Below are 56,906 nucleotides of genomic sequence, written 5' to 3' on the forward strand. Positions count from 1 at the left end.
GTAGGCGTGCTGGTACTCCAGCAGGTTGACCTGTTCCTCATCCATGCTGACGGAGGTGGCGCCGAGCTGCTGCTGCAGTGCGGTGGTCGCCGACACCTCGGCGAGCGCGTTGCCCTGCAGTTCCATCCGTGCCGCAGCGCCGAGGTCGGCGACGAAGGCGGACCAGGCGGCATCGGGGGAGCCGGTACCGGTGCCGATCCCGGAGATCGCATCGGCGACCGAGCCGTCGTAGGCGCCTGCACCGGGAGCACCCGCGGCGAGGTCCCCGAGCCGGACCGGGAGGACCGTCAGGGACGCGGCTGCACGGTCCGGCTGGTAGGCGAAGAACGGACCCTTGCCGGCGCCGCTGTGGAGCGTGTTCACCTGGTCGGCGAGCTTCGCGGCGAACGCGTCGTACCCGGCAGCGGCCTGCGCCAGCGCTCCTCCGGCGTCGGCGGGGGCGAGGAGCGAGAGCGTCGCTGCCAGTTCGCCGCTCTCGACGCCGGCGGAGGCGCCCGGCCGGTGGGTCCACTCGACCTGGACGGTGCCGGCGCCGTCGAACCGTGCCGGTCCGGTGACCTGCAGGGCGCGCGCCGTGGTGCCCGAGATCAGCGCGTTGCCGGCCAGCAGGACGTCGGCGGTGCCGTCGGTGTTGTCACGGACCGTGGCGCCGGTCAGCCCGGCGAGTGCAGCCGTCAGGGTGGTGCGGCGGTCCAGGAGCTCGTTGGCGGAGGTGCCCGAGGCGACGGCGGACCGGATCTGCCGGTTCAGGTCGGCGACCTGCGTGGCGGCGTCATTGACCTCGGCGACGAGGGTGCCGGCCGAGGAGCGGAGCGAGGCCCACTGGTTCTCGACATCGCGGTATCCCGCCGAGACGCGCGCCGTGAGTTCGCCGGCCGCGGAGAGCAGGGAGGACGCCGAGGCGTCCTTCTCGGGATGGTTGGACAGTTCCTGCCAGCCTGCCCAGAAGCCCTGCAGGGAGGCGGAGACGCCATGGGTGCCCGGCTCGCCGAGGCTGCCCTCGAGTGCCGAGTAGGCCTGGGCACGCACGGCGGTGTAGCCGGCCGCGCCCGCGGTGGTGCGGACCCGCGCCTCGAGATGGACGTCGTTGAGCCTCGCGATGCCCTCGACGAGCACACCCTCCCCGGCCCGCGTCCCGCTCGTGAACATCGTGGGACGGACCGGGGCCGCGGCCGAGGTCTCGAGCCGCTGGCGCGTGTAGCCCTGGGTGGTGGCATTGGCGATGTTCTGCCCTGTGACGTCGAGGCCGGCCCGCGCGGCGGCGAGGCCGGAGTAGGCAGTGTTGAGTCCGCTGAAAGTGCTCATCGTCCCGCTAGAGGTCCTTGTTGAGAAGGGTCGGTCGGCCATGGCCCTGGGTGGTCACACCATCGGCCGCGTAGGTGCCCGCGCCCGTGTTGATGCCCGCCAGGGTTTCCTGCGTGGAGCGGCTCGCCGCCCGGAGGAACTGCTGGTTGCTGTCGCGGACCGCGGCGATCTGCGCCACGAGGACCGTCATGGCCCGGAGGTGGTCGGCGAGGAGTTCCCCCCACGGCCCCTCCGGGGCGGCTGCCGCGAGTTCACGGAGACTGGCGCCGTCGTGGATACCCCACTCCGTCGCGACGCCGGAGGCGTGCACTGCGCGTGCGAGTCCGGTGTCGCGCAATCGCCCGAGTACCTGCTCCACCTCACGGGTGGCATGGTGCAGCCAGCGCGTCTTGCCGGAGGTCAGCAGGAGCTGTTCCTCCTCCAGCTTGAAGACGAGGAGTTCGAGTAGTTCACGCTCCTGCCAGAGCAGGGCGGAGAGATCCTGGGCGCTCACGGTGCCACCTCCTTTCCGGTGCCACGGGACGGGTGGAACCGGAAGAACTATCGGCAGTGCCCGGTGCGATGTAAGGCCGCCGGGCGTGTCGTCGACAATCTACCAGCCGGGGCCTATCCGAGGAGGGGGCTCCCCGATACGACCGGGGAGTGCCTGGTGATCCAGGGGGCCACCTCGGCGGCAGGGAGCGGCCGGGCGAAGTGGAAGCCCTGGGCGAGATCGCACCCCAGTGCGCGCAGCTCCACCAGCGTCTCCTCGTTGTCGACCCCCTCCGCCACCACCCGCAGGTCGAGGCTGTGTGCCAGGTCGATGATGGAGCCCACGAGCCCGCCGGCGCGTCGATCCGAGCGCATGGCGGTGATGAAGGACCGGTCCAGCTTCAGTTCGTCGGCGGGAAGATCACGTAGGTACGCAGGGAGCTGTAGCCGGTCCCGAAGTCGTCGATCGACACCTGGATGCCGTCGGCGCGGAGCCGGGCGAGGATCTTCGCGGAGCGGGCCGGGTCGGCCATCAGCATGTCCTCGGTGATCTCGAGTGTCAGGCACCCGGCGGGCATGCGGTGCCGCTCGAGAAGCGCGTGGACCTGTCGGGGCAGGCCGGGCTGGATGCAGGACCCGGACAGGTTCACGGCGACGCTGATCGTCAGCCCGTCGGCATGCCAGCGCGAGACCTGGTGCACGGCGGCCTCGAGCACGAGCGTGGAGAGCTCGGGCATCAGGCCTGCCTCCTCGGCGAGGGGGAGGAACGACGTCGGGGGCAGCTGCCCGATGACGGGATGGTTCCAGCGGATCAGGGCCTCGACGCTCGTGACGGCGTCGTCCGGCAGGTGCACCTTGGGCTGGTAGTGCAGCTCGAACTGACCCTCGGCCAGCGCCGTGCGGAGCTCCTGCAGCGTGCGCAGCTTCCGTGCGCCGCCGTCGTCGTCCAGGGAACTGTAGAGATGGTGGCCGCTGCGCTCGGACTTGGCCCGGAACATCGCGATGTCCGCCTTGCGCATCAGGAGCTGGATGTCGGTCCCGTTCTCCGGTGTGAGGGCGATGCCGATGCTGACCCGAATGGTCAGGGCGGCCGTGCCGATCCGGACCGGTTCCAGGAGTTCCGCTTCCAGGCGCCGTGCCACCTTCAGGGCCTCCTCCCGGGTGACGCCGTCGAGGAACACCGCGAATTCGTCCCCGCCGAGGCGCGCCAGCAGGTCGTTGGGCGTCAGTGGCCGGGCGAAGCGCTCACCGACCTCGACGAGGAGGGCGTCCCCGACATCGTGGCCCAGGGCGTCGTTGACGTCCTTGAACCGGTCGAGGTCCAGGAAGAACAGGGCACCGGAGCGCTGTCCGCCGAGCCGACCGCCGAGATCCCGGACGAGCCCCCGGCGGTTCGGCAGGCCCGTCAGGTCATCCGTGGTCGCGAGGGCGGCCAGCAGGCGGTTCCGGAACAGGAGGGGCGCCGCGGCCAGGAGGACGGTGAGGGCGGCGAGGACCTGGGCGAGGGGCGCGATGGGCACCTGGCACCCGATGAGCAGGACGGACACGGCCGAGCCGGTGGCCACCATCAGCATGGTGACGGCGGGGAGGCCGCGGTCGTGGTGGCGGAGGACCGTGCCCGCTCGGGCGACGCCGTCGATCCACAGGGCGATGGCCACGATTCCCAGGATCCAGCCGGCGTCGATCACCGATCCGGCGCTGTACCCGTTCGCGCCCAGCGCGTAGGCGATGTCCGCGGCGGCGAAGAGCATCAGACCGGCCACGAGCAGCGGCCAGCGCGGCCCGAGATCGAGCCCGCGGGAGGTCATCAGGCCACCGATGGTACTGATCAGCAAAAGATCCAGAAGGGGGTAGACGACGACGACCACCATCTCGAAGGTCGTGCTGCTGCCGGCTCCGGCCTGCAGGACCGGCGCGAGGAGCATGGCCATGACGGACGCGGCGGCCAGGGCTCCCACAAGGCTGTCCAGGAGCAGGGGCCAGGTGAGGCCCCTCAGCTTCCGCACGGTCATCACGAGGGTGCCGAGCATCAGCGGGTAGAACGCGAAGTACGCGACATCCGCAGCGGATACGACCGCGAGGGAGTGCTGCCCCTGCAGCACCAAGAGATAAAAGGCGTCGCCTGCCGTGTAGACGGCCACCGCCGCGGCGCCGAGCCCCACCTGCCACTGCGAACGGCACCGTGCCAGGACCGCGACGACGCAGACGGCGACAGCGGCGAGCTCCGCGGTGATGCCGAGCCACACCCCGACGCTGCCGAACGGTGCCAGGTCGCCGAGCAGGAGACTGACGACATACAGTGCCGCAACGACCGACGCCGCGATGACGGGAACCCGGGAGATCCTCACCCGTGGCGCGCCATCCCTACCGATCTCAGGCGCATCAGCAGACACCGGGTACTTCCTCTCCTCAAGGATCAGGAACCTGATCATCGAAGACACTAAGGCTGTGGCACGGGCCCGACTCCCGGTCCGGCCTCCCAGGGCCCAACCCACAGGGAAAACTGGGCGTTTGTTGCGTCGATCTGTGCCCGTCGAGGAAATCGGGAAAAAAGTTCTTCCGATTCCTTACATCCCGGAGCGGACCTCCGATAGCTACTGGTGCCGGCCCATGGATGGGCAGGCGTTCGCAGCCCTTTCACGGAGGAATACATCATGGGTTTCCAGATCAACACCAACACCGCGGCCAACACCGCATACCGCAACCTCTCCAGCACCCAGAACGACATCTCGAAGTCGCTCGAGAAGCTGTCCAGCGGTCTCCGCATCAACCGCGCAGCCGACGACGCCGCCGGCCTGTCCATCGCCGAGGGCCTGCGCTCGCAGGTCAACGGCCTCGGAGTTGCAGCCCGCAACGCCCAGGACGGCATCAGCGTCGTGCAGACCGCTGAAGGTGCGCTGACCGAGGTCCACAGCATCCTGCAGCGCGTCCGCGACCTCGCGGTCCAGTCGGGCAACGACTCGAACAACGCGGACGCCCGCACGGCCATCAAGTCCGAGGTCACGGCACTGTCCGAGGAGCTCACCCGGATCGGCAACTCGACGAACTTCAACGGGACGAACCTCCTGGACGGCAGCGCTACGCTGACGTTCCAGGTCGGCGCAGGTAGCACCGCGGCGAACGACCAGATCGAGGTCGACCTGTCCGGCGCGGACATCAAGACGCTCGGTACGACCATCGGTGCGCTGAACTTCGACACCGCGGCGAACGCACTGACGACCATCGCAGCACTGGACACGTCCATCAAGGACATCTCCACCTCGCGCTCCGAGCTCGGTGCCGTGCAGAACCGCTTCGAGTCCGCGATCAACAGCATCAACGTCTCGCAGGAGAACCTCTCTGCCGCCGAGTCCCGCATCCGCGACACCGACATGGCGAAAGAGATGGCGAGCTTCACCCGCTCGAACATCCTGTCGCAGGCCGGTACCGCGATGCTGGCCCAGGCCAACCAGATGAACCAGGGTGTCCTTCAGCTCCTCCGCTAGACGGTGAGCTCGTAGGCGAAAGGTGCACGGTGGCGGGACCGATCCTGGACCGAGAGGTCCCGCCCCGTGCATTCGCCTGACCGACGGCACTCCAGCCGGTAGACCCTGATACACCGTCCCAGCCCCCGAGAGGTAGACCCATGGCGTTCTCCATCGACGGCATCGCCAGTGGGCTGGACACCACGAACATGATCAACCAGCTCATGCAGCTGGAAGCACGCCCGCAATCGATGCTCAAGGCGAAGGCGACCTCCACGCAGGGTTTCATCACCGCCCTGCAGCAGCTCAACACGCGGCTCGGATCCCTGACCGAACTCGCCACCAGGACGGCGAAGCCCGGAGCCCTCGACGTCTACAAGGCCACCGCCACCAGCGACTCCGTCACCGCGACGGCCACCTCGACGGCGGCCGCAGGCTCCCTCGACTTCACCGTGAAGCAGCTGGCACAGTCCCAGTCCTCCGTCACGGGTGCGATGACGGCCTTCTCGCCGACCGCGACCACGCTGACCCTGCGCGCGGCGGACGGCACCACCACCGAGGTGAGGACCACCGGCACGCTCGACGACGTCGTCGCCTCCGTGAACAAGGCCGGTGCCGGCATCACCGCCGCGAAAGTGGGCGCCGGGACGAACGCCGACGGCGTACCGCAGTACCGGCTCCAGTTCACCGCGACGGAGTCCGGTGCCGAGCACGGCTTCGCCGTCTTCCGTGGAACGGCCGACGAGGTCACCGCCGGCACCGCGACCGACCTCTTCGCGGAGACCGGAGCGGCGACCGTCCGAGCCGCCCAGGACGCCGAGGTGGTCCTGTGGGGCGGGACAGCCGCGGAGCAGGTGGTGACGTCGGCATCGAACACCTTCGCCGACATCCTGCCGGGTGTCTCCGTCACCGTCAGCAGGACCACCACCGAGCCGGTCTCCGTGACCGTCTCGCGCGACGCCGAGGCCACCACGAAGGTGGCGCAGGAGCTCGTCGACGCGCTGCGCAGCGTCTTCTCCTTCGTCGACACCAATACCAGGGTCACACCCGGCACGACCGCCGGTGCCGCGCCGACCTCGGGTCGGTTCACGGGTGACAGCGCCGTGCGGGGCATCGCCCAGTCCGTGCTCACCGCGGCGACCGCGCCCGTCGGCGGGACGTCGACGTCGGAGTTCGGCATCACGCTCACCCGCTCCGGGACCGTCGAGTTCGACGCCGAGAAATTCGCCGCCGCGCTCGCGAAGGACCCCGCGGGCACCAAGGACGTACTCATGCAGCTGTCCGCCCGGGTGGCGGACGCCGGCACGGCAGCCTCGGACAAGTACGACGGCGAACTCACGCGTCGCATCACGAGCCAGGAATCGACGGTCCGCAACCTCAACGACCGCGTGTCCGACTGGGACCAGCGGCTCGAGAAGCGGCGCGCGACGCTCGAACGCACCTACTCGGCGCTCGAGGTCCAACTCTCACAACTCCAATCACAGGGGGACTGGCTGTCGTCACAGCTGGCGAACCTCCCCACGACCGGAAGCTAGCTCCAGATGCTCCAGATGAACGGTTACCAGGCCAAGCGCTCGCAGTACGTCCAGGACGCCGTCCTGTCCGCGACACCCGCGGGGCTGCTGACGATGCTCTACGACAGGCTGCTGCTCGATCTCGCCCGTGCCGGCGCCGCGCAGGAGGCAGGGGAGTGGACCGTCGCCTCGGAGAACCTGCTGCACGCCCAGGACATCGTCGGCGAACTGATGTCCTCGCTCCGCACGGACATCTGGGACGGCGCCACGGGACTGATGTCCCTGTACGCCTTCGTGCGCCAGACCCTCGTCGAGGCCAATGTCATGCGTGACCGCACCAAGACCGCCGAGTGCGCCGAGGTGCTGGAGCCGCTGCGCCAGGCCTGGCACGAGGCCGCCCGCACGGGCCAGCCGGCCGCCGTCGCACCTTCGGACCACGACGCGCCGAGGGCCCTGGGAGTACTCGGCATTGGCTGACGACGCACGGCCGGCGGAGCACGCCCGGCCCACCGACACGGCAGCCCTCCTCGCCTGGACCTCGGTCCTGGACGCGCTGGAGGCGGCCGTCGACGACGCCGCGGCCGGTGACGTCGCGCCCACCGCGCTCATGCGGCAGACCGCGGTCCTCGGCAGCTGGACCCCGCCGGTCGTGGACGGCCCCATCCCCGGCGCCCTGGTGGCACGCGCCCGGCGCATCAGCGAACGCCAGCGCGCCGCACTCGCCCGCCTGACCGCCGAGGCCGGGACCCTGCGGCGGCATCGTTCGGCCCTCGGCTCGGTCCGGGCGGCCACGACGGCGCAGCAGTCCGCCGTCTACGTCGACGTCACGGGCTGAAAGTTCCTCCCGGAAGTACCTAACGACTGCCCGGAGACCATCCGATAGTCGCCACCGAGCATGGATCGCTCACCCCCCAGGCCATGGATCGGCCGCTCAGCCTTTTCCAGAAGGTCCTGCCGCCGTGCTCGATTCCGTGTCCTCGCTCGCCCTCCGCAGCGCCCTCGATGGGCTCGCCCTGCGCCAGCGCGTGACGGCGAACAACATCGCCAACGTCAACACCCCCGGCTTCCACGCGCAGCGCGTGGACTTCGAGGACGCCCTGGCCCGCTCGGTGTCGATGGGGAACGGCAGCGTCCAGGCCACCACGGACACCTCCCTCGAGCCGACCCGGCTCAACGGCAGCAACGTCAACCTGGACACCGAGACCCTCTCCAACATCGACACCGTGCTGCGCTTCCAGTTCGCCGCACGCGCCGTCGAGGGCCCCTTCACCAGCATCCGCACCGCCCTGAGGACCTCCTGATGACCTTCGACGCCATCGGCATCTCCGGCACCGGCCTGACGCTGCACCGCAAGTGGCTCGACGCCGTGGCGGACAACATGGCCAACTCCAACACCGTCACCTCCACCGACGGTGCGGCCTTCCAGCAGCGCTACATCACCGCGCGGGCCGACGAGAACGGCCAGGGCGCCTACGTGGCGGGGGCCGAGTTCGGCAGCGCCGAGGGCCGCCTGGTCCACGAACCCGACCACCCACTCGCGGACGAGGACGGTTACGTCCGTTACCCCGACATCGACATGAGCGCCCAGATGGGCCAGCTCATCATGGCGCAGCGCGGCTACCAGGCCAACGCCGCCGTCGTCGACCGCGCCAAGGCCACCTACGAAGCAGCCCTCCAGATCGGACGCTCCTGATGCCCGTTCCCGCCATCGGCGCGGTCCAGCCCGTCGCCACCTCCTACCTGCCGTCCGCCGGTACGGTGTCCGACGCCGGAGGTTCCGGCTTCGCGACGTCCCTCACCTCGGCGGTGGACAACCTGCAGTCCCTGCAGTCGACGTCGAACGGGCTCGCCGTGCAGGCCGTCACCGGCGACCTCACCGACATCCACAACGCCACGCTGGCCTCGACGCGCGCCCAGGTGACGCTCGAACTCGTCGCGGCCGTCCGCAACAAGGGCGTTGACGCCTTCAACGAGATCATGAGGATGCAGGCCTGATGCCCACGCCGATGTCCACCGCCGCAACCCGCCTCGGGGATGCCGTGAAGAGCTTCACCATCGCCCAGCGCACCATCGCCATCATCGGCGTCGCCGTGCTCGTGCTCGGCGGTATCGCGCTCACCTCCTGGCTCTCCAAGCCGTCCTACACGCCGCTGTTCTCCGGGCTGAGCGGTGAGGACGCGAGCACCATCGTCGACCAGCTCCAGACCGACGGCGTGCCGTACGAGCTCACCAGCGGAGGCGGCACCATCCTCGTGCCGGAGAACGCCGTGTACGACCAGCGGATCAAGGCCGCCTCCGCAGGCCTGCCGTCGTCGTCCACCGGAGGCTACTCCCTGCTCGACGACATGGGGGTCACGTCCTCCGAGTTCCAGCAGTCCACCACCTACAAGCGTGCACTCGAGGGCGAGCTCGCCGCGACCGTCTCGGCGATCGACGGCGTCAAGACCGCCACGGTCCGTCTCGCCATCCCCGAGGACACCGTCTTCGTGGCCGAGCAGGGCAAGCCGACCGCCTCCGTCTTCGTCGAGACCAATCCGGGTGCAACCCTGTCCAGCGACCAGGTGCAGGCGATCACGCACCTCACCTCCGCCTCGATCGACCGCATGGACGCGGCGGACGTCGCCGTGATCGATGCCGAGGGCCGCGTGCTCTCCGCCGTCGGTGTCGGCGCCACCGGCGGGACGGACCAGCAGGCCTCCGACTACGAGAAGCGCGTCCAGGGTTCCGTGCAGGCCATGCTGGACCGCGTGGTCGGTGCCGGCAACGCCACCGTGGCCGTGGCCGCGGACATGAAGCTCGAGAGCGCGGAGCGTGTCGAGGAGACATTCACGACGCCCGAGAACGCCCCTGCCCTGAACGAATCCACCACCACCGAGGCCTACGAGGGAGCCGGCGGCGGCAATGCCGGCGTCCTCGGCCCGGACAACATCGCGGTGCCCGAGGACGGCGCGGCCGGCGACGGGACATTCAACTCCGAGTCGAGCACGCGCAACAACGCCGTGAACAAGACCACCGAGTCCACCACCGTGCCCGCGGGCGGGATCAACCGCCAGACCATCTCCGTCGCCGTGAACCGGGGCGCCACGGCCAACATGGACGTCGCGGCCCTGACGGCGCTCGTCGGCAGCGCCGCTGGTGTCGACGCGGCCCGCGGGGATGTCGTGACGGTCGAGGAACTGCCGTTCAACCAGGCCGGCGCGGATGCCGCCGCGGACGCCCTCGCCCAGGCGGAGGCAGCGCAGGCGGAGCAGCAGCGCGCCGAGCTGATCCGCACGCTGTCCATCGTCGCGGCCATCCTGCTCGTCGCCATCGTGGCGCTGATCATCTACGCCCGCCGGTCCCGCCGGCAGCGGCGCGAACCGCTGGACCTCGGCGAACTGCAGGGTGTCTACCCCGCGATCCCCGGCCCCGTGGCACCCGCGATCGATCCCGCCGTGGGACTCCTCAGCGCCGTCGAGCCCGCTCCCAGCACCACCACGATCGACGTCGCCGCCGTGCAGCAGGCACTGCAGGCAGGGTCCGCGGAATCGGACCTGGAGCGCATGCGCGCGGACATCGACGCCCTCGCATCCCAGGACCCGGCGAAGACCGCCGAGTTCCTACGCAGCATGATGGATGACAGGCAGAGCGTATGAGCACCGTCGCACGCACATCGGTGACGGGTACGCAGAAGGCCGCGATGGTCCTGATGCAGCTCGACCAGGGCAGGGCCGCCGAGATCCTCAAGCAGATGTCCGAGGCCGAGGCCGAGGAGATCGTCGCGGAGATCGTCCGCCTGCGGCGGGTCGAGCCGGCGGCCGCGGAGGAGGCTCTCGCCGAGTTCCACGAACTGACCATCAGCGGCCGGCACCGGACGCGCGGTGGCATGGACGTGGCCATCGGCCTCCTCGAATCGTCCTTCGGTGCCGAACGTGCAGCCGGCGTGGTGGGCCGCCTCGCCTCCACCGCAGCCGGCCGGTCGTTCGACTTCCTCGACAGCGTGGAAGCCGGCCAGATCCAGACCGTCCTCGAGGGCGAGCTGCCGCAGACCATCGCCCTCGTCCTCGCGCACCTCAAGCCGGAGCGCGCCTCCGCCGTGCTCGCCGGCCTCAACCCCTCGAGCCGCACCGACGTCGCCCAGTGCATCGCGACCATGGGATCCGCGACCCCCGAGGCTGTGTCCGTGGTGGCGGACACCATCAAGATCAGGGCCGGTGGCGTCGCCGCACCGCGCCACGGCATCTCCGCGATCGGCGGCATCCAGCCCCTCGTGGACATCATCAACCGCGCCGACGTCCTCACGGAACGCGAGCTGCTCGACGGCCTCGAGGATCGCGATCCCGCCCTGGCCGAGGAGGTGCGCGCCCGCATGCTGACCTTCGCGGACATCGTGAACCTCGAGCGCCGCGATGTCCAGCAGGTGCTGCGCGGCATCGACTCCGCCGTGCTCGCCCTCGCGATGAAGGGCGCCGCGGAGGCCGTGGTGACAGTGATCCGGGCGAACGTGTCCGAGCGGAACCGGGAGATCCTCGACGACGAGATCCGCGGCGTCGGGCCGGTCCGCATCTCGCAGGTGGAGGAGGCCCGCGCCGAGGTGGTGCGTGCCATCCGCGACCTCGAGGCGCAGGGCGTCATCACGATCCAGCGCGGGGACGAGGACGAGTATGTCGACTGATGCACTGACCCCCGTCACCTTCCCGTACCTCGGCCGGGGTTCCGGGCAGGCCGCACACGACACCGCCGTGGCGCAGGGCCACTCCGCAGGCTATGCCGACGGGCTGGCGCTCGCGCGCGCGGAACTCGCCGAGCACCGGGCTCGGCTCGAGGCCGAGGCCGCGTCCGCACGCCTGCAGGCGGAGGCCCTGCTCGCACAGCGGCTGCGGGTCCTCGACGCCGCGGCGCGTGCCCTCGAAGCCCGGACAGCGCCCGTGCTCGACCAGGCCCGGGAGCGCATCCTCGACGCCGCCTTCGGCATCACCGAGGCCCTGCTCGGGCGCGCCCTGGCCGACGGTCCGACGTCCGCCCGGAACGCCGTCGCGCGTGCCCTCGAGGGTGCGGACGGCGAGGACGTGCGGGCCGTCCGCCTGCACCCCGCCGACCTCGCCCTGCTGGCGCCGGGTGACGCTCCCCAGGGCGTGACGCTCGTCCCCGACGCATCCCTGGGCAGGGGCGATGCCGTCGCCGAGTGCCCGAACGGGTCCATCGACGCGCGGCTCGGTACCGCCCTCGCGCGGGTCCGCACCGCACTGGCGGGAGGGACGGCGTGACGCTCACCATCGACGACGCCGTCCGCCTCGCCCGCCTCGCGGCCGCACCCCAGCGCGTGGGACGCGTCGCCTCCGTCGTCGGCCTCGGCGTCGACGTCGTGGGACTCGACTGTGCCATCGGGGACCTCGTGACCATCGGCGACGACGCACCCGTGGATGCCGAGGTGGTCGCCGCCTCCCTGACCGGGCTGCGCTGCATGCCCTACGGCCATCTCTCCGGCATCCAGGCCGGAGCGCCCGTGCGCGCCCAGGGTGCACCCCTGCTGGTGCCGGCGGGGCCCGGACTGCTCGGGCGCGTGCTCGACGGCGTCGGCCGGCCCATCGACGGACGTGGTCCGCTCACCGACGTGACCTGGGTGTCCCTGGACAACACGCCGCCCGGAGCCCTCGAACGCACGCGCATCACCGAGCCCCTGCAACTCGGCGTGCGGGTGATGGACACGCTCACCACCGTGGGCCGCGGGCAGCGCATGGGACTCTTCGCGGGATCCGGCGTCGGCAAGTCCTCCCTGCTCTCGATGATCGCGCGGGGCACCGACGCGGCCGTCTCGGTGATCGCCCTCGTGGGCGAGCGCGGCCGCGAGGTCCGGGATTTCCTCGAGGACGACCTCGGGCCCGAGGGCCTCGCCCGGTCGATCGTCGTGGTCTCGACCTCGGACGAGCCCGCGCTCCTGCGCCTGCGTGCTGCCTTCGTCGCCACGCGGATCGCCGAATCCTTCCGCGACGGCGGCGCCGACGTCATGCTCATGATGGACTCGCTGACGCGCGTCGCCATGGCCCAGCGGGAGATCGGCCTCAGCGTCGGCGAGCCCCCCGCCACCCGCGGGTACCCGCCGTCCACCTTCTCTCTGCTCGCCCAGCTGCTCGAACGCGCGGGGACCGGGGCCGTCGGCTCCGTGACCGGGATGTACACGGTGCTCGTGGACGGCGACGACCACAACGAGCCGGTCGCCGACGCCGCGCGGTCCATCCTCGACGGGCACGTGGTGCTCGACCGCAAGCTCGCCGTCGCCGGACATTTCCCGTCCATCGACCCCCTCGCCTCCATCTCCCGCGTCGCCTCCCGTGTCACCACGCGCGAGCAGGCCGGCGCAGCCGGTGCACTCCGCAGGACGCTGGCCGCGCGCAAGGCCGCCCAGGACCTGATCGACGTCGGCGCGTACCACCGGGGGACCAACCCGCTGGTGGATGCCGCCGTGGACCACGAAGCCGCGATCAACGCCTTCCTGCAGCAGCGCATGGACGAACAGACGCCGTCCGGCGACGCCTGGAACCGCCTCGCCCACCTCACCGCATCGATGGGAGTCTCCTGATGCCACGACAGTTCCCTCTCGCCGGCCTGCTCCGGCTCCGACAGCTGCGTGAGGACGAGGCCGCAGGGTCGCTGGCCGCCGCCAACGAGCGGCTGCGCGCCTCGCGGGCCCGCACGGACGGCATCAGCGATGCCCTCGACGGCACGGACCTCGACCCCGCGGAGTCCGCGTCCCTCTATGCCGTGGCCGCTGCTCGTGCCTCCGCGCGCAGCACGCTCGCCGACCTCCACGCCCTCGAGGCCCAGCTCCAGGCGGACCAGGAGCGTGCACAGGACCACTACCGGGCCGCACGCGCGGCGACGGTGGGCCTCGAGAAGCTCGAGACCCGGCACCGGGACACCGAGGCGACGGCGCTGCTCGGCGCCGAGCAGCGCGTGCTCGACGAGATCGCTTCCGCCGGCCGGCGGCAGCACACAGGAAAGGACCGGACATGACGATGACCGACGCGGTGGGCCGCATCCAGCAGATCCAGTCCACCCTCACCATGCTCTCCGCTCCGGTGGCGCGGACGCAGGCCGGCGCCACCACCGGTTCGACGACGGCCACCGGTTCGACGACAGCTGCCGGTACCCCTGCAGCGTCTGCGCCGACGGCCTCCGCGGACCTGTTCGCCGACGCCCTCGCCGGCGCCGCAGCACCGTCCGCCGTGGCTGATACCGGAAGTGCCGCGGGTGCCTCCGGTGCCGCGCCGCTGCCTGCCCCTGCCTCGGCCGACGCCGCCCGGCTCATCGAGGCGGCGCGCACGTACGAGGGCGTTCCCTATGTCTGGGGCGGCACCGATCCGGCCTCGGGCCTCGACTGCTCGGGGTTCGTGCAGCGTGCCTATGCCGACATCGGCATCCAGATCCCGCGCGTGACCTGGGACCAGATGAACGCGGGGACGCACGTCCCGTCCCTCGCCGAATCGCAGCCCGGTGACCTCCTGTTCAGCCACGACGGCGGACACGTGTCCATGTACCTCGGCGGAGGCAAGGCGATCGACGCACCGCAGCCGGGCCAGACCGTGGCAGTCCGCGACATGTGGGAGACGGACGCGAACATCACGACCATCCGCCGCATCCTGCCGGCAGCGCCGGAGGGCGCCGCCTCCGTGGCACCAGCAGACCTCGCCGCCGCCTCCGTGGCGCCGGCGTCCGCGGCGCCGGGCGCTGCCGATACCGCGTACGCGGCCCAGGCGGCGTTCCTCGCGAGCATGGCGCGATGAGCCCCGTGCAGCTTTCCCCCTCCACGGCGCCGGCCCGCGACGCCGTGCAGGTTCCCAGGCTGTCCTCCGGTGCGCGGGGCCCGGCCGACGGCGCACCCTCGTTCGGTGAGCTGTACCGCCGCCACGCGGCGGACCGTCCCGGCCCGGGTCCCGTCCCTGCCGGTCCGCGCCTGTCCGCCTCCCCGTCCGCCTCCCCGTCCGCCTCCCCGTCGGCTCCGCCCGACGCACCTTCCGCCGTGTCGGCACTTTCCGCCGTGTCGGCTCCGTCCACAGCGTCGGACTCCACGACCGCGACCGTACCGGGTGCCGTCCCTCCCGCCGGAACGGCACCTGCCGCCCCCGATGCCGGAGGCAGCGTTCCTCCGCCTCCGGTCGACGGCACCGCCGCCCCCGACCTGCCGGCGACGCCGCCCCCTGCTGTCCAGGCTCCGGCTCCGTCGGCGGGTGCGCCGGTGGGCGGAGCCGCCGTGCAGGGGATCGGGAGCCCGTCCGCCGGACCGGGAACGGCATCGGCTCCTGCGGCATCCGCTGTGGCATTCTCCGCGGCGAGCACGGCGAGCACGACGGTCCCGACGGCCGAGCCCCGTTCCGCCTCGACTGCAGGACCGTCGGACGGGGGAGCGGTGCTCGCCTCGCCGGAGGTGTCGGCCGATGTCGTGGCTGGTGCGCAGCCGGATCTCCCGACGTCCGGAGCGACGGCGTCGACGGCCACCCCGGACGCCGCTCCCGGCGGTGTCCCCGCAGCAGCGGGGGCGTCCAGCGCACCCGGCGGTGGAGCCGGAACCGGGATCGCCATGTCAGGCTCCCCGTCGGATCCCGTCGACCAGGCTCCGACAGCGACGGGCACCCCTGGAACCGCCTCCGCCCCGCGCGCCGGCGTCCCGAGCGAGCAGGTCTCGGCGCCGGCCGGCGCCGCAGGGTCGCTCGGCCCCGACGCGACCGGTCCGGACGTGGTCAGCCCCGACGCGACCGGCCCCGACGCGACCGGCCCCGACGCGACCGGCCCCGACGTGACCAGCGGTACGGGCGGCGCCGCGCCGTCGGCCGCGGTGCCGGATGTGCCCGCGGCGCCGGCCGACGCCGGTGCTGTCCCTCCTGCCGCCGCGCGCATCGAGATGCCGGTCGCCGCACAGCCGGTGGCCGCAGCCCCGGGCGGCGCCACGGAGTCGCAGGCGCCCGTCCGCGCAGGGACCGCACCGCTGCCCCAGCAACTCGGTGCCCCCGCCTTCGCGCTCGCCCAGGCCGCAGTCGATGCCCCGGGCGGTACGAGCACCATCACCGTCACGGTCGCCCCCGACGACCTCGGGCCCATCACCATCCGCGCGAGCATCTCCGCGGACGGCACGAGACTCGAGTTCTTCTCCGCCACGGACGGCGGCCGCGACGCCCTCAGGCAGGCGCTACCCGACCTGCGGCGCGAGGCGTCGTCGTCGGGCCTGTCCGCGTCGCTCGACCTCGGGACCGGCACTCCCGACGACGGCAGGGACGGGCCGCGGGACGACAGGCCGCGGCACGCCCCGCCCGGGGGAGAACGACCAGTGCCGACCCCCATCCCCTGGACCGGCCGCCCCGCGGCGGGCTCCCCGACCCTCGACCTCTTCGCCTGATCCGGAAGGACTGCCATGCCCGTAGATCCCGTCGCCTCCGCGACCTTCGCCCCTCCCGAGGCATCCGCCACGGGAACCCGCAAGCAGGCCATGGACTCCGAGGTCTTCATGTCGCTGCTCGTCAGCCAGCTCCGCAACCAGGACCCCAGTGCGCCGATGGACACCAACCAGATGATCTCCCAGACCACGCAACTGGCCATGATGGAGAAGATCACGCAGATGACCGGCATCAGTGAGGAGAACTTCCACCTCCAGATGCGCTCCTCGGCCGCCGCGCTGCTCGGCAACGAGGTCTCCTACACCGGGACGGACGGCGTCGAAGCGCGCGGCACCGCGACCGCGGTCTCCTACAGCGGCCCCGTCCCCACCGTCACGATCGGCGGCAAGAGCATCGCGCTCGACCTCGTCTCCGGGGTCGGGACAGTGCCCGCGCCCACCCCCACGACTTGATCCCGCCGATTCCTTCCTGATCCTGCACCGCACCTCCCGATCCGCCCGCTCCGCACCGAAAGGCACCACCATGCTTCGCTCGCTCTACTCCGGTATCTCGGGGCTCCGCTCCCACCAGACCATGCTCGACGTCACCGGCAACAACATCGCCAACGTCAACACGACGGGCTTCAAGGCCTCGGCCACCCAGTTCCAGGACACGCTGTCCCAGATGACCCAGGGAGGGGGCGCTCCCCAGGAGGCCCTCGGCGGTACCAACCCCGCCCAGGTCGGCCTCGGCGTGCAGGTGGCCGGTATCGTCACCAACTTCTCGCAGGGCTCGGCTCAGGCCACGGGCCGGGCCACCGACATGATGATCTCCGGTGACGGCTTCTTCATCTCGCGCCTCGGCGGCGAGACCCTGTACACCCGGGCCGGCGCCTTCACGCCCGACGCCGAGGGCAGGCTCGTCACTCCGGACGGCTCGCTGGTCCAGGGCTGGCCCGCCGTCAACGGCGTCGTGCAGCAGGGCGGGGCCGTCGGTGACCTGCGGATGCCCAAGGGCGCGGTGTCACCGGCGCAGGCGACGACGACCGCCCGCGTCACGGGGAACCTGCCCTCCGATGCCGCAGTGGGCACCCAGATCACGCAGGAGGTCGAGGTGTACGGCGCGGACGGCGCCGCACGCGATCTCACGCTGACCTTCACCCGCTCGGCAGCGGGCTGGAACGTCGCGGGCCAGGACGCGAACGGCGCGACCGGCGCCGGCCAGCTCGTGCTGCCCGACGGCCAGGCCTCGGCGGGTTCATCCGTCGCCGTGGGCGGGATCGCCGTCGACCTCTCGGCCGTCACGGGCTTCGCCGAGCTCAGGACCGTCTCCATCTCGGAGCGCAACGGACGCACCGCCGGCACCCTCGACTCGTTCACGGTCGGCGCCGACGGCACCCTGGTCGGTGCCTTCAGCAACGGCAGCCGGCAGCCCCTCGGCCGGGTGGCGCTCGCCGGCTTCGTCAACCCCGCGGGCCTCGAGAAGGCGGGTGGGTCCTCCTACCGTGCGACGGCGAACTCGGGGGCCGCGGAGATCGGCACGGCCGGCTCCAACGGTCTCGGGTCGCTCGACGCGGGCACCCTCGAGATGTCGAACGTCGACCTCTCGCAGGAGTTCACCAACCTGATCGTCGCGCAGCGCGGTTTCCAGGCGAACGCGCGCATCATCACCACGTCCGACGAGGTGCTGCAGGAGCTCGCGAACCTGAAGCGCTAGCCGGACCGGCCGATCAGGGGCGGGCCTGACCGGGCAGGGTCAGGATCTCCGCCCCGTCGTCGGTGATGGCGATCGTGTGCTCGCTGTGCGCCGTCCGGCAGCCCGTGGCGCTCCGGAGCGTCCAGCCGTCGGCGTCGGTGACCAGGGCGGCGGTGTCCACCATGACCCAGGGCTCCAGCGCCAGCAGGAGCCCTGGGCGCAGGACGTAGCCGCGCCCCGGTCTGCCGGTGTTGGCGATGTGCGGGTCCTGGTGCATCGTCGACCCGATACCGTGTCCGCCGAAGTCGGTGTTGATGGGATAGCCCGCCTCGCCCAGGACGGAGCCGATGGCGAAGGAGATGTCGCCGATGCGGGCTCCTGGTCCGGCTGCTGCGATGCCTGCGGCCAGCGCGCGTTCTGTGGCTCCGATCAGTGCGAGGCTCTCCGCCGGCTGCGTCTCGCCCACGACGAAGCTGATGGCGGAGTCCGCGGCGATCCCGGCCTTCGACACGGCGAGGTCGAGTGTCACCAGGTCGCCGTCGGCGAGCGCGTAGTCGCGGGGCAGCCCGTGGAGGACGGCGTCGTTCACGGAGGTGCAGACGTAGTGGCCGAACGGGCCGCGCCCGAAGGACGGCGCATAGTCGACGTAGCAGGACTCCGCCCCGGCCTCGGCGATCATGTCCGCGGTCCACCGGTCGATGTCCAGGAGATTCGTGCCGACGGCGCTGCGGCCCTTCAGCGTGTGCAGGATGTGCCCGACGAGCGCGCCGGTCTCCCGTGCCCTGTCCAGTTCGGAGGAGGTGAGGATCTCGATCATGCGATGCCTTTCCAGGGAACCCAATAACTATACCGGTAATAGTATCCCGGTACTAGACTCGGAGCCATGGTCAGACTGCCGCTCACGCCGGGGGAGGTCGAGCGCGGACAGCGCCTCGGCGCCCTCCTGCGGCGCGCCAGGGCCGAGCGCTCCATGCTCGAGACGGCACTCGACGCCGGCGTCTCGCCGGAGACCCTCCGCAAGATCGAGTCGGGTCGTGTGGCCACTCCCGCCTTCCCGACCATCGCTGCCATCGCCGACGTCCTCGGTCTCTCCCTGGATGTCGTGTGGGCCGAGATCAACCAGCCCGAGCGCGACGTCGAGCCGGCCCGCCGCGACGGGCGGGAGCGACTGGCGTCCTAGGGGCGTCCTTACGAAGCTGCGGCACGTGCCGACAGTGGAGGAAAGAGGCCCCGCCGGGGCGTCCCGACTCCAGGATGTCCGATGATCGTGGTGACCCGGCTCAACGAGAGCCAGTTCGCGGTGAACCCTGACCTCATCGAGCGCATCCACGAGAATCCGGACACCACGCTCGTGATGGTCGACGGCGCGAAGTACATCGTGACCGAATCCCTGCACGAGGTGATCGACCTCATCGCGGCCTACCGGGCCCGTATCCTCTCACTCGCCCGGTTCCAGCCGGTGGAACCCACGGATCCGACCGGGCAGCGACCGCTCGGGCTCGTCCGCGATCGCGACGCCGCCGCGGCGCCTGCCCGCCCGGGCACCGACGTCGATCCCGGCGCCGGCACGCCCGTCCAGCTCAGACCAAGGAACAACTGATGGATCCCGCAACACTCGTCGGCATTCTCCTCGCTTTCGGTGCGCTGTACGCGATGATCACCCTCGAGGGTGCCCACGTGCAGTCACTCCTCCTGCCGGCGCCCATGGTCCTCGTGTTCGTCGCCACCCTCGCGGTCGGCATCGCCGGTGGCACCCTGAAGGACTTCATCGTCGCGGTGAAGGCCGTCCCGCCGGCGATCATGGGCAAGAGCACGCCTCCCCAGGACACCATCGACAGCGTGGTGGTGCTCGCGGAGAAGGCCCGCAGCGAGGGACTGCTCGCGCTCGAGGAGGAGGCCACCACGGCGAAGGACCCGTTCCTCCGGGGCGCGCTGCAGAACATCGCGGACGGGACGGACGGCGAGGAGCTGCGCGAGATGCTCGAGGACGAGATCGATTCCGCCTCCTCGACCCACCGCACGGCGTCGAAGTTCTTCATGAGCCTCGGGGGCTATGCGCCGACCGTGGGCATCGTCGGGACGGTGGTGTCCCTGACGCACGTCCTCGAGAACCTCTCGAAGCCCGACGAACTGGGCCACATGATCGCCGCGGCGTTCGTGGCGACCCTCTGGGGCCTGCTCTCGGCGAACTTCCTCTGGCTGCCGATCGGTACCCGCATCAAGCGCCTCGGTGACATGGAGACCGCCCGGATGACCCTCCTGATGGAGGGCGTGCTGGCGGTCCAGGCCGGCAGCCAGCCGCGCCTGCTCGGCGAGCGGCTGAAGGCCATGGTGCCGCAGCACGCCCTGGGCAAGAGCGGGAAGGGCGACGGAAAGGCTCCGAAGGCCGCCAAGGGCGCCCAGGGAACGGGCGACGGCGCGGCGCAGGGCAAGGCCGCGGCGTGAGCAGGCGCCCCCACCGGAAGAACCGGGGCGAGGACCACGCCGACGAGCATCCGGACGAGCGCTGGATGGCGTCCTACATGGACATGGTCACCGTGCTGATGTGCATGTTCATCGTCCTCTACGCCATGTCCACCGTCGACCAGGCCAAGTTCGAGCAACTGCGCGTCTCCCTCGCCACGGGTTTCGGGGCGGTGGAGACGGCGACCGTCGACACGGCCGAGGGCACCGTGGTGCCCGCCGAGTACGCCAACGAGGAGGGGGAGTCCTTCACGGGGGGCGCGGCCCTCACGGATGCGGAGCCGGAGACGGAGCAGGAGGAGCCCGGTGCTGCGGCGGTGGCCGCGCCGACGCCGTCACCCTCGCCGTCGGCCGGTGGTGACACCGCCGAGCCCGTGACGGACCGGGAACGCGCCGTCGAGGAGGTCGAGAACCTCCGGGCCCTGCAGGAGCGCATCGACGCCGGGCTGAAGGAGCGCGACCTCGCCGAGGCCGTCCGCTACGTCATCGACGAGCGCGGCCTCACCATCCGGCTCGTCAGCTCGGAGACCTTCTTCCTCCCGGACAGCGCCCAGCTGACCGACCAGACGCTGCGCATCCTCGAGAGCGTGGGCCCCGTCCTCGCCTCGATCCCCAACGAGGTGGGCGTCGAGGGCCACACGGCACGCCTGCCCGACTCCGTGCCGCGGCCGCTCGACTGGGAGCTGTCCACCGAGCGGGCGGTGAACGTGGTGCGCCACCTCATCGACACGGGTGGCGTGCCCGCCCTCCGGCTCTCGGCCATCGGCTACGGCGAATCCCGTCCGCTCGCCCCCGGGACCAGCGAGGCGGAACTCGAACTCAACCGCCGCGTGGACATCGTGGTGCACTCCGACCAGCCCGAGAGCGTCCGCGGCCTCATGCCGGAGATCGCCGCCGGCGGCTGAATCGCTAACGGCCCGTGCAGGCCGGCCGATAGTGGCTGGTGTGACGGTCCAGGAACAACTCTCCTTTGGCGTGCCCTCGGGCTCCGCCAGGGCGGTGGATGTCTATGACTTCCGCCGGCCCACCACTCTCGCGCGTGAACACTCACGCGTGCTCGAACTCGCCTTCGAGACGTTCGCGCGCCAGTGGGGCACGCAGCTCACCGCGAAGGTCCGCGTGATCTCGCAGGTGACCAGCGAGCAGGTCCTCATGCAGACGTACAACGAGTACGCCGCATCCCTGCCGCCCACGACGGCGATGGTCCTCTGCGCCATCCAGGAGCATGCCAGCAAGGCGGTCATCCAGTTCCCCGCGTCCGCGGGCCTGTACTGGGTCGACTCCATGCTCGGCGGCCACGGCACTGTCCCTCCCGGCGAGCGGAAGTTCACGCAGATCGAGCAGGCGCTGATCCGGCGCCTCATGGACGACGCCCTCGAGGGACTCCACTACTCGCTGGGCTCGGTCCTGACCCAGCAGCTGGGCATCGACTCGATCCAGTACAACTCCCAGTTCGCCCAGGCGGCGTCGACCACCGAGCTCATGATCGTCGGGACCTTCGAGATCCGCGTCGGTGAACGCTCCTGCCCGGCCACGGTCGCCATTCCGGCGCAGCTGCTGCTCGCGCAGCTGGGCGACGCGAACCCCACCGCCACCGGCGAGGACGCACGCGAACTGATCGAGCAGCAGGTCACGCACGTGCCGGTGGACGTCGCCGTGCAGCTCGCGGCGCTGCCCGTCCTGCCGTCCCGCATCCTCGACCTCGCCGTCGGGGACGTCCTGAAACTGCCGCACCCGCAGCACCGGCCCTTCGAGCTCGCCGTCAACGGGCAGCGGCTCGGCGAGGCGGCCCTGGGCCAGAACGGCTCCCGCCTTGCCTGCGTAGTAGTGACCACCGAGGAGAACACCGCACCATGAACACCACCACCGCCGAGCACGAGGCCGCAGCGTCCCTCGCAGCACGACTCCCGCTTCCCGGCCCCCTCACGGCCGAGCCCTGCAGCGCCTCCGAGGTGCCGTCCGCGAGCGCGTCCACCGCGATCGTCGCGTCTTTCGTGGGCGCGTCCTCCGCGGATCTCGCCGTCGTCCTGATCGACGCGCAGCCCCTCGCCGCCGCCGCCGGCACGTCGTCGCCCCTCGTCTCCCCGGCCGACGTGCTCGTCCCCGCGCTCGAGGCGGCGTCGGCCGCACTCGGCGACGGCGTGCTCGGCGTCCCGGCGGTGCAGGACGCGCTGCCGCTGTTCCGCGACGCCGAGACCTCGGTGTTCCGCCTCGCCGGCAGGTCCGGGGCCGTGGGCTGGTTCGCCGTCCGCCTCCGCGGTGCCCGTCCGGGTGCATCCCCCCGCCGTTCCGCCGCCTCCGCCGGTGCCGCCAACCTCGGCCGCATCAGCAATGTGGAGATGGCCATGACCGTGGAGATCGGACGTACCCGGATGTCGGTGCGCGATGTCCTGGACCTCGAACCCGGCGCCGTGATCGAGCTCGACCGCTCGGCCGGCGCCCCGGCGGACGTGCTGCTCAACGGGCGCCTCGTCGCCCACGGCGAGGTGGTCGTCGTCGACCAGGACTACGCCGTCCGCATCACCCAGATCCTCGACGTCGCCGACGGCGCCCTATAGTGGACGTCGTGGTCCTCGCGCTGAGGGTGCTCCTGTCCCTCGGCGTGGTACTCGCGCTGCTCTTCGTGCTGCACCGCAAGCTCTCGAAGGTCAACGGCGGCCGCGCCGGAGCCGGCCTCGTGTCCGTCGTGGCACGCCAGGGCATCGGCGCGAAGGCATCCCTCGTAGTGGTGGAGGCCGAGGGCACGCGCTTCTACCTGGGCGTGACCGAGCAGTCGGTGTCGGTCCTCCACTCCTCGGCCGCGCCACGCGCGCTGCAGGCCGTCCCGGAGTCCGACGACGCCGTGCCCGCGGTCCAGGCGCGGGCGGCCGCGATCTCCGCGGGACCGGGCACACCGGAACCGGCCGACGCCCGTTTCGCCGCATCCCTGCGGCTGGCCGCTACGGCTCCCGCTACGGCTCCCGGTCCGGATCGCACCGCCGATGCCGAGCCGATCAGCCGCCGTGCCGCACGTGCAGCCCGATCAGCGGAGCCGACGCATGCCGCCGCGACCCTCCAGGGGTCGATCCTGTCGCCCGCCACCTGGAAGCAGACCGCAGCCTTCCTGCGCCAGGGACGGGCCGGGTGACGACGGCCGTCCTGCCGTCGGCACCCTCCGCGCGCGGAACCCGCCTGGCCCGGTTCCCGCTCCTCCCGGCAGTCGCAGCCGTGCTGCTCGCCGTCGTCGTCGTCCTGCTCGGAGCCGCCGCCGGCCACGCCGGCGAACTGGATCCCGCCGTTCCCTCGCCCACGGCACCGGCCGCCCCCGCCGACCCCACGGCACCGGCCGAGCCGGGCAGCGGGGACGGGCTGTCCGTCGAGATCAACGGCGTCAACGGGGAACCGAGCTCGGCCGTCCTCACCCTCATCGGGATCACGCTGCTGTCCGTGGCGCCGGCACTGCTGCTGATGATGACGTCCTTCACGAAGATCTTCGTGGTGCTCGCGATGACGCGGAACGCGCTCTCGCTGCCGTCCATCCCGCCCAACCAGGTACTCGCGGGGCTGGCCCTGTTCCTGTCGCTGTTCATCATGGCGCCGGTCCTGACCGAGATCAACGACCTCGCCGTCCAGCCCTACCTCAGCGGCGCGACGACCTTCACCGAGGCCCTCACGGACGGCGCCCGCCCCCTGCAGACCTTCATGATGGCGCACACCCGTGAAGAGGACCTGGCACTCATGACGCGGGCCGCCGGCCAGCCGAACCCCGAGGACGCCGCGAGCGTCCCGCTGACCACCCTGATCCCGGCGTTCATGATCTCCGAGCTGCGGGCCGCCTTCATCATCGGCTTCGTGATCTTCGTGCCGTTCCTCGTGATCGACCTCGTGGTCTCCGCGGCGCTGATGTCCATGGGCATGATGATGCTCCCGCCGGTCATGATCTCGCTGCCCTTCAAGATCCTGCTGTTCGTCCTCGTGGACGGGTGGGGACTCATCATCACGTCCCTCATCAACAGCTACCAGGGCGGCTGAGGTGGATACCAACGCCGTCCTCGACATCGGGCTCGCCGGCATCTGGGCCGCGGCCAAGCTGTCCGCACCCGTGCTCCTGACCGCCCTCGTGGTGGGGTTCGCGATCTCGCTGCTGCAGTCCATCACGCAGATCCAGGAGGTCACGCTCTCCTTCGTGCCGAAGGCCGCCGCCGTCTGCCTCGCCCTGCTCGTCTGCGGCCACTGGATGATCTCCGAGATGATCTCGTTCACGCACGAGATGTTCGAGCGCATCCCCGGGCTCCTCGGGGGCGGCTGAGATGGAGATCGAACTCGACCAGGGCCGGATCGAAGCCGTCATGCTCGCCGGCGTGCGGATCGTCGCCTTCCTCGTCATCGCACCGCCCTTCTCGTACAAGGGCATCCCGGCACGCGTGAAGGCCATGCTCGCCGTCGGGCTGGCGCTCGCGGTGTCCCCGCAGGTCGCCGGGAGCTACGAGACGGGCGGCACGGGCCGGTACATCGGTGCCCTGGTCCTCGAACTCGTGGTCGGCGCCGCCCTGGGCTTCCTCGTGCTGGTCGTCTTCTCCGCGATCCAGTCCGCCGGGAGCCTGATCGACCTGTTCGGCGGGTTCTCCCTGGCCCAGGGATTCGATCCGCAGTCGATGGTCAACGGTGCCCAGTTCGCGCGCCTGTTCCAGCTCACGGCCCTGACGCTGCTCTTCACGTCCGACGGCTACCAGCTCATCATCGGAGGCCTGGTCCGGACCTTCAGCGCGCTGCCGCTCGGCGGGGCGCTGGACCTGGCCGAACCCGTCGAGGCGCTCACCGGCGCCGTCACCGGACTCTTCCTGGCCTCGGTCCAGATCGCCGGTCCGCTGATCGTGGTCCTCTTCCTGGCCGACGTCGGCCTCGGGCTCCTGACGCGCGTCGCACCGGCACTGAACGCCTTCGCGCTCGGGTTCCCGCTCAAGATCTTCATCACGCTCAGCCTCGGCGGCGTGGTGTTCGTCGCCCTGCCGCGCGTCGTCTCGACCCTCGCGGACGACGCCGCAGCACTCCTGATGGGGGTGGGCTGACATGGCGGAGGATTCCGGCGAGCGGACCGAGCAGGCCACCGACAAGCGGATGAGGGACGTCCGCTCCAAGGGCCAGCTCGCCAAGTCCGAGGACTTCACGGCGTGGGTGGGCGTCGGAGCGGCAGCGCTGATGCTGCCGTCCCTCATCTCCCGCTCGTCCGACGCCGCGACCGAACAGCTCGTCCGCGTGGCCGACACCATCGCGAACCCCGATCCCGCGTCGGCCCTCGACGCCCTCGCCGACGGCGGCGCGTCCCTGGGCGTCATCCTGGGCCCCTTCCTGGGTGTGCTGCTGGTGGCCGTGCTCGGTACCGCCGCCCTGCAGGGCGGCATCCACGTGAAGAAGTTCTCCGGCAAGTTCGAGCAGTTCAACGTGGTCAACGGCCTCAAGCGGATCCTCGGAGGACAGGCCCTGTGGCAGGGCGCGAAGGCGCTCCTGAAGACCGCCGTGGTCGGGCTGGTGCTCGTCGTCGTCGTGCAGAACCTCATGCCGGTGCTGATGGCCGCCGGGGGACTCTCGGTCGCCTCGCTCCTGAACACCGCGGGCGACGGCACCGCCGCGCTCCTGCGGGCCGCCGTCGTCGCCGGTCTGGCACTCGCGGCGATGGACGTCCTCGTGGTGATGCGCCGGAACCGCAAGAAGACCCGCATGACCAAGAAGGAGGTCAAGGACGAGAACAAGAACTCCGACGGCGACCCCCTCATCAAGTCCCAGCGGCGCTCCCGCCAGCTGGCGATGAGCCGCAACCGCATGATCGCCGCCGTGGGCGGTGCCGACGTCGTCCTCGTCAACCCGACGCACGTGGCGGTGGCGCTCACGTACGAGCCCGGGCGGTCCGCACCGCGCGTCGTCGCGAAGGGTTCGGGCGTGATCGCCGCGAAGATCCGCGAGGAAGCGGAGAAGAAGCAGGTGCCGATGGTCTCCGACATCCCGCTGGCCCGTGCGCTGCACGCCGCCTGCGAGCTCGGCCAGGAGATCCCGTTCGAGAACTACGACCAGGTGGCCCGCATCCTGGCGTTCGTCATGTCCCTCAGGACCCGGGGGGCCGCCCGCGGCCTCCACACCCTTCCCGCCCGACCCTCAGCCGCCGGAGGCTTCTAGACCATGCGCTCCTCCCTCCCGAAATTCCTGGTCCCGGTCGGCGTCGTCGGCATCATCCTGCTCCTCGTGGTGCCGGTGCCGTCAGTGCTGCTGGACGTGCTGATCATCGTCAACATCCTGCTGGCGCTCGTGATCCTGCTGAACACCATGTTCGTCCGCAAGCCCCTGGACTTCTCCGTGTTCCCCTCCCTGCTGCTCGTCGCGACGCTGTTCCGGCTCGGCCTGAACGTCGCCTCGACCCGGCTGGTGCTCGGGGACGGCTACGCGGGGGAGGTCATCGCGGCCTTCGGGCACGTCGCCGTCGGCGGCTCGATCATCATCGGCGCGGTGGTCTTCCTGATCCTCGTGGTGATCCAGTTCGTGGTGGTCACCAAGGGTGCCGAACGCGTGGCCGAGGTGGGCGCCCGCTTCACCCTGGACGCCATGCCGGGCAAGCAGATGGCCATCGACGCCGACCTCAACGCCGGACTGATCACGGACACGCAGGCGCGCGAACGCCGCGCGGAGGTCTCGGCGGAGGCCGACTTCTACGGGGCCATGGACGGTGCATCGAAGTTCGTGAAGGGCGATGCCATCGCCGGGATCATCATCATCATCATCAACATCGTCGGCGGCCTCGCGATCGGCATGCTGCAGGACGGCCTGCCCATCTCCGAGGCCCTCACCACCTACGGGCTGCTCACCATCGGCGACGGGCTCGTCACCCAGATCCCGGCACTGCTCATGGCCGTGTCCACCGGCATGATCGTCACGCGGTCCAACGCCGAGGCGGACATGGGCTCGACGGCGGCCCAGCAGCTCGGGCAGTCGCAGAACGCGCTGCGCATCGCGGGTGCGGCGGCGATCGTCATGGCGCTCATCCCGGGCATGCCGAAGCTGCCGTTCATCGTGGTGGGCGCAGGCCTGATCGTGATCGCGCAGCGGCTCAAGAAGTCCGACGACGACGCCCGCACCGCGGCGGCGGCCCTCGAGGCCGAAGCCGCCGCGCCGTCCGCCGACAGCACGGACGACCTGCTCGAGCAGATGCGCGTCCACGCCCTCGAGGTGCTGCTCGCACCGGACCTGGTGGACGTCGTCACCGGCGCTCCCGACGACCTCCTCGGACGCGTCCGCGCCCTGCGCCGCAAGGTCGCGCTGGAACTCGGGGTCGTCGTGCCTCCCGTCCGCACGCGGGACAGCATCGACCTGCCGCCCGCCACCTACGTCATCAAGATCGCGGGTGTCGAGGCCGGCCGGGGCGAGGCTCCGCGCGGCAAGGTCCTCGCGCTCGGCGACCACCTCGCGCACCTGCCCGGTGCCGCCGTCGTCGAGCCCGTCTTCGGACTCGCCGGGAAGTGGGTGCCCTCGGAGCTCCGGCACAATGCGGAGCTCGCCGGCGCCACCGTGATCGACCGCGTCTCGGTCCTCGTGACCCACCTGTCCTCGGTCATCACGGCCAACGCCGCACGGCTGCTGACGCGCGAGGACGTCCGGGTGCTGACCGACGGCGTCCGCCAGGTCAGCCCCTCCGCCGTCGAGGAGCTGGTTCCCGGACTGATGACCCTCGCCGAGGTGCAGCGTGTGCTGCAGGGGCTGCTGTCCGAGCAGGTGCCGATCAACGACCTCGCCCGCATCTACGAGGCACTGACCCTGAAGGCGAAGTCCTCGTCCGATCCGGAGGGGCTGGTCGAGGCGGCCCGGCTGGCACTCGGGCCCGCCGTGACCCAGCAGTATCTCGACGGCACGCTGCTGCGGGTCATCATGATCGATCCGCTGCTCGAGCAGTCCATGCTCGAGGGGCTGCGCCCGTCCGACCAGGGCACGCAGATCCTCCTCGATCCCGCACGGACCGAAGCCGTCCTCGCCTCGATCCGCTCCACGGTGGCCGATATCGAGGCCACCGGCCGTTCCGCGGTGCTGGTATGCGCGCCGGCGCTGCGCCCCGCGCTCAAGCGGCTCGTGGGTCCCCAGGCGGCGGGGCTGCCCGTGCTCTCGTACCAGGAAGTGACGAGTGCGAACGTCGCCATCGAGACCATAGGAGTGGTGCGTGGCTCCGCAGTTATTTCATCTTGAGGGTCCCTCCCTCGAGGAGCTGAAGACCCAGGCCGCGGCCCTGTACGGTCCGCGGGCACTCATCGTGTCCGCGGAACTCGTCACGGTCGGCGGTATCCGCGGCGTACTCGCCCGCAGGCACTACGAGATCGTGGTCGAGGTGCCCGAGCCTGCCACCGGACACGCCGACGGCTACCGGTCCACGCCCGGTTCACCCCCTGGTTCCACCCCCGGTACCCGGCGGGGACGCCGCAGCGCCGCAGCGCCGGCGGGTATCGACGCCCTGCTCCAGCAGGCCGAGCTGGACGAGGTGCGGATAGCGGGCGGGTCCGCTCCCGCCGGGTCGCCGGCGGCAGGATCCCGGGGTGCCGCAGCCGGTGCCGGTGCCGGTGCCGCAGCCGGTGCCGCAGCCGGTGCTGCAGCCGGTTCCGGCAGGCCGGGATCCGGTGTGTCCGGCGCCGGTGCGGGGGAGCCCGCCGCCGTCTCGACGGACTCGGGCCTCTTCGCGGCGCTGATGGACAACCTCACCTTCGCGACCTCTCCCTCGACATCCGGTCCAGGTGCCGACCCGTCGGCCGCGCGGCGCCGGCCCGGCGACGACGCGCCGCAGGCACTCCCGGACGTCGGACCGACCCGGACCGGACCTCCCGCCGGACCGGTCACCACCGACCCTGTCGAGCGCGGATCCTCCGGCGGATCGACGCCGTGGGGCGCGCGCCCGGACGACCGGCCCTCCACCGCGGCGGGTAGTAGTGAGGCATCCGATGATGCACCCGCCGTCGTACCGCACCTCGCTGCGCACCCGGGCGACCCGGCACAGCTGCCCGACCTCGCGGGCCACGTCGTCGACACCTCCGCTGCACCCGACCCCGCGCCCGCGGTCCTCTCGGCACCCGGCGACCTCGTGATCATCGTCGGAGCGCCCGCCGTGGTCTGGGAGGTCGCGGCGTCCATGGCGGCGGCGTTCGGTCGGGGGGCCCCGGCCGCGGTGGCCGTCGCCGGACCGGAGGGCTGGCTGACCCGGGACGCACGCAGGATCGACGACCGCCTCGACGCCAACGCGGCCCGTGCCGCCGGAGTGGACGGCGGGCATCCGGTCTTCCTGGCGCTGTCCTCGGAGGATCCCGTGACCGACGCCCGGCTCCTGCTCGCCCTGCGCCCGGACCAGGTGTGGCTCGCGGTGGACGCCGGACGGAAGGAAGCGGACACTGCCGCCTGGGTCGGAGCCCTCCGCAGGAGCATGGAGCGCGCCGAGCTCGCACCGTCGGGGCTGGCGGTCGTGGGATCGGGGTCGACGGCGACGCCGGGCACGGTGGACGCGCTCGGTCTGCCCGTGGGCTGGCGTGACGGCGGGTCCCCGGAATCCCCGACGCGGCGCCGCGCTGCCTCCGTCGGTCGACGCCGGGCCGAGTCCGCCGGGATAGAGTGAAACGATGCTTGTTCTAACGCGAAAGGTCGGCGAGCAGATCCTGATCGGCGACGACATCGTCATCACGGTGCTCGATTCCCGCGGTGACGGCATCCGCATCGGCATCGATGCCCCGCGCGGCGTGAAGATCCAGCGCGAGGAGGTCCTGCGTGCCGTCACGGAGGCGAACCTCGCCGCTGCGGCTGCCGACGCCGAGGCCGCCGATGCGCTCAAGGCGCTGCTCCGGTCCGGTGCGGTGGTCGCGGCGGAGGATCCTGCCGACGGGCCCGCCGATGCCCGCCGCGGTCCGGCCGGCGGCGCCTAACAGACTCTCCCCGCACTGGCGAGCAATCCGGATCCCTGATTCTGCGTTGTCGCCCGAAATCCGCCGGATCTAGCCTGACACCACCTGTTCATACCAACACGGAGGTGCCTCATGGCTACTGGAGAAACCGGATTCGACGACGTCTCTTTCGACCTCATCTCGCTGCAGTACCACTCGCTCAAGGCAGGGCACGACTACGGGCAGTACGTGCGTGACGCCCGGAACGCCGGTCGCGACGACATCGCCGAGTTCTTCGAGCAGGTCATGGCCCAGGACTCCGAGCGCGCCGCGAAGTGCCATGCGTTCCTCGGTGAGCTGACGAAGTCCGACGAGTCCGGTCCCGCGATGAGCTGACCGTCGTCCGCCGGCAGTGGCGGGTGCCTGTGGGTGCCCCCCACTGCCGTGTCTCGGGGGACGGACGCACGGAAAAGCCCCGGCGGCGTACCGTCCGGGGCTTACGTGGAGCCTCCTGCCAGAGTCGAACTGGCGACCTTCTCATTACGAGTGAGACGCTCTACCGACTGAGCTAAGGAGGCAATGCTTCCCGGTCCGGGCGATGCCCGGGGCCGATCCACAAGCCCCAACTTTATAGGAGGTTCCGGCCCGGGGTCAAAATGGGCGCGAGGTCCCGGAGCCGGCCCTCAGCAGCGGGTCCCGTCCTCCGGCACCGTCCCGTCGATGAAGTAGGAATCGACGGTGTCCCGGATGCAGTCGTTGGACCGGCCGTAGGCGGTGTGCCCCTCACCCTGCCAGGTCACGTGCACACCGGACTCGAGCTGGTCCGCCAGCGCCGTGGACCAGGCGTACGGCGTGGCCGGATCACCGGTGGTGCCGATGACCACGATCGGGTCGGCGCCTCCGGCCTGCAGGGGGGCCGGGCCCAGCACCGGCGGATACGCCCACGGCGCGCACAGCACACCGCCGTAGGCGAGGAACCGGCCGAACGTCGGCGACGCCGCCACGAGCTCCTGCTCGTCGGCCCGCATCTGCGCCGGATCGCTCGTCATCGGGTAGTCGAGACAGTTCACGGCGAGGAACGCCGCCGTCGAATTCGTGGCGTAGGTCCCGTCCGGCCGGCGCTCCGCCGAGAGATCGGCGAGGCGCAGCATGGCGTTCATGTCACCCGCCAGGGCCGAGGCCACGGCCTGCGTCAGGGTGGGCCAGTTCCCGTTGTCGTAGAGCGGCAGGATGAACCCCTGGACGAACGTGCTGATCGGGACCAGCCGTCCGTCCTCGGCCCGCGACGGCTCGCGTTCGACCGCGGCGAAGAGGTCCCGGATCCGGGCAACGCCGTCGTCGACCGTGCCCGGATAGGGGCAGTCGGCGCCCTGCTGGCAATCGGCGACATAGGCGCGGAGGGCGTTCTCGAACCCGCTCGCCTGGCCGAGCGTGATGTTCTCGTTGCTCAGGGACGGGTCGATCGCCCCGTCGAGGACGAGCCGGCCCGCCCGCTCTGGGAAGAGATCGGCGTAGGTCGCCCCCAGCTGCGTCCCGTAGGAGAACCCGAGGTAGTTCAGCTTCTCGTCGCTGACCACGGCGCGCAGGATGTCCATGTCGCGGGCCGCCGACTCCGTGTCCACGAAGCCGAGCAGTTCCCCGGTGCGCTGGGCGCACAGGCCGGCGTACTCCTCCGCGTCGGCCGTCATGAGCGCCAGCAGCTCCTCCTCGGAGGCGTCCACGGGGTAGCTCTCCTGCCGCGCCTCGTCGAGCTCCGCGTCGGTGTAGCACTTCACAGCACTGGACCGGTTCACTCCGCGGGGGTCGAAGCCGAGGACGTCGAAGTCCTCGCGCAGTCGCTCACTCGTGACGTAGTCGAGCGAGTCCCTGACGATGTTGAAGCCGGAGCCGCCGGGTCCGCCGGGATTGACCAGGACGGTCCCCTGAGCCTCGCCCGTCGCATCCGAGCGGATGGCGGCGATCTCGATGCTGCTGCGGCCGGGGTCGCTGTAGTCCAGCGGGACCTCGATGGTGGCGCACGAGAAGGATCCCTCGCAGCCCTTCCACTGCACTTCCTGCGTGTAGAAATTGCGGAGGTCCTCGTCCACCTCGCCGATCGCGGCGGGATCGGCCGTCTCCACGCCGGTCGCGGGCGCTTCCTTCCCCGAGGGGGAGAACAGCGTGCAGCCGGAGAGCCCGAGCACGACGGCGGCGGACGCCGCGAGGAAGGCCATGCTCCGACGGCGCGGTGTGCGGTCGGGGGAGTCGAGCGGTCCGAGGGTCATCGGTCGAGGTCCTTCCGGGACAGGAGGCTCACGGTCATGGCTTCGATCGCGAGGAGCGGGGACACATTGGTGCTGACGAGGCGTGTGCGGACCTCGTTGATGGCTTCGAGCCGCAGGAGGGTGTCCTCGGAGCTCTCCCTGCGGGCGAACTCCTCGAGCTCGGGTCGCAGGGGCTCGTTGACGAGCGACTGCCCGCTGGAGAGCTGCAGCATGAGCACGTCCCGGTAGAAGGAGATGAGATCCGTCAGGGCGCGGTCGAAGTAGTCGTTCTTGGAACGCTTGGCGCGCCGGGTCTGGTCCTCCTCGAGGCGCTTGATCTGTGCCCGCATGGACGGCGGCAGGGTGCCGGTCTCCGGTGCCCCGAGGGTGGCGAGCAGTGCGGCCCGCTCCTCGGCGTCGCGCTGCTCGAAGGAGCTCTGCGCCTCCGCCTCGGCGAGTTTCACGAGATCCGCCGCGGCACGCATGGCTCCGGCGACGGAGCGCAGCGTCAGCGGCAGCCGGACGATCTGGTTGCGTCGTTCCCGCGCGCCGTCGTCGGTCGCGAGCCTCTTCGCCACCCCGACGTGGCTCTGCGCGGCCCGGGCGGCCGCTTCCGCCGTGGCGGGGTCGATGCCGTCGCGTGCCACGAGCAGGTCCGCGACGTCCTGCACCGGCGGCAGACGGAGTCCCACGGACCGGCAGCGCGACCGGATGGTGACGAGGACGTCGCCGGGACTGGGGGCGCAGAGCAGCCAGATGGTCCGCGGGGGTGGCTCCTCGATGGCCTTGAGCAGCACGTTGGTGCTGCGCTCCTGCATGCGGTCGGCGTCCTCGACGATGATGATCCGCCAGCGGCCGGTGGACGGCTTGTCCTGGGCCTTGCGGACGAGTTCGCGCGCCTCGTCGATGCTGATCGTCACCTTCTCGGTGGTGACGTTCGTGAGGTCGGCGTGCGTTCCCGAGAGGACCGTACGGCACGCCTTGCAGGTGCCGCAGCCGCGGTCGCCCAGCGACTCGCGGTCGCAGAGCAGCGCGGCCGCGAAGGCCCGGGCGGCGTTCGACCGGCCGGAGCCGGGCGGTCCCGTGAACAGCCAGGCGTGAGTCGGTGCGCCGGACTCGGCGGCCCGACGCAGCTGCTCGACCACCTGTTCCTGTCCGCGCAGCTCGGCCCACACGCCGGTCGCCGGGAGGCTGTGCCCGATGGTGCTCATGCCGCTACCCGGGGAAGCGCTCCGAGGATCGCCCGGTGGAGTTCCTCGGGCGTGTCGGACGCGGCCAGCACGAGATAGCGTCCGGGCTCCTGCCGGGCGAGGTCCAGGAACGCGGACCGGATGCCGGCGTGGAAACCGTCGGGCTCGGACTCGAGCCGGTCCTCCGCGGCGGCGCCGGCAGTACGGCGGCTGCGGCCCTCGGCCGGGTCGACGTCGAGCAGTACCGTCAGGTCGGGGCGGAGTCCGTCCGTGGCCCAGAGGTTCACGTCGAGCACGGCCTGTGCCCCGAGGCCGCGTCCCGCCCCCTGGTAGGCGACGGAGGAGTCGATGTAGCGGTCACACACGACGACGTCGCCGCGCTCCAGGGCCGGCACGATCACCTGCTGCACGTGCGCGGCACGGGACGCCGCGAACAGGAGGGCCTCCGTCCGCGCGTCGATCTCGCCGTGCCCGTGCTCGAGGACGAGGGACCGCAGTTTCTCGCCGATGACGGTGCCGCCCGGTTCGCGGGTGCGCACGACCGTGCGGCCGCTGTCCGCGAGCGCCCGGCAGAGCATCGCCGCCTGGGTGGACTTGCCGGCGCCGTCACCGCCCTCGAGCACGAGGAAGAGCCCGGGAAGCCCGTGCGGGAGGGGAAAGGTCACGCGCCAAGCCTACCGAGTGCGGAGGACGTTTACCCGCGGTAACACTCGCCCGGCACGTGCCGGTCCCACGGACCCGGCGCTAGGCTCGTGGAATGGCACTCGAGCTCACGGACCTGGCCCCGGACACCCTCACCGTCGCGGCAGGACGTCCTCCCCGCGAGCACGACTCGCCCGTCAACGCACCGATCGTCCTCTCGACGACGTACCACGAGACGCGCGCACCGGAGGCGGGCGACCGCATCTACGCGCGCGGCTCCAACCCCACCTGGGACCCCTTCGAGGAGGCGCTGGGCGCACTCGAGGGGGCGGACCTCCCCGCCCTCGTCTTCGGCTCGGGTCTCGGGGCGGCCGCCGCCGCGCTGTCCCTCGTGCCCACCGGGGGAGCCGTCGTCATGCCCCGCCACGCCTACGCCGGCTCGATCAGCCTCGCCGCGGACCTCGCCGCGCAGGGCCGCTTCGAGCTGCACGCCGTCGACATCGCCGACACCGCGGCGGTCCGCGCACTCCTCGACGCGCTCGCCGGGCGGTTCGACGCCGGCCAGGTCATGCTCTGGCTCGAGAGCCCCACGAACCCGATGCTCGAGGTCGCGGAGCTGTCCGTCCTGACGGACGCCGCCCACACGACCGGCGCCGTCGTCGTCGCGGACAACACCTTCAACACGCCCATCGTCCACCGGCCGCTCGAAGCCGGCGTCGACGTCGTCCTCCACTCCGTCACCAAGTGGCTGGCCGGCCACTCCGACGTCGTCCTCGGTGCACTCGTCACCTCGGAGGCGGATCTGCGCGCGCGGCTCCTGGCGCACCGCACCCTGCACGGCGCCATCGCCGGGCCGTTCGAGGTTTGGCTCGCCCTGCGCGGACTGCGCACGCTCGCACTGCGGATGGAGCGGAGCCAGTCCACGGCCGCGTCGCTCGCGCACCGGCTCGCCGACCATCCCGCCGTGCGCCGTGTGCGCTACCCGGGGCTGCCGACGGACCCGGGCCACGAGCGCGCTGCCGCCCAGTTCAACGGCTTCGGCGGCATCGTCAGCATCGAGCTCGAGGACGTCGCCACGGCCGACGCCCTGGTCTCGGCGGTGCAACTCTGGCTGCCCGCGACCTCGCTCGGCGGCGTGGAGTCGCTGGTCGAACGGCGACGGCGCCAGCCCGCCGAACCGGTCACCGTCCCGGAATCGCTCGTGCGCCTGTCGGTCGGTATCGAGAACCCCGACGACCTGTGGGCGGACCTCGAGCAGGCGCTCCGCCGTGCAGCGGGCGGGCGGGACGGCGGTCTCTGATCCTGCAGGGCGCCGCGGGCACGCCGGGCGGCGTCCCGGTGCGCCTCGGAGTGCAGGCCAGCTAAGCTGACTGCGTGGCTCTCGTATACGGCATCCAGTACTACCTGTACCTCGCGCTCGGCCTCGTGGCGCTGGGGATCGAGGTGTGGGCCTTCTCCGACTGCATCCGGCGTCCCGGGACGTCCTTCGAGGCGGCGTTCAAGCGGACCAAGGGTTTCTGGCTCGCCCTCACCGGTGGTGCCGTGGTCGTCGGACTGCTGTCGGCCCTCGGCGGCCGCGGCGGCTTCAACCTCTTCCAGCTGGTCGCCATCGTCGCCGCCTGCGTCTACCTCGCGGATGTGAAGCCCGCCGTGAGCCAGACCTCCGGCCGCGGCGGGAACCAGGGACCGTACGGGCCCTGGTAGGCCTCCGCTAGCCGGGCGCGACCGCGCTCCAGGCCACGGTCACCTCACCCAGCCGCCAGCGTGACGCGTCGCCCAGCAGCGGCCACCCGTCGCCCTTCATCGCACGGCACGTCTCGACCCACCGCTGCCGGTTCCCGAACGATGCGAGCGCTGCGGCATCGAGCCAGGCCCTGTCCAGGGCGCGCAGGTAGCCGTGGACGCGTTCGCCCTCGACGTTCCGGTGGATCAGCGCCTTCGGGAGACGTTCCGCCACATCGGACGGGAGCGTGAAGGCACCGAACCGGAGCGAGATGCTCAGCGACACCGGTCCCTCCGGATCGAGAGCCGCCCACGTCGACCGGCGCCCGATCTCGTCGCACGTCCCGTCGACGAACAGCCCGCCCGGCGCCAGTCGGGAGCGCACCTCGTCCCAGTAGGCCGCGTACTCCTCCTCGCCGTACTGCCGCAGCACGTTGAAGGCACGCACGAGAACGGGCCGCCGCCCGTCGAGCGGCAGTTCGAACCCGCCCTGCCGGAAGGCCAGGCCCGGGCGGGCGAGGGGTGCCGCCGCCGCCACGCGTGCCGGATCGATCTCGATCCCGACCACCTCGACGTCGTCGCGTACGGCCCGCAGGCGCATGAACAGTTCGACGGCGGTGACCGGAGCCGCTCCGTACCCGAGGTCGACGACGAGCGGATCGACCGCACGGCGGAGGCGGTACGCCTCGGGGCCGGCGAGCCAGCGGTCCACGCGGCGCAGGCGGTTGGGGTTCGTGGTGCCGCGCGTGATGGTCCCGAGGGGCTTCGGGGAACGGGGACGCGGGGGCACCCATCAAGGGTAGGACACCCGCTTAACACTGGGCGGAACAGGCCGCCTCCGGCATGACCCGTGCAGCGCGATACGGCAGACTAGGACGCATGACCTACACACTGATCCTGCTGCGCCACGGGCAGAGCGAATGGAACGAGAAGAACCTCTTCACCGGCTGGGTGGACGTGGCCCTGACGGAGAAGGGCCGCGAGGAGGCCACCCGCGGCGGCCACCTGCTGACGGAGGCCGGCATCCTCCCCGACATCGTCTACACGTCCCGGCAGAAGCGCGCGATCATCACCGCGAATCTCGCGCTCGAGGCCGCCGACCGCAGCTGGATCGACGTCAAGCGCAACTGGCGCCTCAACGAGCGCCACTACGGCGCGCTGCAGGGCAAGGACAAGGCCCAGACCCTCGCGGAGTACGGCGAGCAGCAGTTCATGGAGTGGCGCCGGTCCTACGACACCCCGCCGCCGCCCCTCGACGACGCCAGCGAGTACTCGCAGGCGAACGACCCGCGCTACGCGGACCTCGGCGACGACGTCCCCCGCACGGAGTGCCTCAAGGACGTCCTCGAGCGCTTCCTGCCGTACTGGGAGTCCGACATCACGGTGGACATCCGGGCCGGCAGGACGGTCCTGATCGCCGCCCACGGCAACTCGCTGCGCGCCCTCGTGAAGCACCTCGACGGCATCAGCGACAAGGACATCGCCGCGCTGAACATCCCCACCGGGATCCCCCTCGTGTACGAGCTCGACGAGGACCTCAAGCCCGTGAAGGCCGGTGGCACCTACCTCGACGCCGATGCCGCAGCCGCGGCCATCGAGGCCGTAGCGAACCAGGGCAAGCACTAGTCCCGACGCCCGGACAGGAACGACGGCGGTCCCCGCGGGGGCCGCCGTCGTTCTCGTCCTGTCCGGGCCTCCCGGCCCGGTGGATCAGCTCAGCGGTGCGCTGGGCTGCCACTCGCCCGTGACGAGGTAGGCGACCTTGCGGGCCACCGAGACGCCGTGGTCCGCGAAGCGCTCGTAGTAGCGGCTCGCGAGCGTGACGTCGACGGTCGTGGGCGCGCTCTCGTTCCAGTCCTCCGCGGCGACGGCCTTGAAGACGCTGGCGTGCAGCTCGTTCACGCGGGCGTTGGCGGCATTGATCTCGTTGCTCAGCTCGAGGTTGCGGGTCTCCAGGAGTTCGGTGACCTTGGCAGCGATCTGCACGTCCAGCTCGGCGAGCTCGTCGAACGTGGGCCGGATCCCCTCGGGGATGACGTTCGCGGGGAAGCGCAGCCGGGCGAGCTGCGCCACGTGGCGGGCGAGGTCGCCCATGCGCTCGAGCGATGCGCTCATCCGCAGGGCACCGACGATCATGCGGAGGTCGGACGCCACCGGCCCCTGGAGTGCGAGGACGTCGATCGCACGCTCGTCGAGGGAGTTCTGGAGGAAGTCGATCCGCGCGTCCGCGGCGATGACCTCCTGCGCGAGCTCGGTATCGGCACCCTGGAAAGCGCTGTTGGCCTTCTGGATGGCCTCGGACACCAGCTGCGAGATCTCGATCAGCTCCTCGCCGATCTGGTGTAGCTCGGCCTGAAAAACCTTGCGCACGTGGGCTTCCTTCCCTGGAAGTTCGAATCGACCGTTGTCACAGTTCCGCCGACGACACTTCCAGCCAGCGGTGAACTGTTTCCCCGCTTCCGATGAACGTTAGTTGAACCCCTTATCTATTGCCACCGGATCGGCCGGGACCGCCGGGGACAGCGCATAAGCTATGTCCGTGGACCCCCTTCTCCTGACGCTCGTGGCCGGGCTGGTCGGCCTCGCCCTCGGCGTGAGCGGCATGGCGGCGTTCCGTGCGAGCGAGGCACAGCGGCTCCGGCTCCTCTACGAGGACGAACCCACGCTGCCCGACGGCGCCGCGGAGGTCCTCTCGATCATCGGACGCGCGTACGTCATCGTGGACGCGATCGACGGCGTGGTCCGCGCGAGCCCGGCCGCGTACGCGTTCGGCCTGGTCCGGGGACACACCATGGTCCACTCGGAGCTGCTGGACCTCACGGCGCGCGTGCGGCGCGACGGCGTGATCGAGCAGCAGCAGCTCGAGCTGCCCCGCGGGCCGCTGGGGCAGGGCACCATCGTGGTCCAGGTCCGCGTCGCCGCCCTCGGCGCCGAGTACATCCTGATCCTCGCGGACGACCGCACGGAGATCACGCGCAGCGAGGAGATCCGCAACGACTTCGTCGCGAACGTCTCGCACGAACTGAAGACGCCGGTGGGTGCCATCTCCCTCCTGGCCGAGGCCATCGACGAGGCCGCCGAGGACGAGATCGCCGTGCGGCGCTTCGCCCAGCGCATGCACAAGGAGTCCGGGCGCCTGTCCGCGCTGGTCCAGGACATCATCGAGCTCTCCCGGCTGCAGGGCGCCGACGTCGTGCGCCGCGGGAAGCCGGTGGACGTCAACTCGGTGATCGCGGAGGCCGTGGACCGCAACAAGCTGCCCGCCGAGAGCAAGCAGATCGACATCGTGGTCGGCGGCTCCGTGGCGACGCCGGTGTACGGCGACCGCGAACTGCTCATGACGGCCTTCCGCAACCTCATCGACAACGCCATCCGCTACTCGCCCGAGGGCACGAGGGTAGGCGTCGGGGTCCGGGCCAGGGACGGACTCGTCCAGGTGTCGGTCACGGACCAGGGCTCGGGCATCACGCCGGAGGAGCAGGAGCGCATCTTCGAACGGTTCTACCGGATCGACGCCGCACGGTCACGGCAGACGGGCGGCACGGGCCTGGGCCTCAGCATCGTCAAGCACGTCGTGTCCAACCACGGCGGTGAGGTGACCGTCTGGTCGCAGGCCGGCCAGGGCAGTACCTTCACGGTCCGCCTGCCGGAGATGGAGGGGACCCCCGACGACGCGGTCGGCGACGCGGTCCCGGGTGGAGCCGCCGCGGCGGCTGCGGACCGGGCCGCGCAGGGGCCGGACAGGACGTCAGGGAAGAAGGACAGCGCCGCTGTCCATGAGCAGGGAGTCAAGGCTTGAGCCGCATTCTGATCGTCGAGGACGAGGAGTCGTTCAGCGACCCGCTGTCCTACCTCCTCGGCAAGGAAGGCTTCGAGGTGTCCGTCGTGGACAACGGCCTCGACGCCGTGACCGAGTTCGACCGCACCGGTGCGGACCTCGTGCTGCTGGACCTCCAGCTGCCGGGGCTCTCCGGGACGGAGGTGTGCCGCCAGCTGCGCCAGCGCTCGAGCGTCCCGGTCATCATGCTCACGGCGAAGGACGCCGAGATCGACAAGGTGGTGGGCCTGGAGCTCGGCGCCGACGACTACGTGACCAAGCCGTACTCGTCGAGGGAACTGGTGGCGCGCGTCCGGGCGGTCCTGCGGCGCCAGGGCGAGCCCGAGGAGCTGATCCCGAACACCATCCAGGCCGGACCGGTCCGCATGGACATCGAGCGCCACGTGGTCAGCGTCGACGGCGAACAGGTGGCGCTTCCCCTGAAGGAGTTCGAGCTGCTCGAGATGCTGCTGCGGAACTCCGGCAGGGTCCTGACGCGCGGCCAGCTCATCGATCGCGTCTGGGGCTCCGACTACGTGGGGGACACCAAGACCCTCGACGTCCACGTCAAGCGGCTGCGCGGGAAGGTCGAACCCGACCCCTCGAACCCCCGCTACCTCATCACCGTGCGAGGGCTCGGCTACAAGTACGAGCCCTGAGCCGCGCGGGGCTCCCGTGGTCCGGCGGGGAGCCAGGACCGGGACGCCCCGGTGCTGCGGCACGGACACTCATGCCCGCCTCCGATCGATCGGAGGCGGGCATGCGTGTCTGCGGGAGTGGGCGGAGGGCCTACTCGCCCTCTTCGGCTTCCTCGGTGGCGGCGGGCTCGCTCGGCCTCGGCGTGTAGCCGCCGGGGACGAATTCACGGTACTCCTCCAGCGTCCCGTCGAGCACGGGAACCTCGAAGGTCGCCTCCTCGCCCTCGACATCGAAGTCGACGTCGACGAGGGACCCCGGGAGATCCTCGATGCCTTCGAGGGTGGCGTCGTCCGTGGTCTCGTCCTCGAACGTGAACTGGCCCTGGCCCTCGATCGTGACGCTGGTGGCGGCGCCGCCGGCCTGGATGGACAGGTCCACGGGATCATCGCTCGTGTTGAAGACGGTGCCCACGAGGCGGCCGGCGGTCTCGTCGTCGCGGCCGACGATCAGGATGTTGCGCAGCAGAACCGGGCCGAGATCCTTCACGATGCCGTCCGACGCGGCGTACGGATCGGCCGTCGACTGGTCCGCGGTGAAGCTGCAGCCGGAGACGCCCAGCATCAGCAGCACGGCGCCGGCAGCAACGGCCTGCTGCGCTCGGTTCTTCGGTGCACAATTCACAGCACAAACTCCTGGGGGTTCAACAGGTGGGACAGGGACGTAATCCGGTGCGGACCTATCCAACAGACTATCGGCAACGGGCTCGAACCGTGGTGTCCGTTTCGTCGCACCCGCGCGTGGAGGATCACCAAAAGCACGTCCCGTCAAGAGGCGAATCATAGCCAAATGGGCTTGTTCCGGCGGCCTGACCTGCGAAAACGCGGGGTCGGGCGTGTCGTTGCCGTGATAAACTTACTGGCGGGAAAGGGGAAAGTCCACATGGTTTTTGAGGTCGGCGAAACAGTTGTTTACCCTCACCACGGCGCAGCGAAGATCGAAGAGATCAAGATGCGCGTCATCAAGGGCGAAGAGAAGATGTATCTCAAGCTCAAGGTGGCACAGGGTGATCTGACGATAGAAGTACCAGCAGAGAACGTTGACCTCGTAGGGGTTCGCGACGTGGTGGGCAAGGAAGGGCTCGAGCATGTGTTCGACGTCCTGCGGGCCGAATTCACGGAAGAGCCCACCAACTGGTCGCGCCGCTACAAGGCGAACCTCGAGAAGCTCGCGTCGGGCGACGTGATCAAGGTGGCAGAGGTCGTCCGCGACCTCTGGCGCCGCGACCACGACCGTGGGCTCTCGGCCGGGGAGAAGAGGATGCTCGCGAAAGCGCGCCAGATCCTGATCTCCGAACTCGCACTCGCGGAGAAGACCGACGAAGAGAAGGCGGCAAGCGTTCTCGACGAGGTCCTCGCCTCCTAGGAGTCGGACCGCACGGGAAGAGGGACCTTCGGGTCCCTCTTTTTTGTTGCTCTGTCATAGGGTGACGGAGTGTCCGAGAACAACGTGCCTCCTGCCGCCGATGCCCCGACGGGCGTCATCGTGGTGGCCGCCGGTTCGGGTCAGCGCCTCGGGCAGGGCATCCCGAAGGCCCGCGTCCTCTGCGGTGGCCGCACCCTCCTGCAGCACTCCCTGGAAGCGGTCGTGGCGTCGGGGGTCGCAGCGGTCGTCGTGGCGGTCCTGCCCGCCGGCGACACCGTGCTGTCCGACGTCGTCGCGCGCGCACAGCAGGCCTCCGGGGACTCCGGGCCGCGCATCTCGGCCGTGACCGGCGGCGCCACGCGGTCCGCGTCCGTGCGCGCAGGGCTCGAGGCCCTGCCGCCGTCGGTCGGCGTCGTCCTGGTCCATGACGCGGCCCGTGCCCTGACCCCGCCCGCGGTCTTCCAGCGGGTCGCCGCAGCTGTCCGATTCGGCGCACCGGCGGTGATCCCGGTGCTGCCCGTCGTGGACACGGTGAAGACTGTGGAGGGCGACGTCGTCACCGCGACTCCGGATCGCGCCACCCTGCGCGCCGTGCAGACCCCGCAGGGCTTCGCCGCCGACCGCCTGCGCGCTGCGCATGCCGGTCCCTCTGCGGGTGACCCCGGGGTCACCGACGACGCCATGCTGATGGAGGCGGGGGGCACCACGGTGCGCGTCGTCGACGGCGACGCCCTCGCCTTCAAGGTCACCACGCCCCTCGACCTCGTGGTCGCGGAGGCGGCGCTCGCGCAGCACACCGCGGCGCGGCCGGTGGCCGACCCCTGACGCACTCCCAGCCCCGCCCCACCGACCCAGCACAGGAGCGCACATGTATCTGAGTGAGCACGACCGTCTTCCCCGGACCGGGATCGGCGTCGACGTCCACGCCTTCGCCTCCGACGACGCCCCGCTCTGGCTCGCCGGCCTGCTCTGGGAGGGGGAACGGGGGCTGTCGGGTCATTCCGACGGCGACGCCGTCGCCCACGCGGCAGCCGACGCGCTGTTCTCCGCGGCGGGCGTGGGGGACCTCGGCACCCACTTCGGCACGGATCGCCCGGAGTACGCAGGCGCCTCCGGACATGCCCTCCTGTCCGCCGCCGCGGGAATCGTGAGGGAGGCGGGCTTCGACATCGGCAACATCGCGGTGCAGCTCATCGGCAACCGGCCCAAGTTCTCCCCCCGACGCGCAGAGGCGGAGGCGGCGCTGTCGGATGCCGCGCAGGCACCGGTCAGCATCTCGGCCACCACCACCGACGGCCTGGGCCTGACCGGCAGGGGAGAGGGCATCGCTGCCATCGCGACCGCCGTCGTCGTACGTTCCGCACACCGCCCGACGCCGGCGGGACCGGCAGCCTGACCGCCCCCGCCGGGTAATCTGGACCGGTGAGCCTGCGATTCTATGACACCGCCCGCGCCGAGGTGCGCCCCTTCGAGCCCCTCGAACCGGGCCGGGCGAGTCTCTACTACTGCGGGGCCACCGTCCAGGGCCTGCCCCACGTGGGCCACGTGCGGTCAGCGATCGCCTTCGACCAGCTCACGCGCTGGCTGGAGGCGCGCGGACTGCGGGTCATCGTCGTGCGGAACGTGACGGACATCGACGACAAGATCCTCGCCAAGTCCGAGGACTCGTTCCGCGAGGGGGCCGCGGAGCAGGACCCCTCGGTGGTGCCCGAGGAGCCGTGGTGGGCGCTCGCGTACCGGTTCGAGCAGGAATTCCACCGCGCCTACGCGGCCCTCGGCGTCCGACCGCCCACGTACGAGCCGCGCGCCACCGGACACATCCCGGAGATGCACGCACTCATCCAGCTCCTGATCGAGCGCGGTCATGCCTATCCGGCGCCGGACGGGTCGGGCGACGTCTACTTCGACGTCCGCTCCTGGCCCGCCTATGGCAGTCTGACGCGCCAGGACATCGACGACATGCAGGCCGCGCCCGACGCCGATCCGCGCGGCAAGAAGGATCCGCGCGACTTCGCGCTCTGGAAGGGTTCCAAGGACACCGATCCCGCGACCGCGTCGTGGACCAGTCCCTGGGGTACCGGCCGGCCGGGGTGGCACCTCGAATGCTCGAGCATGGTCACGAAGTACCTCGGGACGGAGTTCGACATCCACGGCGGCGGCCTGGACCTGCGCTTCCCCCACCACGAGAACGAGATGGCCCAGTCGCAGGCGGCCGGGCACGCCTTCGCCCGCTTCTGGATGCACAACGGGATGGTGACGTACGGCGGCGAGAAGATGTCGAAGTCGATCGGCAACACCGTCAGCCCCCGGGAGATGATCGAGGCGGCAGGCTCCCGCGTGGTCCGCTACTACCTCGGGCAGGCCCACTACCGCTCGGTCCTCGACTACCGCGCGACCTCGCTGCAGGAGGCGGCGTCCGCGGTGGCGCGGATCGACGGCTTCATCGCCAAGGCGTCCGCCCGCGTCGGCGCACCGGCGCGCGGACCCGTCAGCGCGGGAAGCCTGCCGCCGGAGTTCGCCGCCGCGATGGACGACGACCTCAACGTGCCGCAGGCCCTCGCGGTGCTCCACACCACCGTGCGCAGTGGCAACACCGCCCTGGCCGCCGGGGACGACGCCGCCACCCGGACCGGCCTCGCCGCCGTCGTCGCCATGACCGCGGTCCTCGGGCTCGACGACGCCGCGGACCCCGCCGCGCCGACCGTGGCGGGGGCGGGGGCGTCGAGGGCCCTCGACGCCTTGGTCCAGGACCGCATCGCCGACCGTGCGGCTGCACGGAGTGCACGGGACTGGGCGCGGGCGGACGCCATCCGGGACGCACTGGCGGCCGCGGGGATCACCCTCGAGGACTCGGCGGACGGCGTCACCTGGTCCCTCTCGGGGGACTGACGGCGGGGCGTCCGACGCCGTCCCGTCCAGGGCGGATCACGTCCGGATCGCGGATGCCGGGGCACTGCACCGGCTCCGCGTAAACTGGAGGGGATTCTTCTTCTATATAAAGGTGTTCTCTCCATGGCCAGTCACGGACGTCCAGGCGCGGTTCGCAAAACGAAAAAGGGCCCCACCATCGGCACCGGCGGCCACGGACGCAAATCGCTCGAGGGCAAGGGACCCACTCCCAAGGCGGAGGACCGCCCGTACCACAAGGCGTACAAGAACAAGGAGCTCTCGGAGCGTTCCGCGGCCAAGCGCGCCGGCGGGAAGAATGCCGGCACGGGCCGCACCAAGGGCAAGGCCGCCGAGGAGGTCGTGACCGGCCGCAACTCGGTGGTGGAGGCCCTCCGCGCGGGCATCCCTGCGAAGGCGCTGCACGTCGCGATCCGCATCGAGATGGACGACCGCGTGCGGGAGTCGCTGAAGATGGCGGCCGAGCGCGGCATCCCGGTCATGGAGACGGGCAAGCCCGAACTCGACCGCATGACGGACGGCGCGGTGCACCAGGGCCTCATGCTGCAGGTCCCGCCCTACGAGTACGCCGACGCGCTGGACCTCGTGGACGAGACGATCGAGCGGTACAGGCGCGGCCACATCGGGAACGCCCCGCTGTTCGTGGCCCTCGACGGCATCACCGATCCCCGCAACCTCGGGGCCATCATCCGCTCGGCATCCGCCTTCAGCAGCCATGGCGTCATCGTGCCGGAGCGGCGTTCCGTCGGTGTGACGGCGTCGGCCTGGAAGACCAGCGCCGGTGCCGCCGTCCGGGTCCCCGTCGCGCGCGTCGGCAACCTGAACTCGGCCCTGAAGTCCTTCAAGGACAAGGGCATCTTCGTCCTCGGGCTCGACGGCGACGGCGACGTCTCGCTGCCCGAGCTGTCCCTGGGCCGCGACCCCATCTGCATCGTCGTCGGCTCCGAGGGCAAGGGCCTGTCCCGGCTCGTCCGCGAGAACTGCGACCAGATCGTCTCCATCCCGATCGACTCCGCCATGGAGTCGCTCAACGCGTCGATGGCGGTGGGGATCACGCTGTACGAGGTGTCCCGCCAGCGTTCGGCCTGACCCGGGCATGGTCAACCCCGCACCGCTGACGCGCGCCTCCCGCGAGTTCCCGCTCGGGCTCCACTCCGTCAAGGGGGCATGGAGCCAGGACGGGCACGCGAATGCCGCAGTGTGGGCGCCCGGCATAGCCTCCATGGACGTGCACTGGTGCCGCGCCGACGGCACCTGGACGTCCGAGACGCTCGTGGGGCTCGACGGCGGCGTCCACCACGGTGTGGTGGGACCGGTGGCGCCGGGGTCGCTCTACGCCTTCTGGCCCACCGGCGAGGACCTTCCCGGAGCTCCCGGGACGGCCCAGCTGCTGCTCGATCCCTACGCGCGCGCGGTCGAACCGATCGGACCCGCCGCCGGGGCCGATGAGCCGCCGTCGCGCTCCTACTACTCGGTCTTCCTCGAGCACACGTTCGACTGGGGGACGAGTGAGCACCCGCGCACGCCCTGGCGCGACAGCGTCATCTACGAAGCGCATGTGAAGGGTCTCACGAAGGCCCATCCCGGGATCCCCGAGGAGCTGCGGGGCACCTACGCCGGACTGGCGCACCCGGTGATGACCGGATACCTCCGCGATCTCGGGGTGACCGCGGTCGAGCTGCTGCCGATCCACTTCTCCATCGACGAGCCGCACCTCGAGCCGCTCGGCCTGGGCAACTACTGGGGCTACAACACGCTCGGATTCTTCTCGGCGCACTCCGCCTATGCCACAGCGGCCGCGCGGGAGGCGGGACCGGACGCGGTGCTCGACGAATTCAAGGGCATGGTCCGCGCCCTGCACGAGGCCGGGCTCGAGGTCCTCCTCGACGTCGTCTACAACCACACGGCCGAGGGTGAGCAGCACCGCCCGGCCCTGTGCTGGCGCGGGCTCGGGGATCGCGACTACTACCGGCACGACGACGCCGGGCGGTACGTCGACACGACCGGGTGCGGCAACAGCCTGGACTTCTCGCAGCCCCGGGTCGTGGAGTTCGCGCTCGACTCGCTGCGTTACTGGGTCGAGGAATGCCATGTGGACGGCTTCCGCTTCGACCTCGCCGTCACCCTCGCCCGCGACGAGAACAACACGTTCACGCCGCGCCACCCCTTCCTGGTCGCGGCCGGCGCCTCGAAGGCCCTGCGCGGTACGAAGCTCATCACCGAGCCGTGGGACCTCGGGCCGGACGGCTGGCAGACCGGGAGGTTCCCGGTGGGCTGGGCGGACTGGAACGACGGCTTCCGGGACACCGTCCGCGACTTCTGGTTGCGGGACGTCGCGTCCATCGCGGCCGGTGGCACCGGGTCCTCGCCGGCACGCCTGGCCGGCCGGCTGGCCGGGTCGGCCGATACGTTCGCCGGATCCGGCCGGAGCCCGCTGGCGTCGGTCAACATGGTCACGGCCCACGACGGCTTCACGCTGGCCGACCTCACGGCGTACGAGCGCAAGCACAACGAGGCCAACGGCGAAGGCAACCGCGACGGGTCCAACGACAACCGCAGCTACAACCACGGGGCCGAGGGCCGCACGGAGGACGAGGGCATCCTCGCAGCCCGTGAGAAGAGCGCCCGCAATGTGATGGCCTCGCTGCTGATCTCGCTCGGCGTCCCGATGATCACCGCCGGGGACGAACGGGGCCGGACGCAGCGCGGCAACAACAACGCGTACTGCCAGGACAACGACCTCGCGTGGGTGCAGTGGTCGGACGACGCCGCGTCCCGGGACATGCTGGCCGCCACGCGCACGCTGCTGTCCATCCGACGCGACTTCCTGGCCGCGCAGCCCGCCACCTTCCCGTCACGGAGCGACCAGTCCACCCTCCTGTGGTTCAACGCCGCGGGCCTCCCGATGACGGCGCAGGAGTGGAACGACCCGGCCACCCGGACCGTCCAGCTCCTGCTGGGCTCCACGGGCGGGAGGATCAACGGCCTCGTGGTGGTCAACGGTTCGCTCCGCGAGACGCGCATCCATCTGCCGTCGGCCTGGATCCTGCAGGGGCAGGGCGTGGCCGGCGAACAGCCGCGCTCCTTCACGCAGACCTTCGACTCCGCGGCGAGGGGTGTGCCGACCGACGCCGGCCGGCTGCTCTCGGGCGAGGCCGACACCGTCGCCGCCGACTCGGTGCGGATCTACCGCTGCTGAGTCCGTCCGGCCCACGCCGGGAACGACGAAGCCCGGGACCGTCCGGTCCCGGGCTTCGTCGCGTCCGGAGGGGCGCGTCGTCGATCAGGCGTTGACGACGAGTCCGAGCTCGGCCTTCGTGGCGAGGGTCGCGTGCTTCGGGAGCACGCGCACGGTGTAGCCGAAGGAACCCGAGTGGTCGATCCGGATACTGCCCGTGAAGAGGTAGCGCCCGCTGCCGAGGTTCTCGGCGACGGTGAGGTCGTCGACGGCCACGTCGCTCAGCTCGTCGCTCTCGAGTGCGCGGCCGTAGGCCACCTCGACGGCCACGTCGTCCGGGTCGAGCCCGCCGAGTGCCACGTAGGCGTTCACGGTCAGGGAATCGCCGATCTGCGGGTCCTCGGACACGCCGGTCGAGTCCACGTGCTCCACCTGCACGGCGGGCCAGCTGCCCTGGACGCGTGAGCGCCAGGCCGCGGTCCGCTTGGCGAGGGCGAAGGAGTCCGACGCCGCCGCCTGGCCGGAGCGCCAGGCGGGACGGTAGAGCTTCTCCACGTAGTCCTGCAGCATGCGGTCGGCCGACACGGCGGGGCCGAGCGTCGCCATGGTGTGCTTGATCATCGCGATCCACTGGTGCGGCACGCCGTCGCGGGAGGGCTCCGACGGACCGGCGGCGCCGGCCCCCTCGGCGGGGACCAGCGAGTAGAAGCGCGGGCCCACCTGCGTCTCGAGGAGGTCGTACAGTGCTGCCGCCTCGATGTCGTCGCGCTCGTCCGCGGAGGCACCGTTGTTCGCGGTCGGGATCGCCCAGCCGTTGTCGCCGTCGTACATCTCGTCCCACCAGCCGTCCAGGACGGACAGGTTGAGCCCGCCGTTGATGGCCGCCTTCATGCCGGAGGTGCCACAGGCCTCGAGCGGGCGCAGCGGGTTGTTCAGCCACACGTCGCAGCCCGGGAAGAGCGTGAGCGCCATCGCGATGTCGTAGTTGGGCAGGAAGACGATGCGGTGGCGTACCTCGGGATCGTCCGTGAAGCGGACGAGGTCCTGGATCATGCGCTTGCCCTGCTCGTCGGCGGGGTGCGACTTGCCGGCGATCACCAGCTGGATCGGGTGCTTCGGATGCAGGAGCAGCGCCTTCAGGCGGGCGGGGTCGCGCAGCATGAGCGTGAGCCGCTTGTAGGTCGGCACGCGGCGGGCGAAGCCGATGGTGAGGACGTCCGGGTCCAGCACCGAGTCCGTCCAGGTCAGCTCGGCGTCCGCAGCGCCGCGCTTCTTCCAGGAAGCACGGAGCCGGCGGCGGACATCGTCCACGAGATTGGAGCGGAGGCTGCGGCGCAGGGCCCAGATGTCCGTGTCGGGCACGTCGTAGACCTTGCTCCACTGCGCGTCGAGCACCGACTCGGCGCCGAAGTGGGACAGCGCGAAGTCCGCGATCTGCGGGTCGACCCAGCTCGGGACGTGGACACCGTTGGTGACGGAGGTGATGGGCACCTCGCGTGCGTCGAATCCCGGCCAGAGACCCGAGAACATGCCCCGCGATACCTCGCCGTGCAGCTTCGCGACACCGTTGGCCCGCTGCGCCAGGCGCAGGCCCATGACCGCCATGTTGAACTTCGTCGGATCGCCGTCCGCGTAGTTCTCGGCGCCGAGGGCCAGGACGCGGTCCGTCGGGACGGCCGGCGCGAGGCCCGCGTGGAAGAAGTGCTCGATCTGGGCGCGGTCGAAGCGGTCGATGCCCGCAGGAACCGGGGTGTGGGTGGTGAACACGGTCGACGCGCGGCCGGCCGTCAGGGCTTCCTCCCAGCTCATCGGGGACTCGTTGGACGGGTCCATCAGCTCACGGATGCGTTCGATGCCGAGGAAGCCCGCGTGGCCCTCATTCGTGTGGAACACCTCGGGCGCCGGGATCCCGGTCAGCCGCTGGAAGATGCGCAGCGCCTTGACGCCGCCCATCCCGAGGAGCAGTTCCTGCTGCAGGCGCTGGTCCCCGCCGCCGCCGTAGAGGCGGTCGGTGACGTTGCGCGCTGCGTCGTCGTTCTCCGAGACGTTGGAGTCGAGCAGCAGGAGGGGGACGCGTCCGACGTCGGCACGCCAGATGTGCGCGGACAGCTGCCGGCCGTTGGGCAGGGGGAGCACGACCTTCGCGGCCGAGCCGTCCTCCTCACGGAGCAGGGTGAGAGGGAGGCCGTCGGGGTCGAGGACGGGATAGGTCTCCTGCTGCCAGGCGTCCCGGGAGAGCGACTGCTTGAAGTAGCCGGCCTGGTACAGCAGGCCGACGCCCACCAGGGGCACACCGAGGTCCGACGCGGACTTGAGGTGGTCGCCGGCCAGGATGCCGAGGCCGCCGGAGTACTGGGGGAGGACGGCGCTGATGCCGTACTCGGGGGAGAAGTAGGCGATGCTGCGGGGCACGTCGTCACCGAGGCCCTGGTACCAGCGCGGTTCCGTGAGGTAGCTCTCGAGGTCGGCGCCGAGCTCCTGGATACGCCGCACCAGCTTCTCGTCGCCTGCGAGCTGCTGGAGATGCTCGCGCGTGACCGACCCGAGGAAGGACACCGGATCGTGGCCGCTCTCCTCCCACGCCACCGGGTCGATCTCCTCGAACAGACGCGAGGTCGGCAGGTGCCACGACCACCGCAGATTACCCGCGAGTTTGCCGAGCGGCGCGATGCTCTCGGGGAGGACGGTTCGGACGGTAAATCTGCGGATTGCCTTCACCCCGGTTACGCTAGCGCACTTGCCCAGCGCTGGGGAGGGCTTCCCGCGCAAACGCTTGCGTTCTCCGAAGTACGCCCCGATGTTACGCAAAGCTCCCTTAGCATTTCGGCCCATTACTCGCTAACGTCGTACGGGTGACGACTCCTACCGAGCAGAATCGAAATGCCCCGTACCCCGAAGGACTGCGTTTCGGCCGCATCCCCATCACCGCCGTGACCCCTGTCATCGAGGATGGACGCTTCCCCGCCAAGGGGATCCCCGGCTCGGACATCGCCGTCGGTGCGACCGTGTTCAGGGAGGGCCACGACCAGCTCGGCGTATCGGCCGTGCTCTACGACCCCCGCGGCAAGGAGGTGCAGCGCGTCCGCATGACGCCGGTGGGGTCCGGACTCGACCGGTGGGCCGGCACCCTGACGCCGCGTGCCAAGGGCCTGCACACCTTCACCATCGAGGGATGGTCGGACCTCTTCGGGACGTGGGAGCACGACGCAACCATCAAGATCGCGGCAGGGGTCGACGTCGAGCTCATGCTCGCCGAAGGCGCCGCGCTGTTCACACGGGCAGCCGAGGAGCGCACCGCGCGGGACGCGACCCTCTTCCGCCGCGCCGCCTCGACCCTCGCCGACACCTCGCAGAGCGTCGAGGCACGTCTCGCCGCCGGTCTGTCGGCGCAGATCCACGAGGCGATCGCACGCCAGCCCATCCGCTCGCTCGTCACCGCCTCCCCGGCGTACCCCATCAACGTCGAGCGCGAACTGGCCGGGCGTGCCGCCTGGTACGAGTTCTTCCCGCGGTCCGAGGGCGCGACCTACGACCCGGAGACGGCGCAGTGGACCTCCGGTACGTTCCGTGAGGCGACGAAGCGCCTCGACGCCATCGCGGCCATGAACTTCGACGTCGTGTACCTCCCCCCGATCCACCCCATCGGACGGACCCACCGGAAGGGACCGAACAACACGCTGACCGCCGGGCCCAACGATCCCGGATCACCGTGGGCCATCGGGTCCGAGGCCGGGGGCCACGACGCGATCCATCCCGACCTCGGGACGTTCGACGATTTCGACGCGTTCGTGGCGCGGGCACGGGAGCTGGACCTCGAGGTCGCACTCGACCTCGCACTGCAGGCAGCGCCCGACCATCCCTGGGTCACGAGCCACCCCGAGTGGTTCACCACGCGGGTGGACGGGTCGATCGCCTACGCCGAGAACCCGCCGAAGAAGTACCAGGACATCTACCCCATCAACTTCGACAACGATCCCACGGGCCTCGCGAAGGAGATCCTGCGGATCGTCCTCATGTGGATCCAGCACGGCGTGAAGATCTTCCGGGTCGACAACCCGCACACCAAGCCCGTGCAGTTCTGGGAATGGCTGATCGCCCGGGTCAACAGGAAGCACCCCGACGTCATCTTCCTGGCGGAGGCCTTCACGCGTCCGCCCATGATGCACGCCCTCGGTCGTGCCGGTTTCCAGCAGTCGTACTCCTATTTCACCTGGCGCAACACGAAGACGGAGCTCGAGGAGTACTTCACCGAGATCAGCAAGGTCTCGCCGTCCTACTTCCGGCCCAACTTCTTCGTGAACACCCCGGACATCCTCACGGAGTACCTCCAGTACGGGGGCCCGGCCGCCTTCAAGATCCGGGCCGTGCTCGCGTCCATGGCCAGCCCGCTGTGGGGTGTCTACTCCGGCTACGAGCTGTTCGAGCACGTCGCCCGCCCGGGCGCCGAGGAATACATCGACAACGAGAAGTTCCAGTACCGCCCCCGGGACTACGCCGCGGCCGAGGCCGAGGGGCGCTCGCTGGCGCCGTTCATCACCCGGCTGAACGCCATCCGCCGCTCGCACCCCGCGCTCGGCGACCTCGAGAACCTCAGCATCCACGGCAGCAGCGATCCCGCGACCGTGGTCTTCGCCAAGCACAAGCAGACGGCGGAGGGCAAGGACACGATCATCGTCGTCGTGAACATCGACCCGCACAGCACGAGGGAGAGCACGGTGTCGCTCGACCTCGCGCGGTTGGGTCTCGATGCCGCGGACTTCGACGAGAACGGCACGTTCCTCGTGGACGACCTCATCACGGGACAGACCTTCACCTGGGGCGAGCACAACTACGTGCGGCTCGACGCCCACGTGGAGCCCGCCCACATTCTCTCGATCAGGAGGCAGCGCTAGTGCCCAACCCCTTCCAGCTCAACGCACCCGGACTGGCCCACGACCCCCACTGGTACCGCAAGGCGGTCTTCTACGAGGTCCTGGTCCGCGGATTCGCCGATGCGAACGGGGACGGCTCCGGTGACCTCTCGGGTCTGATCGACAAGCTGGACTACCTCCAGTGGCTCGGCGTGGACTGCTTGTGGCTCCCGCCCTTCTTCAAGTCCCCGCTCCGCGACGGCGGCTACGACATCTCGGACTACTACGACGTCCTCGACGAGTTCGGGTCCCTGGGTGACTTCAAGCGGCTCGTCGCCGAGGCTCACGCCCGCGGCGTGCGGGTCATCATCGACCTGCCCGTGAACCACACCTCGGACCAGCACCACTGGTTCCAGGAGTCCCGCAGGGATCCCGAGGGCCCGTACGGCGACTTCTACGTCTGGAGCGACACCGACGAGAAGTACCAGGACGCGCGCATCATCTTCGTGGACACCGAGGAATCGAACTGGACGTTCGACCCCGTGCGCCGGCAGTTCTTCTGGCACCGGTTCTTCAGCCACCAGCCCGACCTCAACTTCGAGAACCCCAAGGTGCAGGAGGCGATCTTCGACGTCGTGAAGTTCTGGCTCGACCAGGGCATCGACGGCTTCCGCGCGGATGCCATCCCCTACCTGTTCGAGGAGGAGGGCACCAACTGCGAGAACCTGCCGAAGACGCACGAGTTCCTCAAGCGGCTCCGCGCGATGGTGGACGAGAACTACCCGGGCCGCGTCATCATCGCCGAGGCGAACCAGATGCCGGACGAGGTCGTCGAGTACTTCGGCGACGAGGACGGCCCCGAGTGCCACATGTCCTTCCACTTCCCGATCATGCCGCGGCTCTTCTACGCGCTGCGTGACCAGAAGTCGGCACCCATCATCGAGACGATGAAGGAGACCCCGGACATCCCGGCCGGCGCGCAGTGGGGCACGTTCCTGCGCAACCACGACGAGCTCACGCTCGAGATGGTCACCAACGAGGAGCGCGAGGCGATGCTCGGCTGGTACGCGCCGGATCCCCGGATGCGGGCCAACGTCGGTATCCGGCGGCGCCTGTCGCCGCTGCTCGACAACTCGCGCGCGGAGGTGGAACTGATCCACGCCCTGCTGCTGTCCCTGCCGGGCAGCCCGTTCCTCTACTACGGGGACGAGATCGGGATGGGCGACAACATCTGGCTGGAGGATCGTGACGCGTCACGGACCCCCATGCAGTGGAACCCGGACCGCAACGCCGGCTTCTCCCCGGTGGACCCCGGGAAGCTCTACCTCCCGGTCGTCCAGTCCCTCGTCTACCACTACAACCACGTGAACGTCGAAGCGCAGATGGCGACGTCCAGTTCGCTGCTGCACTGGGTCCGCCAGATGCTGGCCGTCCGCAAGGCCCACCCGGCGTTCGGGCTCGGTACCTACCGCAACGTCCCCGTCGAGTCGGAGCACGTCCTGGCGTTCCTCCGAGAGGTCGATGCCGACAACGCCGAGGGCGAGCCCGAGGAGTCGGTGCTGTGCGTCTTCAACCTGTCGCAGCACCCGGTGGCGGCGCGGATGCGCCTGCCCGAGTTCGGCGGCCGCGGCCTCCGGGACCTGTTCGGCGGTTCGATCTTCCCGGCGTTCGCGGAGGACGGCGAGATGACCCTGACGCTAGGCAGCCATGACTTCTTCTGGCTGCGCGTGCGCTCCGCCAGTTCGAACACGTCATCCCCGCACACGCAGGCGATGCCCGTCATCCCCGTCCCGGAGGCGATCCGATAATGGCGACCCACACCCCCTTCATCCCGGAGATCCTCACCGAATGGCTTCCGTCCCAGCGGTGGTTCCCCGCGAAGGGACGCGAGGTCGCTCTGACGGTCGTCGGCGGGACGGTCCTGGAGGACCCTGCCGGCGCTGCAGGCTTCGAGGTGCACTTCCTGGCCGTCGAGTCCGGACGGCGCACCGACGTCGTCAGCGTGCCGATCAGCTACCGCAGCGAACCGCTCGACGACGCCGCCGGGCTGATCGGGCAGGTCGAGCACCCCGGGCTCGGGACACGCTGGGCGTACGACGCCACCCACGACGCCGATTTCGTGCGCCTCTGGGTGGACTTCATGCTGTCCGAGTCCGGTACCCCTGACGGGCGGCTGACCGGCGTCGTGGTCAAGAAGCCGGAACACCAGGAATCCGGCTCGGCCCAGCCCGTCAAGGTGCTGCAGGGCGAGCAGTCGAACACCTCGGTGGTCTACGGCTCCGGTCCCGGCTCCATGATCGTGAAGTTCTTCCGTGTGCTGGCGGCCGGCGACAGCCCCGACGTGCAGATCAGCGCCGGCCTCACCGCCGGCGGGTCCACCGACACCCCCGACACGTTCGGGTGGGTCACGGGCACCTGGCAGGAAGCCCATGCGGGTCCCGGCCACCACGTGAGCGGGCACGTCAGCGTCCTGCGCGATTTCGTCGAGGGCAGCACCGACGCCTGGCGCACGGCTTCCCTCGCCGCCTCGACCGCCGCCGACTTCACCGCCGAGGCGCGCGGCCTCGGCCGGGCCGTCGCACGGATCCACCGGCAACTGGACGGCGCCTTCGGAAGCCGCACGGCGACCGCGGAGGAGGAGAAGGACTTCAAGGAAGCCCTCGCGCAGCGGATCCGGTGGGCCTGGGAGGAAGCAGGCGACGCCGTCGGCCCCCTGGGCGCCGAGGTGGACCGCATCGTGCGGGACATCGAGGTCCTCGAGGACATCCCGCCCCTCCAGCGCATCCATGCCGACCTCCACCTCGGCCAGGTCCTCCAGGCTCCGGACGGCACCTGGCTCGTCATCGACTTCGAGGGTGAGCCGCTTCGGCCCACCGCCGAGCGCAGCGTCCCGGACGTCCCGGTCCGCGACGTCGTCGGGATGGTCCGCTCGCTGGAGTACGCTGCCGCCTCGCGGGGAGCAGCCCCGGTCGGTTCGCCCGAGGCCGCCGTGACCGAGCAATGGTCCGACGCCGCGCGGAAGGCCTTCCTCGACGGGTACGCGGAGGAGTCCGGCGCCCCCGTCGACACCTCGGGTCCGCTGTTCCGGGCGCTCTGGCTCGACAAGGCCCTGTACGAAGTCGTCTACGAGATCCGCAACAGACCGGACTGGGTGGAAATGCCTGTCCGGGATGTCCGACGCGCACTGGGGGCACACCCCGGAGCGGACGCTACGAAAGCAGCTGACATGAATTCTCCGAAGAACCCCGACGAGGGCCCGGCCGAGGAGTCGCTCGCGGCCAAGGCCGCGAAGGCCGCCAAGACCGTGACGGGCACGGCGAAGGCCGTGGCCGAGACCGCGAAGAGTGCGACGGCAGGCCTGAAGGACAAGGTGCGGGAGACCGTCGGGGACACGGCGCCGGATGCGGCCGCCCCGCCCTCCGCCGACCTGACTCCCGCCTCCGTCGATCCCTCCGTGCTGCAGCAGGTCTCGGAGGGCGTCTACCACCAGCCCCACGCGGTGCTGGGTGCCCACCTCGACAGCGACGACGTCGTCACCGTCCGGACATTGCGCCGCCTGGCGCAGTCCGTCGTCGTCGTCACGGGTACCGGCCGTACGGAGCTCCAGCACGAGCACAACGGCATCTGGGTCGGTGCCCTGGCGGCCGAGAATCCCGGGCACGTACCCGACTACCGGCTGGAGGTCACCTACGACGGCGGACCGACGATCGTCGACGACCCCTACCGGTTCCTGCCGACACTCGGTGAGATCGACATGCACCTGATCGGCGAGGGCCGGCACGAGACCCTGTGGACCGCCCTCGGCGCCCATGTCCGCCACTACTCCTCCGTGCTCGGCGAGATCGAGGGCGTGTCCTTCGCGGTGTGGGCGCCCAACGCGCGCGCGGTCCGCGTCATGGGCGACTTCAACGGCTGGGACGGCAGCGTCAACGCCATGCGCGCGCTCGGCAGTTCGGGCATCTGGGAGATCTTCATCCCCGGCGCCGGTGCCGGCACCTGCTACAAGTTCGAGATCCTCGGCAGCGACGGGCAGTGGCGCGAGAAGGCGGACCCGATGGCGCGCGGAACCGAGATCCCGCCGCTCACCGGATCGAAGGTCGTCGAGTCGACCTACGTCTTCGGCGACGACGAGTGGATGCAGGCCCGTGCGGCGAACGACCCCCAC

At 70.7% G+C, this 56,906-nt stretch carries 55 protein-coding genes, 1 tRNA gene and 1 pseudogene (2 of these 57 cut by a window edge); 45 read left to right on the forward strand and 12 right to left on the reverse strand.

From position 1 onward, the window contains the following. From flgK to ACX80U_RS14110, 3 genes and pseudogenes are all read right to left on the reverse strand, one after another. On the reverse strand, positions 1–1,305 hold the 5' portion of the coding sequence (gene flgK, locus ACX80U_RS14100; protein ID WP_459268900.1) for a flagellar hook-associated protein FlgK. Its footprint begins 81 nt before the window's first position; only the first 1,305 of its 1,386 coding nucleotides appear in the window; it begins with the start codon at positions 1,303–1,305; its stop codon lies beyond the left edge, outside the window. 7 nt (positions 1,306–1,312) lie between these two features. Beyond that, positions 1,313–1,798, reverse strand: coding sequence for a flagellar protein FlgN (locus tag ACX80U_RS14105; RefSeq protein ID WP_459268901.1), 486 nt, complete (start codon positions 1,796–1,798; stop codon positions 1,313–1,315). A 113-nt stretch (positions 1,799–1,911) separates the two neighbouring features. After that, a pseudogene (locus ACX80U_RS14110) lies at positions 1,912–4,208 on the reverse strand (putative bifunctional diguanylate cyclase/phosphodiesterase). A 222-nt stretch (positions 4,209–4,430) separates the two neighbouring features. On the opposite strand from ACX80U_RS14110, the gene ACX80U_RS14115 reads away from it, so the two are divergent. The 16 genes from ACX80U_RS14115 (at position 4,431) to ACX80U_RS14190 (ending at position 17,817) form a co-directional block, all read left to right on the forward strand. Next, complete coding sequence (locus ACX80U_RS14115; protein ID WP_133080389.1) at positions 4,431–5,261, forward strand: flagellin N-terminal helical domain-containing protein; 831 nt, start codon at positions 4,431–4,433, stop codon at positions 5,259–5,261. Between the two features lie 140 nt (positions 5,262–5,401). Then, positions 5,402–6,775 (forward strand): flagellar filament capping protein FliD, encoded by a 1,374-nt coding sequence (gene fliD, locus ACX80U_RS14120; RefSeq protein ID WP_459268902.1) that lies wholly within the window; start codon positions 5,402–5,404, stop codon positions 6,773–6,775. 15 nt (positions 6,776–6,790) lie between these two features. Next, a complete protein-coding gene (gene fliS, locus ACX80U_RS14125; RefSeq protein WP_459268903.1) occupies positions 6,791–7,231 on the forward strand; it encodes a flagellar export chaperone FliS in 441 nt (146 codons plus the stop codon). Next, positions 7,224–7,589: a hypothetical protein gene (locus ACX80U_RS14130; RefSeq protein ID WP_208740533.1), complete on the forward strand. Its 366-nt coding sequence runs from the start codon at positions 7,224–7,226 to the stop codon at positions 7,587–7,589. The genes fliS and ACX80U_RS14130 overlap by 8 nt, the downstream gene beginning before the upstream one ends. 124 nt (positions 7,590–7,713) lie before the next feature. Continuing rightward, complete coding sequence (locus ACX80U_RS14135) at positions 7,714–8,055, forward strand: flagellar basal body rod protein FlgB (protein WP_133080393.1); 342 nt, start codon at positions 7,714–7,716, stop codon at positions 8,053–8,055. Continuing rightward, positions 8,055–8,447 (forward strand): flagellar basal body rod protein FlgC, encoded by a 393-nt coding sequence (locus ACX80U_RS14140; RefSeq protein WP_133080394.1) that lies wholly within the window; start codon positions 8,055–8,057, stop codon positions 8,445–8,447. The genes ACX80U_RS14135 and ACX80U_RS14140 overlap by 1 nt, the downstream gene beginning before the upstream one ends. Continuing rightward, positions 8,447–8,749, forward strand: coding sequence for a flagellar hook-basal body complex protein FliE (fliE, locus tag ACX80U_RS14145; RefSeq protein WP_459268904.1), 303 nt, complete (start codon positions 8,447–8,449; stop codon positions 8,747–8,749). Before ACX80U_RS14140 ends, fliE begins: the two co-directional genes overlap by 1 nt. Next, positions 8,749–10,389: a flagellar basal-body MS-ring/collar protein FliF gene (gene fliF / locus ACX80U_RS14150; protein WP_459268905.1), complete on the forward strand. Its 1,641-nt coding sequence runs from the start codon at positions 8,749–8,751 to the stop codon at positions 10,387–10,389. Before fliE ends, fliF begins: the two co-directional genes overlap by 1 nt. Then, entirely contained in the window at positions 10,386–11,408 is a 1,023-nt protein-coding gene (fliG, locus tag ACX80U_RS14155) for a flagellar motor switch protein FliG (RefSeq protein ID WP_133080397.1), read from the forward strand. Before fliF ends, fliG begins: the two co-directional genes overlap by 4 nt. After that, positions 11,398–12,000 (forward strand): FliH/SctL family protein, encoded by a 603-nt coding sequence (locus tag ACX80U_RS14160; protein ID WP_459268906.1) that lies wholly within the window; start codon positions 11,398–11,400, stop codon positions 11,998–12,000. Before fliG ends, ACX80U_RS14160 begins: the two co-directional genes overlap by 11 nt. Further along, a complete protein-coding gene (locus tag ACX80U_RS14165; protein ID WP_459268907.1) occupies positions 11,997–13,313 on the forward strand; it encodes a FliI/YscN family ATPase in 1,317 nt (438 codons plus the stop codon). The genes ACX80U_RS14160 and ACX80U_RS14165 overlap by 4 nt, the downstream gene beginning before the upstream one ends. After that, positions 13,313–13,747 (forward strand): flagellar export protein FliJ, encoded by a 435-nt coding sequence (locus ACX80U_RS14170; protein ID WP_459268908.1) that lies wholly within the window; start codon positions 13,313–13,315, stop codon positions 13,745–13,747. The genes ACX80U_RS14165 and ACX80U_RS14170 overlap by 1 nt, the downstream gene beginning before the upstream one ends. Then, positions 13,744–14,517, forward strand: coding sequence for a C40 family peptidase (locus ACX80U_RS14175; RefSeq protein ID WP_459268909.1), 774 nt, complete (start codon positions 13,744–13,746; stop codon positions 14,515–14,517). Before ACX80U_RS14170 ends, ACX80U_RS14175 begins: the two co-directional genes overlap by 4 nt. After that, complete coding sequence (locus ACX80U_RS14180) at positions 14,514–16,124, forward strand: flagellar hook-length control protein FliK (protein ID WP_459268910.1); 1,611 nt, start codon at positions 14,514–14,516, stop codon at positions 16,122–16,124. The genes ACX80U_RS14175 and ACX80U_RS14180 overlap by 4 nt, the downstream gene beginning before the upstream one ends. A 15-nt stretch (positions 16,125–16,139) precedes the next feature. Further along, complete coding sequence (locus ACX80U_RS14185; protein WP_133080403.1) at positions 16,140–16,574, forward strand: flagellar hook capping FlgD N-terminal domain-containing protein; 435 nt, start codon at positions 16,140–16,142, stop codon at positions 16,572–16,574. 70 nt (positions 16,575–16,644) lie between these two features. Next, the gene (locus tag ACX80U_RS14190; protein WP_208741777.1) at positions 16,645–17,817 is read left to right on the forward strand and encodes a flagellar hook protein FlgE; all 1,173 of its coding nucleotides are present in this window, start codon (positions 16,645–16,647) and stop codon (positions 17,815–17,817) included. Between the two features lie 13 nt (positions 17,818–17,830). Here the strand turns inward: ACX80U_RS14190 and map are convergent, their stop codons facing one another. Next, on the reverse strand, positions 17,831–18,613 hold the full coding sequence (gene map / locus ACX80U_RS14195; RefSeq protein WP_459268911.1) for a type I methionyl aminopeptidase: 783 nt from the start codon (positions 18,611–18,613) through the stop codon (positions 17,831–17,833). A 66-nt stretch (positions 18,614–18,679) separates the two neighbouring features. Between map and ACX80U_RS14200 the strand changes: the two genes are divergently transcribed. From ACX80U_RS14200 to ACX80U_RS14270, 15 genes are all read left to right on the forward strand, one after another. Continuing rightward, positions 18,680–18,976, forward strand: a complete 297-nt coding sequence (locus ACX80U_RS14200) for a helix-turn-helix domain-containing protein (protein WP_133080406.1) — start codon at positions 18,680–18,682, stop codon at positions 18,974–18,976. An 81-nt stretch (positions 18,977–19,057) separates the two neighbouring features. Next, positions 19,058–19,396: a flagellar FlbD family protein gene (locus ACX80U_RS14205; protein WP_133080407.1), complete on the forward strand. Its 339-nt coding sequence runs from the start codon at positions 19,058–19,060 to the stop codon at positions 19,394–19,396. After that, positions 19,396–20,241: a motility protein A gene (locus ACX80U_RS14210; RefSeq protein ID WP_459268912.1), complete on the forward strand. Its 846-nt coding sequence runs from the start codon at positions 19,396–19,398 to the stop codon at positions 20,239–20,241. Before ACX80U_RS14205 ends, ACX80U_RS14210 begins: the two co-directional genes overlap by 1 nt. Next, positions 20,238–21,164 carry an OmpA/MotB family protein gene (locus ACX80U_RS14215; protein ID WP_347876204.1) on the forward strand — a complete coding sequence of 309 codons (927 nt, stop codon included), beginning with the start codon at positions 20,238–20,240 and terminating at the stop codon, positions 21,162–21,164. The genes ACX80U_RS14210 and ACX80U_RS14215 overlap by 4 nt, the downstream gene beginning before the upstream one ends. Positions 21,165–21,204: 40 nt before the next feature. Beyond that, positions 21,205–22,116 carry a flagellar motor switch protein FliM gene (locus ACX80U_RS14220; protein WP_459268913.1) on the forward strand — a complete coding sequence of 304 codons (912 nt, stop codon included), beginning with the start codon at positions 21,205–21,207 and terminating at the stop codon, positions 22,114–22,116. Next, a complete protein-coding gene (fliN, locus tag ACX80U_RS14225; RefSeq protein WP_459268914.1) occupies positions 22,113–22,817 on the forward strand; it encodes a flagellar motor switch protein FliN in 705 nt (234 codons plus the stop codon). The genes ACX80U_RS14220 and fliN overlap by 4 nt, the downstream gene beginning before the upstream one ends. An 8-nt stretch (positions 22,818–22,825) precedes the next feature. After that, entirely contained in the window at positions 22,826–23,386 is a 561-nt protein-coding gene (locus ACX80U_RS14230; protein WP_459268915.1) for a FliO/MopB family protein, read from the forward strand. After that, positions 23,383–24,270, forward strand: a complete 888-nt coding sequence (fliP, locus tag ACX80U_RS14235; RefSeq protein WP_459268916.1) for a flagellar type III secretion system pore protein FliP — start codon at positions 23,383–23,385, stop codon at positions 24,268–24,270. The genes ACX80U_RS14230 and fliP overlap by 4 nt, the downstream gene beginning before the upstream one ends. A gap of 1 nt (position 24,271) precedes the next feature. Next, positions 24,272–24,547 carry a flagellar biosynthesis protein FliQ gene (gene fliQ, locus ACX80U_RS14240; RefSeq protein ID WP_208739138.1) on the forward strand — a complete coding sequence of 92 codons (276 nt, stop codon included), beginning with the start codon at positions 24,272–24,274 and terminating at the stop codon, positions 24,545–24,547. A gap of 1 nt (position 24,548) precedes the next feature. Beyond that, complete coding sequence (locus ACX80U_RS14245) at positions 24,549–25,307, forward strand: flagellar biosynthetic protein FliR (RefSeq protein ID WP_459268917.1); 759 nt, start codon at positions 24,549–24,551, stop codon at positions 25,305–25,307. 1 nt (position 25,308) lies between these two features. Next, the gene (locus ACX80U_RS14250; protein ID WP_133080414.1) at positions 25,309–26,409 is read left to right on the forward strand and encodes an EscU/YscU/HrcU family type III secretion system export apparatus switch protein; all 1,101 of its coding nucleotides are present in this window, start codon (positions 25,309–25,311) and stop codon (positions 26,407–26,409) included. Positions 26,410–26,412: 3 nt separating this feature from the next. Next, a complete protein-coding gene (locus ACX80U_RS14255) occupies positions 26,413–28,461 on the forward strand; it encodes an FHIPEP family type III secretion protein (protein ID WP_133080415.1) in 2,049 nt (682 codons plus the stop codon). After that, positions 28,436–29,869, forward strand: a complete 1,434-nt coding sequence (locus ACX80U_RS14260; protein WP_208739136.1) for a serine/threonine-protein kinase — start codon at positions 28,436–28,438, stop codon at positions 29,867–29,869. The genes ACX80U_RS14255 and ACX80U_RS14260 overlap by 26 nt, the downstream gene beginning before the upstream one ends. A 4-nt stretch (positions 29,870–29,873) precedes the next feature. Next, a complete protein-coding gene (gene csrA / locus ACX80U_RS14265) occupies positions 29,874–30,173 on the forward strand; it encodes a carbon storage regulator CsrA (RefSeq protein WP_133080417.1) in 300 nt (99 codons plus the stop codon). A gap of 111 nt (positions 30,174–30,284) precedes the next feature. Continuing rightward, the gene (locus tag ACX80U_RS14270; RefSeq protein ID WP_133080418.1) at positions 30,285–30,527 is read left to right on the forward strand and encodes an acyl carrier protein; all 243 of its coding nucleotides are present in this window, start codon (positions 30,285–30,287) and stop codon (positions 30,525–30,527) included. 106 nt (positions 30,528–30,633) lie between these two features. On the opposite strand, the gene ACX80U_RS14275 is transcribed toward ACX80U_RS14270, so the two are convergent. From ACX80U_RS14275 to tmk, 4 genes are all read right to left on the reverse strand, one after another. Beyond that, positions 30,634–30,709 (reverse strand) — tRNA-Thr (locus tag ACX80U_RS14275). A gap of 105 nt (positions 30,710–30,814) precedes the next feature. Then, positions 30,815–32,395: an alpha/beta hydrolase gene (locus ACX80U_RS14280; RefSeq protein WP_459268918.1), complete on the reverse strand. Its 1,581-nt coding sequence runs from the start codon at positions 32,393–32,395 to the stop codon at positions 30,815–30,817. Further along, positions 32,392–33,585, reverse strand: a complete 1,194-nt coding sequence (locus ACX80U_RS14285) for a DNA polymerase III subunit delta' (RefSeq protein ID WP_133080420.1) — start codon at positions 33,583–33,585, stop codon at positions 32,392–32,394. The genes ACX80U_RS14280 and ACX80U_RS14285 overlap by 4 nt, the downstream gene beginning before the upstream one ends. Continuing rightward, positions 33,582–34,229, reverse strand: coding sequence for a dTMP kinase (tmk, locus tag ACX80U_RS14290; protein WP_133080421.1), 648 nt, complete (start codon positions 34,227–34,229; stop codon positions 33,582–33,584). The genes ACX80U_RS14285 and tmk overlap by 4 nt, the downstream gene beginning before the upstream one ends. 92 nt (positions 34,230–34,321) lie before the next feature. On the opposite strand from tmk, the gene ACX80U_RS14295 reads away from it, so the two are divergent. Both ACX80U_RS14295 and ACX80U_RS14300 read left to right on the forward strand, forming a co-directional pair. Beyond that, positions 34,322–35,506, forward strand: a complete 1,185-nt coding sequence (locus ACX80U_RS14295; RefSeq protein WP_459268919.1) for a trans-sulfuration enzyme family protein — start codon at positions 34,322–34,324, stop codon at positions 35,504–35,506. A gap of 74 nt (positions 35,507–35,580) precedes the next feature. Then, positions 35,581–35,910, forward strand: coding sequence for a DUF2516 family protein (locus ACX80U_RS14300; RefSeq protein WP_133080423.1), 330 nt, complete (start codon positions 35,581–35,583; stop codon positions 35,908–35,910). A 7-nt stretch (positions 35,911–35,917) separates the two neighbouring features. Here the strand turns inward: ACX80U_RS14300 and ACX80U_RS14305 are convergent, their stop codons facing one another. Further along, complete coding sequence (locus ACX80U_RS14305) at positions 35,918–36,718, reverse strand: class I SAM-dependent methyltransferase (RefSeq protein WP_133080424.1); 801 nt, start codon at positions 36,716–36,718, stop codon at positions 35,918–35,920. 89 nt (positions 36,719–36,807) lie between these two features. Here ACX80U_RS14305 and ACX80U_RS14310 point away from each other — a divergent pair, with 89 nt between their 5' ends. Continuing rightward, positions 36,808–37,554, forward strand: coding sequence for a phosphoglyceromutase (locus tag ACX80U_RS14310; RefSeq protein WP_208740538.1), 747 nt, complete (start codon positions 36,808–36,810; stop codon positions 37,552–37,554). Positions 37,555–37,638: 84 nt separating this feature from the next. Here the strand turns inward: ACX80U_RS14310 and phoU are convergent, their stop codons facing one another. Then, the gene (gene phoU, locus ACX80U_RS14315; protein ID WP_133080426.1) at positions 37,639–38,298 is read right to left on the reverse strand and encodes a phosphate signaling complex protein PhoU; all 660 of its coding nucleotides are present in this window, start codon (positions 38,296–38,298) and stop codon (positions 37,639–37,641) included. Between the two features lie 163 nt (positions 38,299–38,461). Here phoU and ACX80U_RS14320 point away from each other — a divergent pair, with 163 nt between their 5' ends. Both ACX80U_RS14320 and ACX80U_RS14325 read left to right on the forward strand, forming a co-directional pair. Next, positions 38,462–39,727 (forward strand): ATP-binding protein, encoded by a 1,266-nt coding sequence (locus tag ACX80U_RS14320; protein ID WP_133080427.1) that lies wholly within the window; start codon positions 38,462–38,464, stop codon positions 39,725–39,727. Continuing rightward, the gene (locus ACX80U_RS14325) at positions 39,724–40,404 is read left to right on the forward strand and encodes a response regulator transcription factor (protein WP_133080428.1); all 681 of its coding nucleotides are present in this window, start codon (positions 39,724–39,726) and stop codon (positions 40,402–40,404) included. The genes ACX80U_RS14320 and ACX80U_RS14325 overlap by 4 nt, the downstream gene beginning before the upstream one ends. A gap of 130 nt (positions 40,405–40,534) precedes the next feature. Here ACX80U_RS14325 and ACX80U_RS14330 read toward each other — a convergent pair whose 3' ends face one another. Beyond that, positions 40,535–41,065 carry a hypothetical protein gene (locus ACX80U_RS14330; RefSeq protein WP_133080429.1) on the reverse strand — a complete coding sequence of 177 codons (531 nt, stop codon included), beginning with the start codon at positions 41,063–41,065 and terminating at the stop codon, positions 40,535–40,537. A 258-nt stretch (positions 41,066–41,323) separates the two neighbouring features. On the opposite strand from ACX80U_RS14330, the gene ACX80U_RS14335 reads away from it, so the two are divergent. The 6 genes from ACX80U_RS14335 (at position 41,324) to glgX (ending at position 47,912) form a co-directional block, all read left to right on the forward strand. Next, the gene (locus ACX80U_RS14335; protein WP_028280415.1) at positions 41,324–41,806 is read left to right on the forward strand and encodes a CarD family transcriptional regulator; all 483 of its coding nucleotides are present in this window, start codon (positions 41,324–41,326) and stop codon (positions 41,804–41,806) included. A 69-nt stretch (positions 41,807–41,875) separates the two neighbouring features. Continuing rightward, positions 41,876–42,631 (forward strand): 2-C-methyl-D-erythritol 4-phosphate cytidylyltransferase, encoded by a 756-nt coding sequence (gene ispD, locus ACX80U_RS14340; RefSeq protein ID WP_459268920.1) that lies wholly within the window; start codon positions 41,876–41,878, stop codon positions 42,629–42,631. A 43-nt stretch (positions 42,632–42,674) separates the two neighbouring features. Further along, on the forward strand, positions 42,675–43,202 hold the full coding sequence (gene ispF, locus ACX80U_RS14345; RefSeq protein ID WP_133080430.1) for a 2-C-methyl-D-erythritol 2,4-cyclodiphosphate synthase: 528 nt from the start codon (positions 42,675–42,677) through the stop codon (positions 43,200–43,202). Between the two features lie 26 nt (positions 43,203–43,228). Then, positions 43,229–44,695, forward strand: coding sequence for a cysteine--tRNA ligase (gene cysS, locus ACX80U_RS14350; protein ID WP_459268921.1), 1,467 nt, complete (start codon positions 43,229–43,231; stop codon positions 44,693–44,695). A 123-nt stretch (positions 44,696–44,818) separates the two neighbouring features. Continuing rightward, entirely contained in the window at positions 44,819–45,802 is a 984-nt protein-coding gene (gene rlmB / locus ACX80U_RS14355) for a 23S rRNA (guanosine(2251)-2'-O)-methyltransferase RlmB (RefSeq protein WP_133080432.1), read from the forward strand. A gap of 7 nt (positions 45,803–45,809) precedes the next feature. After that, on the forward strand, positions 45,810–47,912 hold the full coding sequence (glgX, locus tag ACX80U_RS14360; RefSeq protein ID WP_459268922.1) for a glycogen debranching protein GlgX: 2,103 nt from the start codon (positions 45,810–45,812) through the stop codon (positions 47,910–47,912). Positions 47,913–47,996: 84 nt separating this feature from the next. Here the strand turns inward: glgX and glgP are convergent, their stop codons facing one another. Next, complete coding sequence (gene glgP, locus ACX80U_RS14365; RefSeq protein WP_459268923.1) at positions 47,997–50,609, reverse strand: alpha-glucan family phosphorylase; 2,613 nt, start codon at positions 50,607–50,609, stop codon at positions 47,997–47,999. A gap of 134 nt (positions 50,610–50,743) precedes the next feature. Between glgP and ACX80U_RS14370 the strand changes: the two genes are divergently transcribed. The 3 genes in view from ACX80U_RS14370 to glgB are tightly spaced (each overlapping or abutting the next) and all read left to right on the forward strand, a layout consistent with a single transcriptional unit that may run on beyond the window. After that, positions 50,744–52,783, forward strand: a complete 2,040-nt coding sequence (locus ACX80U_RS14370; RefSeq protein WP_459268924.1) for an alpha-1,4-glucan--maltose-1-phosphate maltosyltransferase — start codon at positions 50,744–50,746, stop codon at positions 52,781–52,783. Further along, positions 52,783–54,549, forward strand: coding sequence for a maltose alpha-D-glucosyltransferase (gene treS, locus ACX80U_RS14375; protein ID WP_208740543.1), 1,767 nt, complete (start codon positions 52,783–52,785; stop codon positions 54,547–54,549). Before ACX80U_RS14370 ends, treS begins: the two co-directional genes overlap by 1 nt. After that, positions 54,549–56,906: the 5' portion of a 1,4-alpha-glucan branching protein GlgB gene (gene glgB / locus ACX80U_RS14380; RefSeq protein ID WP_459268925.1), read on the forward strand. 1,446 nt of this gene lie beyond the right edge of the window; only the first 2,358 of its 3,804 coding nucleotides appear in the window; it begins with the start codon at positions 54,549–54,551; its stop codon lies off the right edge, out of view. The genes treS and glgB overlap by 1 nt, the downstream gene beginning before the upstream one ends.

The sequence above is a fragment of the Arthrobacter sp. TmT3-37 genome (genome assembly GCF_054510835.1).

Excerpts from the sequence above, each read along its gene's own strand:
- ACX80U_RS14160 (WP_459268906.1), top strand. The coding sequence starts at position 11,398 with ATGTCGACTGATGCACTGACCCCCGTCACCTTCCCGTACCTCGGCCGG.
- fliE (WP_459268904.1), top strand. The coding sequence starts at position 8,447 with ATGCCCGTTCCCGCCATCGGCGCGGTCCAGCCCGTCGCCACCTCCTAC.
- ACX80U_RS14115 (WP_133080389.1), top strand. The coding sequence starts at position 4,431 with ATGGGTTTCCAGATCAACACCAACACCGCGGCCAACACCGCATACCGC.
- fliF (WP_459268905.1), top strand. The coding sequence starts at position 8,749 with ATGCCCACGCCGATGTCCACCGCCGCAACCCGCCTCGGGGATGCCGTG.
- ACX80U_RS14310 (WP_208740538.1), top strand. The coding sequence starts at position 36,808 with ATGACCTACACACTGATCCTGCTGCGCCACGGGCAGAGCGAATGGAAC.
- ACX80U_RS14185 (WP_133080403.1), top strand. The coding sequence starts at position 16,140 with ATGCCCGTAGATCCCGTCGCCTCCGCGACCTTCGCCCCTCCCGAGGCA.
- ACX80U_RS14210 (WP_459268912.1), top strand. The coding sequence starts at position 19,396 with ATGGATCCCGCAACACTCGTCGGCATTCTCCTCGCTTTCGGTGCGCTG.
- ACX80U_RS14245 (WP_459268917.1), top strand. The coding sequence starts at position 24,549 with ATGGAGATCGAACTCGACCAGGGCCGGATCGAAGCCGTCATGCTCGCC.
- ACX80U_RS14270 (WP_133080418.1), top strand. The coding sequence starts at position 30,285 with ATGGCTACTGGAGAAACCGGATTCGACGACGTCTCTTTCGACCTCATC.
- map (WP_459268911.1), bottom strand. The coding sequence starts at position 18,613 with ATGATCGAGATCCTCACCTCCTCCGAACTGGACAGGGCACGGGAGACC.
- ACX80U_RS14250 (WP_133080414.1), top strand. The coding sequence starts at position 25,309 with ATGGCGGAGGATTCCGGCGAGCGGACCGAGCAGGCCACCGACAAGCGG.
- rlmB (WP_133080432.1), top strand. The coding sequence starts at position 44,819 with ATGGCCAGTCACGGACGTCCAGGCGCGGTTCGCAAAACGAAAAAGGGC.
- ACX80U_RS14180 (WP_459268910.1), top strand. The coding sequence starts at position 14,514 with ATGAGCCCCGTGCAGCTTTCCCCCTCCACGGCGCCGGCCCGCGACGCC.
- ACX80U_RS14295 (WP_459268919.1), top strand. The coding sequence starts at position 34,322 with ATGGCACTCGAGCTCACGGACCTGGCCCCGGACACCCTCACCGTCGCG.
- fliN (WP_459268914.1), top strand. The coding sequence starts at position 22,113 with ATGAACACCACCACCGCCGAGCACGAGGCCGCAGCGTCCCTCGCAGCA.
- ACX80U_RS14200 (WP_133080406.1), top strand. The coding sequence starts at position 18,680 with ATGGTCAGACTGCCGCTCACGCCGGGGGAGGTCGAGCGCGGACAGCGC.
- ACX80U_RS14280 (WP_459268918.1), bottom strand. The coding sequence starts at position 32,395 with ATGACCCTCGGACCGCTCGACTCCCCCGACCGCACACCGCGCCGTCGG.
- ACX80U_RS14175 (WP_459268909.1), top strand. The coding sequence starts at position 13,744 with ATGACGATGACCGACGCGGTGGGCCGCATCCAGCAGATCCAGTCCACC.
- ACX80U_RS14140 (WP_133080394.1), top strand. The coding sequence starts at position 8,055 with ATGACCTTCGACGCCATCGGCATCTCCGGCACCGGCCTGACGCTGCAC.
- ACX80U_RS14285 (WP_133080420.1), bottom strand. The coding sequence starts at position 33,585 with ATGAGCACCATCGGGCACAGCCTCCCGGCGACCGGCGTGTGGGCCGAG.
- ACX80U_RS14190 (WP_208741777.1), top strand. The coding sequence starts at position 16,645 with ATGCTTCGCTCGCTCTACTCCGGTATCTCGGGGCTCCGCTCCCACCAG.
- ACX80U_RS14205 (WP_133080407.1), top strand. The coding sequence starts at position 19,058 with ATGATCGTGGTGACCCGGCTCAACGAGAGCCAGTTCGCGGTGAACCCT.
- ACX80U_RS14335 (WP_028280415.1), top strand. The coding sequence starts at position 41,324 with ATGGTTTTTGAGGTCGGCGAAACAGTTGTTTACCCTCACCACGGCGCA.
- csrA (WP_133080417.1), top strand. The coding sequence starts at position 29,874 with ATGCTTGTTCTAACGCGAAAGGTCGGCGAGCAGATCCTGATCGGCGAC.
- glgX (WP_459268922.1), top strand. The coding sequence starts at position 45,810 with ATGGTCAACCCCGCACCGCTGACGCGCGCCTCCCGCGAGTTCCCGCTC.
- ACX80U_RS14170 (WP_459268908.1), top strand. The coding sequence starts at position 13,313 with ATGCCACGACAGTTCCCTCTCGCCGGCCTGCTCCGGCTCCGACAGCTG.
- ispF (WP_133080430.1), top strand. The coding sequence starts at position 42,675 with ATGTATCTGAGTGAGCACGACCGTCTTCCCCGGACCGGGATCGGCGTC.
- fliG (WP_133080397.1), top strand. The coding sequence starts at position 10,386 with ATGAGCACCGTCGCACGCACATCGGTGACGGGTACGCAGAAGGCCGCG.
- ACX80U_RS14320 (WP_133080427.1), top strand. The coding sequence starts at position 38,462 with ATGTCCGTGGACCCCCTTCTCCTGACGCTCGTGGCCGGGCTGGTCGGC.
- fliS (WP_459268903.1), top strand. The coding sequence starts at position 6,791 with ATGAACGGTTACCAGGCCAAGCGCTCGCAGTACGTCCAGGACGCCGTC.
- fliD (WP_459268902.1), top strand. The coding sequence starts at position 5,402 with ATGGCGTTCTCCATCGACGGCATCGCCAGTGGGCTGGACACCACGAAC.
- ACX80U_RS14255 (WP_133080415.1), top strand. The coding sequence starts at position 26,413 with ATGCGCTCCTCCCTCCCGAAATTCCTGGTCCCGGTCGGCGTCGTCGGC.